The following is a 55,862-nucleotide window of genomic DNA, read 5'->3' as shown; positions in this document are numbered from 1 at the left end:
GGTGTCCGGCGGCTTGACCCTGACCCCTCTTCCCCGTCCAGGCGTCCCGTCAGCGACCTCGGTGATGGCTTGAAGGGGTTTGTCGTTTCCTCCTCGTGGGGACGGCCTCAGACCTGGGCGGTGGCGGGCCACCCGAAGCGGAAGTCGGTCCCGTCGACCCACATGCGGTGGAGCACGACGCCGAGCTTGCGCGCCAGGGCGACCTTGGCGCACTTGGCCCCGCGCCGCTTGGCCACGGCCATGGCCCAGGCCTTCAAGCTCGACCAGGCCGATACCCGCGTCAGGATCACGTGCGCTGCCTCGAACAGCGCCACGCGCACGGATGCATCACCCGCCCGGCTGATCGCCTCGGTCCGGTCGGTCTCGCCGGACTGGTACTTGCGCGGGGTCAGGCCGAAGCAGGCGCCGACCTGCTTCGAGGACTGGAAGCGCTCGGACTGATCGACGGCGGCGCAGAAGGTCAGGGCGACGATCACGCCCACACCCGGAGCGCTCATCAACCGGCGGCAGACGGCGTCGGCCTTGGCTGTCTCACGCACGCGCCTATCGATCCGGTCGAGGTGCTAACGCAGGGCCTCGCGGGCACCGAGCAGAGGCTCGAGGATCTGCAGCAGGCCAGAATGCCCGTCGAGCAGATCTCGCACGGCCGGCTCCCATCGCCCCCGCAGCGCCTTCGGCAGGCGCAGGCCATAGCCGCGCAGCAGGCCGCGCACGCCGTTCTCGATGTCCTTGAGCCGGGCCACCAGCGTGGCGCGCACCGCGAGCATCGTGCGCAGCTCGCGCGCGTCGGTCGTCTTCACATGCACGGGGCGGAACCATCCGGCGCGCAGGAGCTGGGCCATGCCGCGCGCGTCCTTGCGATCGGTCTTGACGATCATCGCCGAAAGGGCGGCGCGGACCTGGCGCGTCTCCATCAACACGACCTCGATGCCCAGGGCGGATAGCCCCCGCACCAACCACTCCGACAGCGGACCCGCTTCCAGGCCGACCCGCGCGATGCGCGGCAGATCCGGCGTCAGGCAAGCGGCGATGGCCTCGGGCTCGGTGGCGACCACCGCCTCGCGCGCGATGGTGCCATCGGACGTGACGAGGCAGAGGGTGGTCTTCTCCAGCGAGACGTCGAGGGCGGCGAACAGGGTCAGGTCGGGCATCACGGTCATCTCCGGTGGGATGGTCGGCCGCGTAGTGTCGGCCGAATCACCCCCGATGACCGCATCTCCAATTACCGTGATGACGGCGTTTTGTGGGAGGGTTCAGCGGAATGCTGAGCGCCTTGGCGATGTGATGCTGTCCTCGCGCTGGTCGCGAGTGGGGCGAATTGCCCTCGATCCCGGCCTTCAGGTGATCCTCGCGCGGGAGCCGGTGAGCCAGACCGCTCGGTTCATGTTGTAGATCAGGTTGGCCAGTCCAATTTTCACCCTGGTCCGGGCCAAGCCGATGGTGCGCACCACGAGCCCCATCGGCCCCTTCTGCCGGGCGAAGACATGCTCGACGGCCGCGCGGACCTTGGACTTCTCGCCGTTGGCCCGGGCGACGTTCCTCGCCATCGGCTTGGCCGGCGGCTTCTTGTGATGGATGCGGGAGCGGAAGCCATTGCCCGCCAAGTGTACCTCGTTGGCCTTCGAACGGTAGGCCGTGTCGGCCCAGACGTCGCCGGCAGTGTTGGCCTTCGAGAGGAGACCGCGCAGTTGCGCCCCGTCGTGGCGGGCCGCGTCGGTGGCGATCCAGGTCCGGATCAACCCGTGGCGGCGATCGATGCCGACGTGGTTCTTGTAGCCGAAGGCCGGGACCGCGAGGTCGATCCGCCTCGACCCATTTTCAGCCGGCTGTGCCTTCGACCACTTGATCGTCCAGCGTGAATCACGGTCCTTCTGAGCGAGCTTGGCCGGCTTGGCCTTCCAGGCGTCGGGCACGCGGCCAGCCCTCAGATCCGCCTTCTCGGCTTCCGTATTGCGCTGCTTGGGCGTGGCTACCACTGTGGCGTCGACGATCTGTCCACCCATCGCCAGGAAGCCGGCCTGCCTCCGTGCCGCCTCGTAGGCCGGGAACAGCACTGCGATCGCCGGCTTCCCCGCGATCTCGGCTCGGGTGAGCGCCTCCCGGAAGGTCCAGATGGTGTTGGCGTCCAGCACCGGATCGGACAGCCCGAGCCCGAGGAAGCGCATGAAGGAGAGCCGATCCTTGATCAGGAACTCGGTGCGCTCATCCGACAGCGAGTAGCTGGCCTGAAGGATCAGCACCTTGAACATGAACACTAGGTCGAACGGTGGGCGACCGCCCTTCGACCCGTCCGAGCGAGGCATGGCCCGGGCGAGGTCGTCCCGAAACAGCTCGAAATCGACGATGCGGCTCAGCCGCTCCAGCGCATCGCCCTTGGCCGAGAGATCCTTCAGACGCTCGTCCACGTCGAAGAAACCAGGCTGACCGCGCATCGCAGCACCTCACCGACCGCCGATGCCATCACACCACAAAACCCCTCAAACCGCGAGGTTTTTGGAGGCCTCCGACTTGTCATCACAAGACTGAAAAAATCTTCAAATCCATTGCAGCCTGCTGCTTAAATATCTCCGTAAAGTAGTTATCGGCCCTCACAATTCTCGTCGTTATTATCATTGGGCGATGATCCAGTCCAGATTCTATTCACGTCTTCATAAAACCGCTGACAGATCGACCTTACCTGCTCACACATCAAATGAACCAATTGATCCGCATGCTCACACTTGGGTGCTGATTCATCCTCGCTTATATGATCTTTTTTATCTATATTTACGCGCAATAACGAAATTTGACTTCCCAAAAAATGTTCGAGTCGGCGAGTAAAATATTGGCATTCTTGTTCAATCTCTGAGATTGTTCGTGATTTTCTCTTAAAGTATGATAATTCTGCTCTCAAAATACTTATTTCGCGCTGCGCCATTTCCAAGTTATTATGAAATTGATTGAGCTTCGGCTCAAACCATTCATTCTTTATTTTATCATATTCGGCGATGAGGTTTTGCAGCCGAACAATCTCCGGCTCATACCAATCACGGCGCAGTCTTGCAAGATTGATAAGCTCTTCACGCATTGCTTCATTTTCATCGAAGCTAATTTGACTCTCTAAATCATATAGGCCGCAATATTTTATACTTGAGATAGACTTTAGTGTGTAATCATACACGGCAGACAATTTAAAATAGTTTCCTGAATACATGTTAACTTTGCAACCAATCATTGCCGACAGGACAGTCATGTGCAATCGATCGGTATTCACGACTTGAAATCGCCCGATTAAATCGCACGCTGCAGTGATTGCCTCAATACAGCTTACTTTTTCTGACCAGATTCCGCCGTTCCATAAGAGAGCAACATCACAGTTGCCTAATGGCGTGCGCTTCAGCGCCGACTCGGCGTCGGTTCTGAATAGATTCAATTCGCCCGATCGGGCCAGAAACTTTTGCTTCGGAAGCGTATCCGGATTAATCGCAAAAGCAAGATCGGGGCAAAGCCCAATTCGATCTCGAAGCACGCGAGATTTAGCGAGCGCTGAAAATGAGACTTCCTCCCGAGCAAACAAAAAAATTTGATCTGCGTATCGTTCAAAATAATCCACAAAGCCATTAAAAGAACTTGGTAATACTAATAGTTTACCACCTGCCTCCAAGTGCGGTCGCAGCAGACGAGCCCAATATTCCCAGACTCCTTCCACCCATGCCCCACTACCACCTAGAATGATTGGAGTTTCTGGCAAAAGAATAGAATGATTGTTTGGATCTACTGCTCTTAAATCTATACCCTTACTTTCAAATAGATCGAAAGTGCCAAGTTGTATAAGGCCGTCACCTAGATTGCCGCCACTCGAAAAGAAACGAGCCTCTTTCGAGAAGTATTCATGCAACTCATTATTTAATTGCTCATTTTTCAATATCTCGGCTCTGATTTGAGCAAACTGAAACGACACTTCCGATGCATCCACGTACAGATCGTTCATGATTTATCTCTTGGAAAAGGGCGTTATTTCTTCTATCTACGGAATTTACTGCCTTTATCTTCTACTACTCGACGCTACGATTGATATTTAGTCTTATTTGAACTGAAAATACCGATATTAACCACGATTGACCTGTATATCATCAAATGCGTCGTTCCGTTGTGAAGGGCGTGTTCATGGGCAAGATCGCTGCCATGATAGATACTTCAGACACGGCCGGTTGCGAGGTTACTGCATGGCGGCGACTATGGATACTGATAAGAGCAGCTCGGGTGAGGCTGCAGTCGCAGACGGACGGAAGCCCGGTAAGGAATGGGGCCGAACGCGGCTGTATGTGATTTCTTTAGAATCATTCCCATTTTTTCTTCGTGATATAATTGAAACAAGCCTAATAGAGCAATATTAATTTGTAACTACGTCTGTGTAATTTTATTTCTTTGTTCTCAAACATCAATCTCGACGCGGTACACTAGGATTATCACGGTTAGCTCAAAATTGTCGGCTTGGCAGGCCCCTCCTCGGGCACGCTTGCCATCCTTGCAGAGACGGTTAGGCCGTGGCCCCGACCTTCACGCGGATGCCCTGTGGGGCCAATTTTGCTGTTCATGTGCGGGCGCAGGAACGTAACGCCGCCTCTGTTAGATAGTAAGTCACGCTGGGCGCGATGCCTGCAGCTTCGGAGATCACGCGCATTAACGTGAAGGACCTACCCTGCCCTATCACCCCCAGATCAATCTATAGCCCGAAGACGGCCCCACGCACGTAAACGGGAAAGTGCCGTGCAAAATGCTCTGGCGTCCCGTCACGTAGGGGCGCCCGTTCCTACATGTTCGCGTTGAGGATCAACGCGTCGATTTTGCTGATGCACCGCTACCATGCTACATTGATGCTACGTGCCGAGGGAAAAACATCCTTAATATCAATGCGCTGATCTCCTGTGGGCCGAATCCCGTAGGGCGCGCCAGCGGTGCACGCACTAACCTAAAAATCCCGGAACGTCTCGCAGAGTCGCTGATCGACCTGGGGCGGACCATTGGCCCGCGCAAGCGCATGATGCCTCCTGCACGAGCGTGGGGCGCTGGAGAGGTGAACCGACAAGCTCATCCGGCCTTGCATAGGTTTCGCGCAGCGCGGCACTCAGTCTGAGAACCCGATGATATAGACCCTTCAACGTCTTGCCCCGGGCAGCTTGGATCTCTTTATCGACGGCGAGGTCGTCGGCAGCATCGTCTGCTAAGTGTCCAAGGATGTCTACGAGGGCGGCTGGATTGTCGAGACGCTGACTGAGAGCCCGCCTTATCCGGCCCCGTCCATCGCCGAGACGCACAAGTTCGAGACACTGAAGGCGGCAGCGAATTGGCTGGAGGCCGAGGTTCCCGATCTCTGATCTGGACGGCATCCTGTCGGCCATGCCGCATGGTCAAAGCTCCCTCGTGTCGCCATTCGCCTTAAAGATATCGTTTAGTTAGCGCTCCGCGCGGTACGCCGCGATCATCTCCGGCGTGACATCCCTCGCGTAGCACAGCGGCGCGTATCCACCTGGCCGGACGTAGGTCGCCTGCTTCCCGCACGATGAGCCGTTGCGGGCGCTCTGGCAGGGACAGGCACACGGGCCGGGATAATCGGCGATCGAGCGCTCGATCAGCAGCTTCGTGATCGCGGCGTCGCGCAGGGCCGGCGAGGCTTTCGCAGGCCTCGCCTCGGCTTCCTCCGTTGGTCGCTCGTGCCGGAGGCGCTTGGCCTGGATCCAGCCTTCGCGCTGCGTGAGGGTGTGGCAGACCTGAATCCACCCGCCGCGCCGTTCCAACACCTCGACGGCCTGCCAGGCCTCGTAGCGGTCGAGCACGCGCCCCTTGCCATTCGGATCTACCCGTAGGGGCACCTTGTGGCCGCTGACGTACTGCCCGCCGGTGGCTGAGCGCTCGATCGGCTTCGGTCGCTCGACAGCGGGAGCCTCGACGGCCTGCGCGATAACGGCGGCGGCGGCCGGTGCTGTCACAGGGCGTGATGCGATCGGGACGTCGCTTGTCGTGGCGCCCGGAGAGAGCACCGGGACCGCATGCACCTGCGCGGCAGCGACAGGGGGCGAAGGTATCGATGGCGAGAGTGCCGACGCTCCAAAGATGGACGCGACGATCAAGACTGGCCCTGCGAACAAGGCCGTCAGGAACGGCACGCCGCTGCCGGGCGTACTGTGGCCCTGGCTCGCCTCCGGCCTATCGTCTCTCTCCGCGCAGTTCACGCTAGAGTTGAGTCAGCTGAGACTTCATCAACCTGACCGAGATGCGGCCGTCGTATCATCCCGCGATAGTTGTGATTACGGTGGGGGGAGCGGTTCAGCTGCTGTGGTCAGCAAACTTGTCATGTCCCCGCATTGGTCGCGGGGCGCCCGTGCAGAGCCGGTCGACTGCAAACTCTGCTGCGATGCCGATGGCAGCGCCTGCCAGGACATCGGCAGGGAAATGGGCGCCGCGCAGGACCTGCGCCGTGATGACGCCCGTCGCGACGGCGTAGGCAGGGGCCTTGATCTCCGGGAAGGCGCGGGCGGCGGCGCACGCGACGGCGGCGCTCAGGGCAGAATGGCCGGACGGAAAGGATTGCCAGGGTCCGACGTTCGTTCCTGGCCAGCCTCGAGTGTAGAAACCCTCATCCATGAGGACGTTGGGACGTGTGCGGTGGACCGTCCTCTTCAAGCTCGTCTTCACCACGCCCGCCAGGATGCCGGCCTGCAGCATGTGGCGGCCCGCTCCCGCGAGCCGACGATCCCGCATCAGGAGACCGAGGGCGTAGGCGCCAGCCGACAGAGCGAGCAGCGATTTCCAACTGCCGATCTCGCTCGCCGTGCCCAGAGCCCGCACCAGCGGCCGATCCTTGGCGCGCGCCAGATGGAGACCGGCGGCGATATCCGCCGCCTCCACTCCCTTGGCCGGGGCCACGGTCTTGGTGTGAGATGGCAGGCGGGGGGTGCGCGCAAGCATGGCCGGAAACGCGCGCGGTGAGATTTCGTTCGAGTGAGCCAGAGGCCCAGGACATGACACGGCCGGAGGGGACTGCCGACTTATCAATCATCTCGATCTCGACCGGCGATCGAACCCATCTTCCACCTTGAGCGTTCATGGGGCGCTACAAGGAGGAATGGGACATGAAGGTGCTTTCGGCGACCGTGTTGGGGTTGGCTCTCCTCAGCGGACTCACACCCGCACTGGCGCAGCCCTATGGAGGGCGCGATTACGGTTATGACCGTCGCGACTACGACGGGCGCGACAGGGATTATGACGACCGTGACCGTGGCGGGTATGGACGGGATTACGATCGCGGCGGACGCGGTGGCTACGCGTTCGATGAGCGCGAATATCTTCGCTGCAATCCCGACGTGCGCCGGGCGGTCATGCGCGGGCAGATGCCATCCGGCCTGACCCACTATCGGACGTATGGACGGCGGGAAGGCCGCCGCCTTAGCTGCTGACGGAGCCGCTGGGCATCCGCGGTGGACGTGGTCGGCCTGCTCTCCGTGAGCAGGCCGTCGCCGTGCCGCGCCGCCGATCGCTCGGATGCCGAAGGTGCCCCGGTTCGGCGCGGCGGTGCAGCTCCGCCCTGGATGCGTTTGCAGCGTCCCGCGCCGACACCGGCCCCCGCACCTTTCCACGACCCGATCGAGCCTGAAGGCAGGCCGTCTAGTGCCGTATAGACCGAGTTGAGCCGCCCCCGTCGATGGATTCCCGGAGGCAGGTGAGCCAACTTGCTCGAAGACGGCTCTAGCGTTTGACGAAGCCGATATCGGCGGCGACGCCCTTTAAAAGGTCCGGTTCGCGCTCCTTGCGCTCGCTGTAGCGGTCCACGAGGTGATCGGCCCGTTCGCGGGTGAGCAGCGTGAACTTCATCAGTTCCTCGCATACGTCCACGACTCGCTCATAGAGCGGACCCGGCTTCATCCGTCCGGCTTCGTCGAACTCCTTGTAGGCCATCGGCACACTGGACTGGTTCGGGATGGTGATCATCCGCATCCAGCGGCCCAGGATGCGCAAGGCGTTCACGGCGTTGAAGCTCTGCGAGCCGCCGGACACCTGCATCACGGCGAGGGTGCGTCCCTGGGTCGGCCGCACGCTGCCTTCGCTCAGCGGCAACCAGTCGATCTGGCTCTTCATCACGCCGGTCAGGGTGCCGTGCCGCTCCGGGGACACCCAGACCTGGCCCTCGGACCAGATCGACAGATTGCGCAGCTCCTGCACCTTCGGGTGGTCGGCGGTGGTGTCGTCGGGCAGGGGCAGCCCATCCGCGTGGAAGATGCGCACCTCGCCACCCATGGCTTCGAGGAGCCGCGCGGCCTCGTAGGCCAGGAAGCGGCTGAAGGAGCGCTCGCGCAAGGAGCCATAGAGAATCAGGAATCGCGGCATGTGCGAGAAGGGCGCCGCCGTCAGCACGCTCTCGCGGGTCGGCACCGCGAAATGCGCTTTGCTGAGATTCGGCAGGCCAACGGTGAAGGGCTGGGCGGGCTTGTCCACGGACCGTTCTCTTCGCCCCCTCACACTCTCACCTGAAGGTTATAGCGAAACCGGACGAACTCGGTAGCACGTCGGTTGGGCGCCTCTTATGTGGATGTCACTGCAAGGCCCCTCGAGAGGCACACATGTTTCGCCAATCCGCGACCGTGAAGCGTCCGCAGCTTGCTGCCCTCCTTCGATCGAGACCTTTAATGGCGCTACAGGGGCATCACCCCCGTGACCTCTAAGGCATCGATCTGCCGCAAATCCCCCGATTCATCCTCGATGATGATCGTTCCACTGAAGACATAGTCAGGATCGGATCTGGTTTCCGATGATGTTCCCCTGACAAAACCTCTGACGACGTCCCCGTTTCTCATCACGAAGACGAGATTTCGTCTTGTGTCTAAAACGCAAGTACAAATCACATTTGCTGCATAAGCTGCACGTGTTGTGTCAGATGTCGCGGTCTGCAACATGGGCGCCCCAGCCTAGTATTAAAGTACTAGGTACCAGACTGCTTGGTGGCTAGGCCCACGTCAAATTCTTTTTTCAGTCCATGCCTCAGCCATGGAGCAGCCATGCCCGGCCTCAGGTCATGCGGGAGAGGGTGTGGTCCTTCCATACCCTCTGATGCACCAGTGCCATGGCCGAATGCCCGAGGACGACGGCCAGGAGGGTGAAGCCCAGCCAGGCATGGAAGAGATCGGCCGGGGCCATCATCCATGCGATCTTGGTGTCCCGCTCCGGCATGAGGGGGATTCCATAGGGGGCGAACGGCTTGCCCGAGCCGTATTGGCGGAGCAGGGCGAGGCTCGGGATGACGACCATCAGGCCGTAGATGACGCCGTGCCCGATCGAGGCCGCCCGGCCGAGGCGGCCGGGATGGGGCGGGCGGCTCTTGAGATTCGCGAGGCCCCAGAGCCCCCGCAGCAGCACCAGCACGAAGAGCGTGAAGCCGAGGGTGAAATGGCTTCCACCGACGAGGCGGGTCACGGCGGTATCGCCGATCCCGACATAGAGCAGCGCTCCGGCGAATTGCCACGCGAAGAGCGCGGCCATCAGCCAGTGGAAGCCGCGGCTGATGCGGCCGTAGCGTTCAGGCGTGTCGAACCAGCGGGCCGTGCTCATGGTTGGCGTCCGGGCGCTGTGAGGGCTCGGTCCGCCAGCACGTCGAGGCGGTACGTCTCCGTCGCGAGATGCCGGAGGGGGGATAGGAAGGGCGCCGAGGCCGCGATGAACGCGTGCGCGGCCTCGTCACCGCTCAGGGGATAGTGGGTCTCGCCCGTCCAGTGGACCAGGACGACGACGCCACCCGGTCTGAGGGAATGCCGGACTTGCCCGGCCAGCCGCGCCACGTCGCCGGAATCGAGGAAATAGATCATCTCGGACAAGAGGATCAGGTCGAACGACCCGGCGGGCCATTCCACGGGAACCTGCGCCCGCTCGAACCGGACATGGCCGAGGTCGCGGCATGTCTCGCGGGCGCGGGCGAGGGCGCGCTCCACCACATCGACCCCCACCACCTCATCGCAGCGCGCGGCCAGAGCGCGGGTCAACACGCCGATGGAGCACCCGACCTCCAGGGCCGAGGCGTAACGCGGCTGCGGAAGCGCGGCGAGGGTCGCCTCGTATTTCGCGTGCTCGTAGGCGCTGGTCTCGAAATGCCAGGGGTCGGGATCGTCGGCGTAGTGCCCGTCGAAATAGCTCGGCGGGATCGAGGATGTGAAACGGCTCATGGACCGCCCCCATGCCAGAGGTCGCCGGCCATCCCGCCCGCCGCCAGGATCTCCTCCGCCGCGCCGACCAGAGCGCCGTCGGGGGCAGGCTGGCGCAGATAGGTCGCGAGATCGCGGGACAACCGCTCCAGCGGATGGCCGCGCAGGAAGCCCTGGAGGCCGACCGAGCGCTGGGCCAGTTGCAGCACGTCGAGCCCGGCCCGCTCGACCGCGAGACGCACGAGGTTGATGCAGGCGATCAGCCGCCCGGGCGGTAGCGTCCCCTGCGCGACCGCGGACGCGCCGCGCGCGATCCAGTTCCGTGCGCCCTCCACCGCCAGAGCCCCCTCCCCCAGCCGGGCGAGCTGGTGCGGGTCGCCTCCCCGCTTGTGGCGCGTCAGGTGCTCGCGCCACGCGTCGAACACGGCCTCGATGCCGCCGAGCTGCACGGCGGCGAAGCGCCAAGCGCCACCAGAGAAGACCGGCTGGCGATGATAATCGCCCGGTTCGCCGAGGATGGCATCGTCCGTGACCGGCAGATCCGAGAAGTCGACGGTGCCGGTGGCCGAGGCGCGCATTCCATGCGCGCGCCAATCCGACAGGTCGGCCCGGGTCCCGGCCTCCAGGGGGACGACCAGCATCAGCGGACCGTCCGCGTTCGCGCGATGGGCGGTGACGAGGGCGCGGGTCACGTGGCCGGCCCCCGAGGCGAAGGTCTTGGCGCCGCGCAGATGAAGGCCACCCGGCCCGCCCTCCAGGACGAGGCCGCCACCGGGTTTCTCGGTGTTCCAGACGCCGAAGAGATGGCCGGAACGTGCATCCTCGAACAGGCGCTCACGCTGTCCGGCATCACCGTAGAGGGCGACGAGGTGGAGCGCGTTGACATGGCCCTCGTACAGGCGCCCCAGCGCGAGGCTCCCATACCCGACTAGACGCAACACCTCGGCGAGTTTCGCCCCGCCCGGCTCCTCGCCGAGCCCCGCGCCGCCCTCGCGGACAGGGATGGGGGCGGCCAGGAGACCGAGACGGGCGAGGTCGGCCACGTCCGAGGCCGGAAAGCCGTCGTCGCGGTCCTGGGCGTCGGCGTTGATCCGCGCCGAGGCGGCCACCTCCCGCGCGGCGGCGAGGGCGTCGTAGGCCAGATTCACCGGTGTTATCTGGTCCATGCGTCCCTCCCCCCTCGCCCGCTTCACCGGCGCAAAACCGGACAGCACCGCTCGCGAGCCCTCCCCATGCCAACCTTGGTGAGACCGCGAAGTTCGGTCGTCTCAACGACCAATCAGGTGGCGGCGCACGGCTTTGGCCGTGACGGCCGAGACGCGGACATTCGATTCCTGCGTCACGCCCGCGATATGCGGCGTGAGGATCAGGTTCGGCACGCCCGCGAAGGCCGCGCCGGCCTGCGCGTCCAGGGGCTCACGGTCGAACACGTCGAGGGCCGCGCCGCCGAGATGTCCCGCCTTCAGGGCCGCAACCACGGCCGCCTCGTCCACCACCCCGCCGCGCGCGGCGTTGATGAGCACGGCGCCCTTCGGCATCCGGGCGATGGCGGCCCCGTCGATGAGCCCCCGCGTCCCCTCGGTGAGGGGCACGTGCAGGGAGAGCACGTCGCTCTCCGCGATCAGGGTCGCAAGGTCGCGGCGGCCTACGGGGCCGGTGGGCGGGGTCCAGGCGGGATCGCCGGGCGCGAGGTAGGGATCGTGAGCCGCAACCTCCATGCCGAGGGCGGAGGCCCGCCGGGCGGTCTCGCGGGCGATGGCGCCGAAGCCGACGAGACCGAGGCGCTTGCCGCCGATCTCGCGGCCCATCAGCGCGTTGCGCGGCCAAGCGCCCTCGGCCACCCGGCCCGTCGCGCCGTAGGCGCCGCGCAGGAGCAGCATCGCGCTGGCGATCACGTATTCGGCCACGGCTCCGTCATTGGCGCCGGTCGCCGGATAGACGGCGATGCCCCGTCGGCCGCAGGCTTCGACGTCGATGTTGTCGAGGCCGACGCCGAGGCGGCCGACCACCTTCAGGTCCGCCGCCCCGTTCAGCAGGGCGCCGCGCACCTGGGTCCTGTTGCGCACGATGAGGGCGTCGGCGCCCCGGAGCGCCTCCGCGAGATCGCCGGGCCGGTCGACGAGGCCCGGATCGTACAGGGTCTCGAATCCCGCGAGCTCTATCGTGATCGCCGCCTCGTCCATGAACTCGCTGATGACGACCTTGGGCATGCGCTGTCCTTCCCGGAGACGGTTCGTCGCTCACCATAGCGCGACGAGCCCCCCAGGGGGCGCCATTCGGGCCATGGCCGTCCCGGATGCGATAACTCCCTCGATCACATCGCTTCGTCGTCTTTGCGAGCGCAGCGAAGCAATCCAGGAAGCCGCCAAATTCTCAGAAGTCCCGCTGCCCTGGATTGCTTCGCTGCGCTCGCAAAGACGGAGGGGCTGTCACGATCCAGAGATTACAGAAAGTCCTTTAGATCATGGCTTTCGTCGCATCGTCCGGCACCGGACCGGTCTCCGCTCCGGCGACTCCGAACTCGGCGGCGAACTTTCCGAAGAACTCGTCCGCGAGCTTGCGCGAGGTCGATTGCATCAAGCGCCCGCCGAGGGTGGCGATCTTGCCGCCGATCTCGGCCTTGGCCGTATAGGTCAGGACCGTCTCGGCCCCCTCCTCCGCAAGGCTCACCGCCGCGCGGCCCTTGGCGAATCCCGCCATGCCGCCATTGCCCTGTCCGGTCAGGGTGTAGCCCTCGGGCGGGCGCACATTCTCCAGGCGAACCGTGCCCGCGAAGGTCGCCGAGACCGGCCCGATCTTGAGGGAGACCTTGGCCTTCATCTCCTCCGGCGAGACCTGTTCGAGCTCCTTGCAGCCGGGGATGCAGCGGGCAAGCACGGCGGGATCGTTCATCGCCGCCCAGACGGCCTCCCGCGCGGCGGGGATGCGGTACTCGCCGGCGATGTCCATTCTGGTCTCCTTCTCACGGGCGCTCAGACCGCGCAGTAGCGGGCCTGGATCTCGGGATCGTCCTGCAGCACGGCTGCGGGGGCGTGGTAGACGACCGCGCCGCCATCCACGATGTAGACGCGGTCGGAGATGGCGAGGGCGAGTTCCACGTTCTGCTCGACCAGCAGGATCGTGGTCCCGGCCCGCTTCATCGCCACGAACTGCTCGAACATCTCCTCGACGAGGATCGGCATGATCCCCTCGGAGGGCTCGTCGAGGAGCACCATCACCGGCTCGGCCATGAGCGCGCGGGCGATGGCGAGCATCTGTTGCTCGCCCCCCGACATGGTGATGGCTTCCTGCTTCAGGCGCTGCTTCAGACGGGGGAAGGTCTCGGCGATGACCTCGATCCGCCGCGCCTCGTCGCGGCGGGACACCCGCTCGCCCTTCGCCGCCAGGATGCCGAGGCGCAGGTTCTCCTCCACCGTCAGCCCCGGCACGATGCGGCGCTCCTCCGGCACGTAGGCGAGACCCCGGTGGAAGCGCTCGTGCGGCGGCCGGTCGAGGATGTCGGCGCCCGCGAAGGTCACGCGGCCCTCGCGCTTTGGCACGAGGCCCATGATCGCCTTGAGCGTCGTCGTCTTGCCCGCGCCGTTGCGGCCGACCAGCGTCACGATCTCGCCGGGGCGGACCTCCAGGGAGATCCCCTGCAGGATGTGCGAATGGCCGTACCAGGCGCTGAGAGTCTCGACCGACAGCAGCGGCGCGGCGGCACTCATGCCCTCTTGGTTCATGCGCTTTTGCCCAGATAGACGCGGCGGACCTCGGCATGGGCGCGGATGTCGTCGGGGGTGCCCTCGGCCAGGAGTTGGCCCTGGTGCAGGACGACGAGGCGGCGGCACAGGCCCATGACCAGCTTCATCTTGTGCTCGACGAGGATGAGAGTCCGCGTTTCGGCGAGGCGCTGGACGAGGTCCATCATCTCGCGGGTCTCCTCCGGGCTCATCCCGGCGGTCGGCTCGTCGAGGAGAAGGAGCGAGGGCTCGGCCGCGAGGGCCACCGCGATCTCCAGGGCGCGCTGCTCGCCATGGGCGAGTTCACGGGCCAGCCGGTCCATCCGGGAGGCGAGGCCGACCTCGCCGAGCAGCGCCTCGGCGCGCTCGATCAGTTCGGGATAGGCCGAGCGGTGGCGGAAGAAGGCGAAGCGGACGCGGCGCGCCTGGGCCGCCACCCGGACGTTCTCGCGCACCGTGAGGTGCGGGAAGACATTGGTGATCTGGAACGACTTGGCGATGCCCATCCGGGCGAAGTGGTGCGGAGCCGAGCCGGTGATGTCTTGGCCCCGGAACAGGACGCGGCCCTCGCTCGGTGGGAAGGCGCCGGAGATCAGGTTGAAGAAGGTCGACTTGCCGGCCCCGTTCGGCCCGATGATCGCGGTGATGCCGCCCTCGGGGAAGGCGACGCTGACATCGGACAGGGCGCGGAAATGACCGAACCGCTTGCCGAGCCCCTCGGTGGCGAGGATCGGCGGCGCTGCGGCGACGGCGGCGGGCGATGCCGCGAGAGGAGCCGCGCTCACCATCCGGCCCTCCTCAAACGTGCCAGCACCTCGCCCCAGATGCCGAGCGGCAGGAACAGGACGAAGGCGATGAAGATCGCGCCGACGAAGAGCTGCCAGTGGCTCGTCAACGTCGCGAGCCCGTCCTGCAGCAGGGAGAAGGTCGCCGCGCCGACGAAGGGCCCGAAGAAGGTCCCCATGCCGCCGAGCAGCGCCATCATCACCGCTTGGCCGGAGGTGGCGTAATGCATGGTCTCGATCGGCACGATCGAGAGATGGATCGCCTGCAGCGCCCCCGCGAGACCGCAGAGCGCCCCGGAGATCACGAAGGCTACGAGCTTCGTGCGCTGCACGTCGTAGCCGCAGGCCTGCGCCCGCCCCTCGTTCTCGCGGATCGCTTCGAGAGCCGCACCGAAGGGCGAGGACAGCAGACGCGAGAACAGCCAGACCGCCACGCCGACGACGGCGAGCACGGCATAGTACTTCACCACGGGATCGATGAGATCGAGCCGCACGCCCGGCAGCAGGGTGAGGCTCGGCACGTTGATGCCGCGCAGGCCGTTCTCGCCCCCGGTGAAGGATTCCGCCCGGTAGAAGGCGTAATAGACGCACATCGACAGGGCGAGCGTGGTCATCGCGAAGTAGATGCCGCGGGTGCGGATCGCCAGCACGCCCATCGCCGCCGCGATGAGGGTGGCGAGTAGCGTGCCCGCCACGAGGGCGAGGCCCGGATGCAGCCCGTAATGGACGATGGCGATGCCGCTGCCATAGGCGCCGCCGCCGCGGAAGGCGGCATGGCCGAAGGACAGGAGCCCGGTATAGCCGAAGAGCAGGTTGAACCCGAGCGCGTAGAGCCCGAGCACGAGGATGTTCACGGCGAGCGCCTGATAGGGCGCGATCCAGGGGAACACGAGGAGGAAGGCTAGCGTCAGGGCGACCCGGTGGCGGCTGGCGAGCGCCAGCCACCGCCCGGTCCGGCCCGAACCCGGCCTCGCAGCGGGAATGGGCGCGCCCTCGACCACGCCACTTTTGGCCACGGCCTGTCCGGAGAGGGGCGCGCTCATCCGAGGGCTCCCGCCCGGCCGAGGAGGCCCCTCGGGCGCACCAGCAGCACCAGGGCCATCAGCGCGAAGATCGCCATCTTGGTCATGTCGGGGGCCACCAGCGAGGTCATGGCGACGACGATGCCGACGAGGAGCCCGGCCAGCACCGCCCCGGCGAGAGAGCCCATGCCGCCGACGACCGTCACCACGAAGGCCTCGGCCAGCACCGGGATGCCCATTTCCGGCGTCACGCCCTGAAGGGGCGCGGCGAGAATACCCGCGAGCCCGGCCAGCGCGCAGCCGAGGCCGAACACCGCGAGCCAGATCTTCGACATCTGGATGCCGAGCACCTGCACGATCTGCGGATCCCGGGCGCCCGCCCGGATCACGAGGCCGAAGGGCGTGCGCTCGATGAACAGCCACAGGGCGCCGACCACCACGAGGGAGAAGGCGATGAGGAACAGGCGGTAGAGCGGGAAGTAGCCGATGCCGATATCGACGGCCCCGCGCAGTTCCGGCGGCGCCCCGAAGGGCAGGCCCGTGAGGCCGAAGGCGATGCGCACGGCCTCGATCATGACGTAGGACAGGCCGAAGGTGAGGAGCAGCGGATCGTCGATCCCGCGCCCGTAGAGCGGCCGGACAAGAACCCGCTCGACGGCGAGCCCGAGAATCCCCATCGCCAGGGGCGCCGCGACGAGGCTCAGCCAGAAGTTCCCCGTATAGCCGTAGAGGAACACGCCGACATAGGCGCCCGCCATGAAGAACGCCCCATGGGCGAAGTTGACGACGTTCATCAGCCCGAAGATCAGCGACAGGCCGATCCCCACGAGCACATAGATCGCTCCCAGCGCGACGCCGGTGACGAGCTGAAGCGCGAGGAGATCGAGGGGAAAGCCTCCGATCGTGAGGTCGCTCACCGGGGTGCTCCTGGGTGGAGGGCGTGAGAGCTCATTCCGCTTGTCGTCTTTGCGAGCGAAGGCGAAGCAATCCAGGGATGCGGGACCTTCCCGCGCATGGCGCTACCCTGGATGGCTTCGCTGCGCTCGCAAGGACGGATCGGGCGCCTCACGCCTTGTGACCGAGTTCGTCGCAGCCGCGCAGGAACCGCTCATCCGGGCCCTCCGTGCCGAGGATGGTGAAGACGTCGTCGGGGGTCTTCATGTCCTTCGACTTCGCCTCGACGATCAGGACCGACTGCACCGACTGGTGGTCGCACTTCCGGAAGCTCTGCGGCCCCTTGTAGAAATCGGCTTTGAGGTTCTCCATCGCGGCCACGACCTTGTCGGTCTCGGTGGAGCCTGCGGCCTTCACGCCCTCCAGCACCGAGCGGACGCCCGCATAGCCGAGCGCGCCGTAATCCGAGGGGACGGCGCCGTTATAGGCAGCGCGGAACCGGTCGTTGAACGCCTTGGCGGTCGGCACGCTGTCTTCCAGGCGCCAGTAATACGAGGTGCCGCCGATCACCCCGTCGAAGGCGTCGCCGCCCGCCTTGCGCGCGGTGAACAGGAGGACGGGGGCCACGAGCTTGGTGTTGCGCTTCAGGCCGAACTCGGTCGCCTGCTGGATCGAGACCACCTGATCGCGGCCGAAATTGCACAGACAGAGCACGTCCGGCTTCAGCGCGGCGATGCGTGGCAAGAAGGCGGAGTAGTCGGAGGCGCCGATCGGGTGGCGGATATCGGCCACGACCTCGATGCCCGAGGCCTCGCCCGCGCGCTTGAAGCCGCGCACCATCTCGTGGCCGTAGGCGTAGTCGGCGCTGAGGAAGGCGACGCGCTTGCCCGATTTCGGGAAGACGTAGCGGCCCACCGCCCCCGCCGTCATGTGCGGGTTCAGGGCCTCGTGGAAGGTGGTGCGCCCGAAATCCTTCGCCTCGTTGATGGCGTCGGACTGGCTGATCGAGTTGTAGATGACGCCGCGCTCGCGGGCGACGTTGTTGATGGAGAGCGTCACCGCCGCCGAGAGGCCGCCGACGAGGAAGTTGACCTTGTCCTTCTCGATCAGTTCCAGCGTCCGGGTCGCGGCCTCGCCGGGGTTGAGCTTGTCGTCGCGCACCAGAAGCTCGGCGTTGCGGCCCTGGAAGCCGCCACCCTCGTTGAACTCCTTGATCGCGAGCTGCGCCGCACGGACCTGATCGTTCGCCTCGGCCCCGAAGGCGCCGGTGAGCGGCACCGGGAAACCGATCCGGATCGGGCCGCCCTGCGCGGCAGCCGAGCGCAGGAAGGCCGGGGCGGCAAGCGCCAGCGCGGATGCGGCGGCGCTGCCCTGAAGCAGCCAACGCCTGTCGAAGCCCGTTCCCATCCCCTCGTCCCTCCGTTGTCGTGGCGTTTCCTCGGGGGCCCGGTCTCTTGGGAGGACCGTTGCCCGTGATGTGTCCCAGTTCCGTCCCACCCTCCACCTCATCCTGAAGTGCTGCGAAGCAGCCTCGAAGGAGGCCTCCAGGGATCGCAGAGCCTTCTGGAGCCCTCCTTCGAGGCCCGCTGGCGCGGGCACCTCAGGATGAGGTCGAGGGGTTGGAGAAGGCCCCCGCGGACGGTGGTGGTCAAATCAGCCCCAGCGCCTCCAGAACGACATCCGGCGTCACCGGCTGGCGGGAGACCCGGGCGTTCAGCGGCGCGAGCGCGTCGTTGATCGCGTTGACCACCGCCGCCGGGGCGCCGGCCGTGCCCGCCTCGCCCGCGCCCTTGGCGCCGATCTCCGAAGAGGCCGTCGCCGAGACGACGTGGGCGACCTCGATGTCGGGCATCTCGCCCGCCATCGGCACGAGGTAGTCGGCCATCGATCCGTTCAGGAGCTGGCCCTCGCTGTCGTAGAGGCAGTGCTCGAACAGCGCCCCGCCGATCCCCTGGACGATGCCGCCCCGGATCTGCTCGTCCACGAGAAGGGGGTTGAGCACGGTGCCGCAATCCTCGACGCACCAGTGCTTGAGGAGCGTCACGAAGCCCGTCTCCGTGTCGACCTCGACATAGGAGGCCTGGACCCCGTTCGTGAAGGCGAAGGGATAGTCCTTGGGCACGTAATGGCGGGTCGCGACGAATTCCGGCTGGATTCCCGGCGGCAGCGTGTCGGGGCGGAAATAGACGATGCGCCCGAGTTCGGAGAGCGCCATGCGCTCGGTCCCCGTGGCGGAATCCACCACCGCGCCGCCGCGGATGTCGAGGCTGTCCGGCTCGGCCTGGAGGATCGCGCCCGCCACCGCGACGACGTTGGCGCGCAGCGCCTTGCCCGCCTGCCACGCGGCCTCGCCGCCGATGCCTGCGCCCCGCGAGGCCCAGGTGCCGCCCCCATAGGGTGTCGCCTGCGTGTCGCCGGAGATGACCCGGACCTTGTCCATCGGCACGCCCGTGGCGGTCGCCACGATCTGCGCGATGATGCCCTCTGTGCCCTGGCCCTGCTCGGTGACGCTCACCGAGGCGACGACGCCGCCCTGCGGATCGAGGCGGATGGTGCAGCCGTCCTGCGAGGAGATGCGCGCGCCGCCGACCCCGTAGAAGGCGGCCGAGGGGTTGGTGATCTCGATGAAGGCCGCGAGCCCGATGCCGCGATGGATGCCTTGCTCGCGCAGGCGCGCCTGCTCGGCCCGCAGGCCGTCATAATCCATCATGGCCTTGAGCTTGGCCAAAGCCGCCTGATGCGACAGCTTCTCCAGCTTGATCCCGGAGACACCCGCGCAGGGGTAGGCATCGTCCGGGATGACGTTGCGCTCGCGGATCGCCAGGGGATCGAGCCCGAGCCTCTGCGCGCCGAGATCGACGAGCCCCTCCGCGACCATGGTTGCGATCGGATGGCCCACCGCCCGGTACTGGCAGGTCGGCGCCTTGTTCTGGAGCACGACGCGGGCACGGGCGCGGTAATGCCGGTGGCGGTAGGGACCACCCGTCAGGTTCACGACCTGGTTGGCCTCCACCGCGCTGGTGCGCGGATAGACCGAGTAGGGGCCGATGCCCGTCAGGTCGTCCATGTCGAGGGCGAGGATGTCGCCCTCGGCCGAGAAGGCCATCCGGGCCGTGACCCGGTGGTCGCGGGCGTGGATGTCGCTCTGGAAGCTCTCCAGCCGGTCGGCCACGAACTTCACCGGGCGCTTCAGCATCAGCGCCAGCGCGCAGGTCGCCATCTCATCCGGGTAGATGTGGACCTTGATCCCGAAGGAGCCGCCGACATCCTTGCAGATCACCCGTACCGCCCCCTCGGGGAGCGAGAGGTGCTTGCACAGGATGTCCTGCATCATGTGCGGCGCCTGGAAGGAATGGTGAACGGTGAGCATCCCGTCCGCCGCCACCCAGTCCGCCATGATCGCGCGGGGCTCCAGGCAGACGCCGGTATGGCGGCCGAACTGATAGGTCTCCTCGACCACGACGGCCGCCTCGCGGAAGGCCGCATCGACCTCGCCCACTTCGAGGTTGCGCTCGAAGGCGAGGTTGTCGCCGAGTTCCGCATGGATGGCCGGCGTTCCGGGATCGAGGGCCGTCTCCATGTCGACCACGGCGGGCAGCGGCTCGAACTCGACCAGGATGGCGGCGAGCGCATCCTCGGCCTCGGCCCGGCTCCGGGCGACGACGGCGCAGAACGGTTCCCCGACCCAGGTCACGCGATCGATCGCGAGCGCATGCTGGGGCGCGGAGCGCAGGCCCTTGAAATGGCCGAGCACGCCGACCCAGGGGGTGCAGACCTCGGCGAGTTCGGGCCCGGTCACCACGGCGATCACGCCCGGCATGGCCTTGGCCTCGCCGGTCTCGACCGAGAGGAGGCGGGCATGGGCGTGGGGGCTGCGCAGGAACGCGACGTGGCCGACGCGGGAGGCCGCCACGTCGTCCACGTAGACGCCCCTGCCCTCCAGCAGGCGCCGCGCATTCGGGCGTGAGACGGAGCGGCCGATATAGCTGTTCGGCCGGTCGAGGAAGGTAAGCTCGCCGCTCATTCCGCGGCCTCCCGGCGGGCGTCGCGCCGCGCCGCGGCGGTCGTGGCGATGGCATCGACGATGGCGTGATAGCCGGTGCAGCGGCAGTAATTGCCCGAGATCGCCGCGCGGATCTCATCCCGGGAGGACGAGGCCTCCTCGTCGGCCAGCAACTCGGCGGCCGTCACCAGCATGCCCGGCGTGCAATATCCGCACTGGAGGGCGTTGCGGGTATGGAACGCGTCCTGCAGATCCTTGATCCGCCCGCTCTCGGTCAGCCCCTCGACGGTCTCGACCGTGGCGCCGTCGGCCTGGACGCCGAGGATCAGGCACGAGCGCACCGCTCTCCCGTCCACGAGGATGGTGCAGGCGCCGCAGACGCCGTGCTCACAGCCGAGATGAACCCCCGTCAGGCCGAAGGAGCTGCGCAGGAGATCGCCGAGATGCATCCTGGCGGTCACGCGGGCGCGCACCGTTTCCCCGTTCAGGGTGAAGGAGACCGAGTGCTCGCGGTCGGGGCTCTCAGATGCCATGGCGGCTCTCCTGCGAGACGGATCCGTCCCGCATCCGGCCCGCGACGCGGCCGAGGAGGACACGGGCGAGATGGAGCCGGGTCGCGGCTTTCGTGGACGGGTCGTCCGGCGGGTCGAGTTCCTCGGCGAGCGCCGCCTGCGCGCCCGGCACGTCGCCCGCCTCCAGGGCGGCGGCGGCCTTGACTGCCAGGACCGGCCGGTCGGAGACGCTGAAGAAGGCGAGGCGGATCTCCGTGAGGGAAGAGCCGGTTCGCTTCGCCGTGGCGGCGAGGCCGACCAGGGCGTAGTCGCCGTGGCGGCGGGACAATTCCTCGAAGCCCCAGACGGAGTCGGGGCCGGGCAGCGGGAACTCGATCGCCGTGACGATCTCGCCGGGCTCCAGCGCGGTCGTGTAGAGGCCGAGGAAGAAGTCCTCCGCCGCGATGCGCCGCTCGGCCGTCAAGCCCTGCACGACGATGGTCGCCCGCGCGGCGAGGCAGCAGGCCGGCCATTCGGAGGCGGGATCGGCCAGGGCTACCGAGCCGCCGATCGTCCCCCGGTTGCGGATCGCGGGATGGGCGATGTGGGGCAAGGCGGCGGCGAGCAGCGGCAGGCGCTCGCGAACGAGGGCGGTCCCGACATCCCGGTGGCGGGTCATCGCGCCGATCCGCACCGCGCCATCGGCTTCCGTGACGCCGGCGAGGCCGGGAATCGCGTTCAGATCAACCAGAAGGCCGGGGGCGGAGAGCCGCATGTTCAACGCCGTGACGAGGCTCTGCCCGCCCGCGAGGGGAACGGCATCCTCGCCGTGCTCGGCGAGCAGGGCCAGCGCCGCATCGAGCGAAGCCGGGCGCGCGTAGGCGAAGTCTGGCGCTTTCACGCGCGGCTCCTCCTCCCTATGGGCTTGCCCATGACCGCCCCGTGGGACAGGTTGGACGCCCTTATTGATCGTTCGCTCAATAGAAGGCCAAAGCGAGATGCCGTCAAGCAGCCCCGCGCGAGAGACGGATGCGATTCCGACCGGCCGGAGGCTTTCGGCCGAGACCCGTGAGCGCCAGATCGTCGAGGGTGCGATCGCCTTCTTCGCCGAGGCGGGGCTCGACGGGCATACCCGCGAGCTGGCGCGGCGCCTCGGCATCACGCAGCCGCTGCTGTTCCGCTACTTCCCGACCAAGTCCGCCCTGATCGAGCGCATCTACGAGGAGGTCTACCTCAAGCGGTGGGATCGCGGCTGGGAGGCGACGGTGCGCGACGCCGCCCTCCCCTGCCTCGAACGGTTCCGCCGCTTCGAGATCGATTACCAGCGCCGGATCGACGACTACGCGTGGCTGCGGATCTTCGTCTCGGCGGGTTTGAAGGGATTCGATCTGCCGAACCGCTATCTGGGCATGGTGCGCGAGCGCATCTTCGCGCCGCTGCTCGAAGGCATGCGCGCCGAATCGCACCTGCCGAGCGCGCAGGAACAGCCCCTCTCGGCGGACGAGTTCGAACTGCTCTTCGGCATCCACGGGGCCCTGGTCTATGTCGGCCTGCGCTCGCGGGTCTACGGCATCGAGGGCGCCACGGATCGCGACGCCGTGCGGGCGGCGATGCTCGACGCGGCCCTGCCCGGCCTCCTCGCCACGCATCGCCGGGTGGTGACGGGCGCCCGCGCCGGGCGGGATTAGGCCACGGCAAGCGGCGCTTGCCCGGCGGCCCGTTCGGGATCACCATCCCGGAAAAGGCCGAGGAGGAACGCCATGACCCGGACGACCGAAACGGCGGGTCTCCCGCCGCACCTAGCGCAAAACTTGGCACAGGACTTCGCGGCGGCGCGCACGAATGGCTGCGTCGGCACGCGGCTCCTGTCGGAGGATGCGCGCTGCCGGGTCTGGACCATCGTGCTCGCACCCGGCGAGCGGATCGGCTTCCACACCCATGTCCTCGATTACTTCTGGACCGCCGTGACCGCAGGGCGCGCCCGCTCGCAGTACGGCGACGGCCGGGTCGCCGAGGTCGATTACCGGGCGGGCGACATCCAGCACCTGTCCTTCGGCGCGGGCGAGTCGATGACGCACGACCTCGCCAATATCGGCGAGACCGAGCTGATCTTCACCACGGTCGAATTCCTCGACAGCGCCAACGCGCCCCTCGACCTTCCGGCAGAGATCCGCCGGGCGACCGCCAAGGCCGCTTGAAGGCGGCTCAAAGGCGATCTCCGGCCTGTGGGGGAACGGCGGTCCAGGTCATGACGGCCTCGGGGCTGCGGAAGCGTTCGGCCGCTTCGCGCTCCGCCGCACCGCGCAACTGCGCCTGCATGTAGGCCCCGAGCTCGCGCCCCCGCGCCACGACCGAGGCGCCGTAGGGACGGCGGCTGGCATCGAAGGCGGCCAGCCCGGCCGCGACATCGCCCTCCGTCGCCGCCAGCGCGTCGGCGAGGGCGGCGGCATCCTCCATCGCCTTGGTCGCGCCCATCCCGACATGCGGCCGCGCCACGAAGGCGGCGTCCCCCAGGAGGGCAATACCCGGGGCCGGGGCCATGCTCGGCGTCTCGATATCGAGGATCGCCTGGAGGAAGGGCTGCTCGGCCAGACGCATGACGTCGGCGAAGGGAGGAGCGAGGATGCGCGCGGCATCGGCCCGCATCGCCGCCAGGATCTCTGGCTTGATCCGCCCCGGCGGGATGGACAGGGCGTGGCGGACCCCGCCGCTGTCGGTGAGGAGCGCGGCGAGGGCCGCCTCCTCCGTCGGCCTGTACCAGACCACGTTGAGGCGGCGTCCCATCCCGGTCCCGTCATCCGTCGCCGGGACGGGATAGGCGAGGATCTGCTCGCCCGGCGGCAGGCAGAATGCGAAATGGGAGCCGATCGCCCGCCGCGTCGCCTCGGGCAGGATCGCCGCATCGACCACCGCGCGCCACGCGACATAGCCGGCATAAGCCGGAGCGACCGGCGGCAGCACCTGCGCCCGCACCGTCGAGAATTGCCCATCGGCGCCGACGAGGAGATCCGCCGTGATCCGCGTTCCATCCTCGAACCGGGCCACGACCTCGTCTCCCTCGTGGGCGATCGCCGCGAGGGTCGCGCCGTACCGGATCGCCTCCGGGGGTCCTTGGTCGAGGAGCAGGCGGTAGAGACGGCCCCAGCCCGCCAGGATCTGCGGCAGGCTCCGCTCGGCGACCACGCGTCCGTCCCGGTCGAGGACCCGGCGCCCCTCGACGGAGACGCCGAGATCACGCGGCTCGACCGGGCTTCCGCACCGCGCCAGCACCGCCCAGAGCCCCGGATGGGTGACGATGCCCGCCCCGCGCCCGGCAAGGGGACCGGCGGATCGCTCGAAGACCGAAACCCGGTGCCCTCCCCGCGCCAGCAGGCCGGCGGCGGTAAGCCCGGCGATCGAGCCGCCGATCACGGCCACTCTCAATGGCTTCATACTTGGCCTGTCCCGGCGGCGGTTCCATCCCGGAGCGGAGCATGAACGCACCAAGCCGTTTGGCCAAGGTCAGGCCGCCTCGGTGGTTCCCGCGCAAACCTCGACCAGGGTCCCGTCGCAGATAGTCATGACCCGGTCGGCACGGGGCGCGGGCGATCTCGGATCGGCCGCGACCAGCGTCAGCACAGGCCCCCCATGGCTGGCCAGGGGGACCCGATCGGGCTGGTGGTAACCGGCCTAGCGTTCTCTTTTCGTACCGGTGTGCTCGCCGGGTGGCAGTCGGTGTCCGGCCCATCGTCTAGGATCGCACGGTCCTTGAGGCGAGTGTCATGCCGATCCCGCGTCCCACGCCCCGTCGCATCGCCCTGCTTGGGCTCCTGCTCGCCAGTCTCGTGATGCTGGCGGATTGGACGGCCCGGATCGAACTCGCCCGCGCCGTCAGCGCGGCCCCGGCCGATGGCGGGCGCGTGGTCGCGCAGGTCGCCGGGGCGGATGACTGAGCGGCGTCCATGCGCAGTTTGGCTCACTTCCTCGTCCTTGTCGCCCTGACAGGCAGCGCCTCGGCCGCACCGGCCGATCCTCAGGCGCTCGAACGGGCGTGGCACCGCTGCCTGCAGGAAGCCATCGCGCATCAGCCGACCGGGCAGAGCCGGGCTGGGAACGAGCGCAACGCATTGGACGAGTGCAAGGAGCGCGAGGACGCCTACGTGGCCGCGCTGATGGGCGGGCGGCCGCAATCGATGTGGGCCTGGGCCTGGACGACCCTCACCGAGCCCCTCTCCTCCTGGGTGAGCCTGCTGCGGCGCTGACGGCGCCTTCGAACCCGAATGCACCGATGCGGGTTGACCGGCCGCATCGCCATCCGAGGATCGCCATGAGCCGCCCCCGCCGCGTCGGCCTGCCCTGGTACGCCGCCGAGCATTACGACACGCTGCGCGCGCGCCTCGCCGATGGCGGCGCGCTGCCGCCTCATTACGAAACGTGGCGGATCGCCACCGAGCAGATGGAACAGGTGGTCCGCCAAAGCGGCGTCGAGGTGCTGCGCGTGCCGATCGAACCGGAGGTGTTCGCCGCGTGGTGTACCCGAACCGGGGCGCCGCCGGATGCCTCCGCGCGGGCGCGATACGCGGCGGAGGCCATCGCGACCGGCGATGGGCCGTAACTGGGCCCGAACGTCTCGCAATTCTTCGCATCGCTTCGCCGACTTCGTGCGTTCCCGGAAGCAGAGCTTCAGCTCTCGGGGGGATATCCGAACGAAGGAGGCGACCATGTTGCGTGGTGGATTGTTGTGGCTGCTCGGAATCCCGCTGCCGATCATCTTGCTGTTGTGGTTCTTCGGCGTGTTCCACTGATCGCGACGCCGGATTCTCGCAGCCGTCATCGCGGCTGAACGGGCGTATCGCCGGGCCGGTGAAACGGCCCGGTGTGTCACGAAATCGGGTTCTGATGTCGTCCAGGGTGCTCTAACTCGGCCGCGAGTCAGGAGGATGCACCATGAAGGCTCTGTACACTGCTACCGCGACGGCCATCGGTGGCCGCCAGGGCCGCATCTCGTCGTCGGATGGGGTGCTCGATCACGTGCTGGCGCATCCCAAGGAGTTGGGCGGCCCCGGCGGACACGCGACCAATCCCGAGCAGCTCTTCGCCGCTGGCTACGCCGCCTGTTTCGAGAACGCCCTCCTCCGGGTCGCCCGCGAGCGCAAGGCGCCGCTGGCCGCCTCGTCCGTGACGGCCCATGTCGGCATCGGCCGCGAGGAGGACGGGTTCTTCCGCCTGTCGGCGGTCCTGGACGTCTCGGTCCCCGACCGGGACCGCGCTGAGATCGAGGAATTCGCCAGGATCGCCCACGAGGAGGTTTGCCCCTATTCCCGCGCGACGCGCGGCAACATGGACGTGACCGTGCGCGTGGTGTGACGGCGGGCGGGGGCCATGCCCCTCCCCTGGCGTCATCCGCCCCTCGGGGGCACAATGAAGGGGCGCGTGGTGGGCTCACCCCGCCAAGCGCCGCGATGAAACGAAACCGGCGAGCAGATGGACGGCACCCTGCGCGAGCGGCTCCGGCCGCGATTTGAGCCGGACGCATCCCCCCTCGCCCGCGAGCGGCTCGCGGAGATCGCGCCCGCCTTTCCGGCGGGGTTTGTGACGCCCGCAATGCAGGCGTTGCTCCTCGGGCTCGCCGAGCACTCCGATTTCCTGTGGCAGATCGTGACGCGCTCGCCCGCGCTGTTCGTCTCCCTGGCGGAGCAAGCCCCCGAGGCGGCCCATGCCGAACTCGTCGCGCGGCAGCGGGCCGAGGGCGCAGCTTGCGCCAGCGAGGCCGACCTCGCCGCCATCGCCAAACGGCTCCGGGCGAACCGCATCGCTCATGCGCTCCTCGTAGCCCTGGCCGATCTCGGCGGGCTCTGGGATCTCGCGGCGGTGACGCAGGCCCTGTCGGATTTCGCCGACGCCTCCGTCTCGGCCGGGCTCGACGCGCTCCTGCGCCGGGCCGCCGCCAGGGGAAAGGTCCGCCTGGCCGATCCCGAGCGGCCCGCTTGGCAGAGCGGGCTTTTCGTCCTCGGGCTCGGCAAGCTCGGCGGGGGCGAGTTGAACTATTCGAGCGACATCGACCTCGTGGTCTTCTACGAGGCCGAGCCCGCCGCGCGGGTCGCCGGGCCGGAGGCCAAGGCGATCTTCGGCAAGATCACGCAGGACCTCGGCAAGCTCCTGTCCCAGCGCAGCGCCGACGGCTACGTCCACCGGGTCGATTACCGGTTGAGGCCCGATCCGGGCTCCACGGCGCTCGCCCTCTCCACCGCCTTCGCCTTCGATTACTACCAATCGATCGGGCAGGATTGGGAACGCGCGGCCTTCATCAAGGCCCGGCCCGTCGCGGGCGACGAGGCGGCGGCGACCGGCTTCCTGACGGAACTCGGGCCGTTCATCTGGCGTCGCCATTTCGACTTCGCGGCCATCGCCGAGATCCACGCGCTCAAGCGCCAGATCCAGGCCGTGCGCGGCCATGACGAGATCGCGGTGGCCGGGCACAACATCAAGATCGGCCGCGGCGGCATCCGCGAGATCGAGTTCTTCGCGCAGACGCAGCAACTCGTCTTCGGCGGGCGCCAGCCCGCCCTGCGCGGGCGCCGCACCATGGAAACCCTGGATGGGCTCTGCGAGGCGGGCTGGATCGATGCGCGGGCGCGGGACGAGCTCACCCAGGCCTACACGTTCCTGCGCACGGTGGAGCACCGCCTCCAGATGCTGCGCGACGAGCAGACCCAGCGAATGCCCTCCGATCCGGAGGCGCTGGAGGGTTTCGCGCGCTTCTGCGGCTTTCCCAGCCTCGGCGCCTTCGAGGAGACGTTGCTCGCCCATGCCGCCCGCGTACAGGGGCATTACGGGCTGCTGTTCGAACGCGGCGGCGACGAGGCGGCGGCTCCCCTGGTCTTCGGGCCGGGCGAGGCCGAGCCCGCGACCCTGGCCGGGCTTGAAGGGCTCGGCTTCCGCGAAGCGGAGCGCGCCTTCGGCATCGTGCGGGACTGGCATCTCGGCCGCCATCCGGCCCTGCGCGGCGGGCGCGCCCGCGAGATCCTGGTGGATTTCCTGCCCGCGCTGCTCAAGGCGCTGGGCGGTACGCCGGATCCCGATGCCGCCCTGCTCACCCTCGACCGGGCCTTCTCCCGGATGCCCGCGGCGGCGGAATTGCTGGCGATCCTGCGCTCGCACGAGCGGCTGCGGCTGCTCTTCGCGGACCTGCTCGGCGCCTCGCCACGCCTCGCGGACACAGTGGGCCGCAGCCCGCACGTCCTCGACGCGGTGCTGGAAGCCGACTTCATCGCGCCGGCCTCCGAGCCGGATACGATGCGCACGCAGTTCCGGTCCCTCGTCGGGGAGCCCGCCAGCCACGAGGATGTCCTCGACCGCTGCCGGGACGCGGCGCGGCGTCTGACCTTCGTGACGGGCGCGCGCCTCGTCTCCGGCTTGATCACCCCGGCCGAGGCGGGCCGGGCCTACTCGGCAATAGCGGACGCCGCGATCGGCCTCGTGCTGGAGGCCGAGACGCGCCGCTTCGCGGAGGAGCATGGGCAGGTGCCGCGCGGGCGCTGTTGCGTCCTCGCCCTCGGGCGGCTCGGCTCGCGCCAACTGACCGCCGCGTCCGACCTCGATCTCGTCATCCTGTACGATTTCGACCCCGATCACCGCCTGAGCGATGGCCCGCGCCCGCTCGATGCCGTGGTGGCCTATAACCGCCTCGCCCAGCGCGTCGTCGCGGCGCTGACGGTGCCGACCCGGCGCGGTCGCCTGTATCAGGTCGATCTGCGGCTACGCCCCTACGGCAGCCACGCCCCGCCCGCCGTGCAGCTGACGAGCTTCATCGCCTATCACGATGGGGAGGCGGAGGCCTGGGAGCACATGGCCCTGACCCGCGCCCAGGTCGTCGCCGGCGACGCCTCCCTCGGAGCCGAGGTGACGGCCGCGATCCAGGATGTCGTCGCCCGGCCGCGCGATCCCGCCACGGTGTGCGCCGAGGCCAGAACCATGCGCGCCCTGGTGACGAAGGAGCGGGGTTATGCCGGGCCGCACGATCTGAAACTCGCGCCCGGCGGCCTGTTCGACCTCGACTTCCTGGCACAGTCGATCGTGCTCGCCGCAGGTCTGACCGGGTGCATCGGTTGTGATGCGAGCACGGTCCTGCGCCGGGCTGGCGAAGGCGGGCTGATTCCGGCGGAAACGGCCGAGACCCTCGCCGAGGCCTACGCCATCCTCGACGCCGCCGTGCAGTGGCAGCGCCTGACCCTGGAAGATCCGGCCAAGCCGCCTTCGGGTCATGCCGCAAACAGGATCGCCCGGGCGATGAACCTCCCGCATGGTCGCGCCATGCAGGCTGAGTTGGCCCAGCGTCGCCGGGGAAACCGGTCTCTGCTATCCACGATCAAGGCAGCAGTGAATGTGCGGAGCGGGCGTTTGCCGTAAAAATCGCGCGAGCAGCACCAGCTGCCCAATAAAGACTATGCCGAACACTTCCAGAGCCATTGATCTGTCTGTATACGCTTGCAACTTCTGTCGAAGTTGCAAGCCCTCCTAGCAAGGTATATACCCCGTCTAAAATTCAATTTCTTCGTGACACCGAGCAATATTCATGAATATTCCGAGCCCGAAAGACGCAAATCCATTAAATTTGGTTGGCCTTTTGGCACTAACCCCCGGCGATTTTATAAATGAATGTTACCATTTGTTGCTTGGCAGACCAGTCGAGCCAGAAGCCCGCCGATATTCAGAGGTCGACATCCATCTTGGACGCGGGCGATTTTCCAGAATCGTCAGTATTTATTTTTCTAAAGAGGCTGAGAATTACCGCAAAAGAATCTTTGTGACGAGTGAAGATCGCGATTTCGTAAACAACTTGTATCTTTTCTATTTAGGACGCACCGCCGACCCAGAAGGTCTAGACCATTACTTGTCGCAACTTGAGCGCCGGAATCGTAAGAAGGTCATGGCCGCTTTTATGCGTTCGGCAGAAGCTCGGGCGGTCGGCACCCTTTGGTATGAAGTCGAATGGCTTATCACCCGGCTTCGTCGCGATCGCTGGCCCTGGAGATGGGCTGCGCGGAGGAAGCGCCTCCACCATGTGGAATACGAGGCCATCCTCAGCAATGCCTATCGCCCGTTCCGTCTCGCAGCGGGACCTGAGACCGTCGCTCAATCACCTGGCTTCGCCTCTTCCCAAGGCGCTTCTTCGGCCCTTGCGGTGACCGGCAGGCCTGCTGGTCTCGAATTGCTTGCGGAGAGCGAACTCGGCGCGAACTCGGCGCGCATCCTGCGCAGGATGCGCGCTCTCGCTGGGCATCAGGCTTAAGGAAACACTGAATGCGCTTAGTTGTCGATCTTCAATGCGCGCATGGCTCCAGCCGGAACCGTGGCATTGGCCGGTATAGTCTTTCGCTTCTCCGAGGCCTGTCGCGTCAGCGCGCTGATCACGAAATTATTATCGTTCTCAACGGCCTCTTTCCAGAGAGTGTGGAGCGCCTCCGCGGCGAACTCGCGGATATTGTCCCGGCCGATGCAATCCGCGTTCTGCACCTTCCGGAGCCTATCTCGAGCGCTGACGCCGACAACGATGCGCGACGCGAAGCCGCCGAACTGATCCGCGAACAATTCCTCAGCAGCCTAAACCCAGACTTCGTACTGATATGCTCCCTGTTCGAGGGACTTGACGACAATATCGCCACCAGCATTGGTGCTTTCAACACTCGTATCCCAACTGCCACGATTCTTTACGACCTCATTCCACTGATCAACCGATCAGTCTATCTAGCCAATCCTATCATTTGTCGATGGTACGAGCGGAAGCTGTCCCATCTCCGTCGATCCGACCTTCTGCTGGCGATCTCCGGCTCGACGCGTCAGGAGGCAATCCATTGGCTTAACTCGGCCCCGGAAAGCGTCGTCAATATCCTCGGGGCTGCCGACGATCAATTTTATCCCGCCCAGGTATCACAAGAGGAGGAAGCTGCCTTTAGGCTCAAATACGGCTTGAGCCGACCATTCGTGATGTACACAGGCGGTATTGATTACCGCAAGAACATTGATGGATTGATCAAAGCCTTCGCTCGCTTGCCCCAGGACGTACGGCAAGCTCATCAATTGGCCATCGTGTGTGCGATGACACCGTCCGAGCGGGCTCATATTCTATCCATTGCGCAAGAGCATGGCTTGCGTGAAGACGAGCTGGTTACGACCGGCTATATCTCTGAAGAAGATCTCGTTACGTGCTACCGAACGTGCAAGCTCTTTGTTTTCCCGTCCTGGCATGAAGGTTTCGGATTACCCGTCCTCGAAGCCATGAAATGCGGGCGCGCCGCCCTGGCGAGTAATTGCTCGAGTCTTCCTGAAGTCGTCGGAATGGCTGAGGCGCTCTTCGATCCCCTCGATACCAACTCCATCCGGGACGCGATGGCCAGGGGCCTTACGGATGAGAGCTTCCGCACCAAACTGGAACGACACGGCCTGGAACAGGCGGAAAAGTTCGAGTGGGACAGAACCGCCCGGCTGGCGTGGGATGCGCTCGTCGCTGCGCACGAAGTCCGTTCCCAGAACGTCTCTCCGATAGCACGTCCCTCGCGTCGGCCGAAATTGGCCTACCTGTCCCCTCTTCCGCCCGCAAAGAGTGGGATCAGCGACTACAGCGCCGAACTTATTCCCGAGTTAGCTCGCCGCTATGATATCGATGTCGTCGTCGCACAGGACAATGTATCCGTCGATGGAATAACGGCCAACTACCCTGTTCGCACCGTTGCATGGTTCCGGAAAAATTCCGATCTCTATGATCGAATCCTTTATCATTTCGGTAACTCTGAATTTCACTCGCACATGTTCGAACTTCTGCAAGACTACCCAGGTGTGGTGGTCCTGCACGACTTTTATCTCTCTGGTATCGTCGCCCATCGCGATCACGGAGGCGAAACTCCCGGACAATGGGCACGCGAACTTCTGGAAACAGAAGGCTGGCCTGCAGTAACCTACCGATTTACAGTCAAAGACTTGAGCGATGCCGTCTATAGATATCCCTGCAATCTGCGCGTTATACAAGACGCTTTGGGTATCATCGTCCACGCAGAGTTCTCTCGTCTGTTGGCACGTCAATTCTATGGACCGGCTGCAGGCGAGGACTGGCACAAGATTCCTCTTCAGCGCCAACTGACTTTGGGCGTCGATCGGGCTGCGGCGCGCAGAGCACTCGGATTCTCAGAGGACGACATCGTAGTCTGCAGCTTCGGCATGCTTGGCCCGACCAAGATGAACGATCGTCTTCTGGCCGCGTGGCTCGGGAGTCCTCTCTCCAGAGATCCGAACTGCCATCTCGTCTTCGTAGGCGAGAACAATCCCGGCGGATATGGATCGACCATGGTCGAAGAGATCGCCGCCGGGACTTTCGAGGGCAGCGTGAAGATCACGGGTCGAGTCGATCTGGACACCTTCCGCCAATGGCTCGCCGCAGCGGATATCGGCGTGCAGCTGCGTATGCATTCCCGCGGCGAGACATCGGCGGCGGTCTTGGACTGCATGAATGCGGGCCTTCCGACCGTCGTCAACGCCCACGGTTCGATGGCCGAGCTTCCGCGCGATTGCGTGTGGATCCTGCCAGACGACTTCACGAATTCGGAGCTGATCGAGACGCTATCGACCTTGCGAACGGATTCTGTGCGCCGAACTGAATTGGGCGCCAAAGCGCGCGCTCTTATCGCGAGCGATCACAATCCGCGCCTGTGTGCAGAGGCCTATGCGGATGCAATCGAAAGCATCTATGCCCGGGCGGATCGTGGTCCGAAGGGCCTTGAGGCTAGGCTGATGGAGCGGGGCCGACCCCTGGCCACGTCCGATTGGCCGCAACTGATCGGGGCGATGGCGAAAAACACCCCGCCGTCCTACCGGAAGAAGCGTCTTCTGATCGACGTGTCCGAACTGGTCCGGCACGATTTCGGTTCGGGTATCCAGCGCGTTGTCCGCTCCATTCTTCTGCAATGGATGAAGGAACCACTGGAGGGCTTCATCGTCGAGCCGGTCTACGCGACTCTCGGGCGAGGCGGCTACAGGTACGCGAGGAATTTTACCTGTCGGCTACTCAATATTGAATCGTCTTGGTGCGAAGACGAAGTCGTGGAGCCGGTGGCAGGGGATATCTTCCTCGGCCTCGACCTTCAACCATCCATCGTCGCGCAACAATTGGATACGTATCACGCGTGGCGGCGCGCGGGAGTGAGCATCCGCTTCGTTATCTACGACCTCCTCCCCGTCGTGGCACCAAAGTATTTCATGGAGGGGGGGCAGCCCGTCTATCGCGCTTGGCTCGAGCACATTTCACAATTCGACGGCCTTGTCTGCATCTCCCGTGCAGTGGCCGATGACTATTGCGAATGGCTCGATTCTTACGGACCGAAACGAATATCGCCCCTCGAAGTGGACTGGTTCCACCTTGGGGGTGACCGAGAGGTTGCGAGAACGACGCAACTCCTTCCCGACTCCGCGGGCGCTCTAATAGAGACACTGCGACAGTCGCCCACGTTCCTGTCCGTCGGTACGATCGAGCCACGTAAGGGCTACCGGCAAACCCTCGCGGCCATGGACATGGTATGGGCCAAGGGAATCGCCGCCAACTTCGTCATCATCGGCAAGCGTGGCTGGCTCATGGACGATTTCATCGAGGCTCTCCGCAGCCATCGAGAGTTCGGCAAGCGCTTGCATTGGCTCGAAGGGGTGAGCGACACCTACCTCTATGCGATTTACGAGGCCTCACGGTGCCTGATCGCAGCCAGCAACGGAGAAGGCTTCGGTCTACCGTTGATCGAAGCCGCCCACCACGATATCCCTATTCTGGCCAGGGATTTGCCTGTGTTCAGGGAAGTGGCGGGCGAGGCCGCGGATTACTTCCCTGATACGGATGCGCCCGAAGCGATTGCATCTGCTGTCGAACTGATGTTGGCCAAAGCAAAGCGTCCGCCGCTTGAGCGTGGCATGCGCGTCCTCACCTGGGCTGAAAGTGCCGCCTCTCTGCTTTCCCTGTTGCTTCGGGAAACGCCGCCGTATCGACGCTGGATGCCCGTCGAGGGGCTTCGCCTCTGGGGCAGTGATCCGCGACTGAAGACCGAGTTCGGCGTTTCTGACGGGCGAAGCATCCATACGAATGAGACGGAAGGCTTCCTTATTTCAGGTCCCGGCCTGCCTCTCGCCGCAGGCAACTGGGTCATCGTGGCAGAAGGCGAGGCCACGAAGCTCGATGGAACTGAAACGTTGACTGTGACGTCCGACCAGGGCTTGCAGGAACACGTCCAGGCGCGATTGAGCGGGCAGGATCGGAAGTGGCGGATCGAAGCCGCCTTCGCGCTCGATCGACCGGTCGGTCACGTCGAGGTAAGAGTGCGCGTCTCGAAGAAGAGTGTTCTGTCTATACGAAACATCGAGCTGCGACCCGACGAGACCAAGAACCCACTGATCGACGTCGCATGAGGACGAATGGGATCCGGCGTTTGGGTGGGAGGCCAGCCCCCTGCCGTTGCGATCCGGCGGCCCGTCTGACCACCCCCAGGGTTGAGTCTTGTGACAAAGCCGGTCTCAGGATGGGCGGCATACAGAATGTCCAGCGCGAACAAAGGAACGAGAATGCTTTCGCGGGCCATGTCGTGGATCGGCGCGCGGGCAACCGACCGTCGGGCTGCCGAAGAGGCCGCTCTCATCACGCAGTCCGGGTTATTCGATGAGCGCTGGTATCAGGCGACCTATCCGGACGTCGTGGGCTATCCCGGGGGATCGCTCTCTCATTATCTCAAGTATGGCGGCAGCGAGGGACGTGCTCCGGGCCCGCGCTTCGATCCCCGGTCTTATCTGATCGCCAACCCCGATGTTGCGGAGCCGGGCACCAACCTGCTGCTGCATTACCTCAGGGAAGGCAAACGCGAGGGCCACGCTCTTCCGCCGATCGCCTACGACGCGGAGGCCATGGGATCGCATGGCGACTTGGACGTCTTCGATCCCCATGCCGTTGCCGAGGGGGTCGGACTGCCGCTCGCGAAGGTCGTCTGGTCGTCCGAAGATCTTCGGCAGCCGGACGATCTCAGTTCGGCGGCTCGCATAGTCCTCGAACTCCTTCGGCGTTACCAACACCTGCAGCCGCGTTCCCCCACGGCCCTGCGAGACGGCCCAGGGGGGGCCTTCGCCCTATGGGCGAAGCAGAAGGGTTTGGCACAGCTCGGTTTCGACGCCAGCGCAGCAGACTGGATCGATGCCGCCTTTGCCGCGAGGATCGATAGGGAGGCAAGGGAAACGCTCTATGCCGACGTCGCCTTCCGGCAGGCTCGACCGCTTTTCCTGCTTCCGAGTTGCGCCCTGCCAACGAGCCGGAGGCTGTTCAAGGATGTGTACGAGAGAAGCTTATCCCTCGAGTCGGTGTGGTGGTTCCTGCTCGCCAATGCTGAGGATACCCAGGCCGCTCTCTGCGAGACGTGGGCCATCACGCCAGAATGGCAGGCAGCCGTTCCTGACGGCGGGACGGTGTTCGGTGTCGTGCGACTGGCGGAATGGGTAGCCGAAACCTACCAATGCCGGGATGCGGGCATCTTCGCCCAGACTTTCCCGCGCCTCCTCGGAGACGCCGAGCAGCTTCGCCTAGCCTACGCCGCGCGGCCTGAATGGCAGGCGCTCTTTCCCAGGGCGACCCAAGATCGAGAGGAAGCAGCAGCCTTTCTTGAGCACCTCGGCGACACCCGGTCGGACCTTCACTTCCTTCCGCGCGCGTGGCTGGCGGGGCGGCAGCCGCGGGATCTTGCAGGCGATCTGACACACCCCGGGCTGAACATCCTCGGACATTTCACCTATCCGTCCGGCCTGCGCACCTCGGCCGAGCACCTTGTTGAGGGCCTAACCCGCCAGGGGATCGCCACCGCCTTGCGCGACGTGCCGGTTATCCGAAACGCCAAGGAGACGTTCGCGCGCGACTTCCACGACATGGAGGTGTTCGACACGACGCTGATTCACGTTCAGCCGGAGCCACTGTTCGACCGGGTCTACGAGATCGCTGGCCTCCTGCCGCGGCAGCCCCGCACATACCGGATCGGCTACTGGTACTGGGAATTCGATGAGATTCCGCCGTCCTGGAACCGGGTTGCCCTGCAATGCGACGAGTTCTGGACCGCGACGGAGTTCATCGCCACCGGCCTGCGCAAACGTTACAGGCAGCCGGTGCACGTTCTGACACCTGGGGCCGAGATCGCGCCCTTCGAGAAGACGCCGCGAACGGCCTTTGGCGTGCGGGACGACGAGTTCGTGTTCCTGTTCGTATTCCACATGACGAGCGTCATGGACCGGAAGAACCCGCTCGGGCTCATCGCCGCCTTCCGACGAGCATTCCCGGAGGGTGGTGGTTCCAGGTTGATCATCAAGACCGCGTTTGGGGACCAGCACCCTGCAGAGCTTGATCGCCTCCGAGCGGCGGCAAATGGAGCCGCTATCACGATCATCGACCGCGTCTCTTCACGTGACGAGACCTTGAGCCTTATGGCCTGTGCCGACGCCTACGTTTCCCTCCACCGTAGCGAAGGTTTGGGCCTCACGATGGCGGAGGCCATGCTTCTCGGATGTCCTGTCGTAGCGACTCGCTTCTCCGGCAATCTCGATTTCATGAACGACGAGAACAGCTTACTGGTGGATTGCGATCTCGTCACGATCGAGAAAGATATAGCCCCCTACCGAGCTGGGCAGGTCTGGGCCGAACCTCATATTCATCACGCAGCACAGCTGATGCGGAAGCTATACGATGCCCCGGAATGGAGCCGAAATCTTGGCGCACGCGCTAAGATCGACCTCGAGCATCGGCTCTCCTATAAGTTAACAGGCCAGAACATCACCCGCCGTCTTGCGAAAATCGCCGTAGATCGACGGAGAAACCCAATCCTAGACCAGTGAACCGGCCTGCTTTAAACGGTTGCCGCCTTGTAGGAAGGAGATGCCCGGGGTTGGACACTCCGGAAAGCAACTGATATGCCCGCTGTGGCTGCTTAGTGCGTCTAACAAAACCACCGTTCGATGAAGCGCCAGATGATGAGGGCTGCTGCCAACGTGGAGAAGGCAAGATGGATGTCGTGTCGCCGCTCGTAGCGGATGGCGAGGCGACGGAACTGAGCGAACCACGCCAGCGTGCGCTCGACGACCCACCTGCGACGTCCCAGCCGCTGGCTGCTCTCGATCCCGCGCCGGGCGATGCGGGGCTGGATGCGGCAGCGGGTCAGCGCCTGACGACAGCGGCGGTGGTCGTAGGCCTTGTCGGCATGCAGCTTCAAGGGACGCTTGCGCGGCGGTCCCCAGCATGAGCGGATCGGCGGGACGGCATCCACGACCGCCTCCAGCATTCGGCTGTCATGGACGTTCGCGCCCGTCAGCATCAGAGCAAGGGGGATGCCCTTCGCATCGGTGACGATGTGGCGCTTCGTGCCCGGCTTGCCCCGATCGGTCGGGTTCGGGCCCGTCGCTGGGCCCCCCTTTTGGCGGCGATCGAGGCGCTGTCGAGGGAAGCTCGACTGAAGTCGATGCCGTTCTGGCGACCGAGCCGATCGAGAAGCGCGTGTTGAAGGCGGTCCCACACTCCGGCCCTCTGCCAATCCCGCAAGCGCCGCCAGCAGGTCATCCCCGAGCCACAGCCCATCTCCCGGGGCAGCAACTCCCAGGGCGTCCCTGAGCGCAGCACGAACAGGATCCCCGTCAGCGCCGCGCGGTCGGACGTTCGAAGCCGACCACCCTTCGGCTTGGCCTGTTCAGGCGGCAGCAGCGGTGCGATCTCGGCCCACAGGCCATCGGGAAGGAGCGGTCTCGCCATCTCCACCCAACGCGCCAAACCCGGTTTTGTTAGAGGCTCTTAATCGAGCGGTCGTGCGAGATCCGAATCTAGATCTCTGCGGCCACTTTCGCTCGGGCATCTTCGAGAGCATCAGTAAGTGTGTCTGACCAAGGTATCTGCGGCATCCAGCCGATGGCGTCCCGGATCCGACTATTGTCGCCGGCGGCGAAGCGAATTTCAGAGGCACGCGCGCGACTCGGATCGATGACGATCTCGAATGGAACCTTTGCGAGCCGCATAAGGTCATCCAGCACGCTCCCAATCCTACGCGACTGACCCGCAGCGATGTTCAGAATGAGCCCTGATTCGAGCCGCTCGCTCGCCTCGACGATCATTGCATAGGCCCGCGCGACGTCTCGCACGTCCAAGAACTCCCGAAATGAATCAAGATTTCCGACCGCGAGACGAGGCGGGATTAGCCCTACTTCGATCCGGGCGATCTGATGTGCGAAGGCGGGTACCACGAAACGTTCGTCTTGCCCGGGCCCGGTATGATTGAAGGGCCGCAGGATAATAAGGCGGATATGGCTTCCAGACAGGACGTCGGCGAGCATCTTTTCGCCGACGCACTTCGTTCGGGCGTAGACGCCAACCGGCTTCGGAACGGTGCCTTCACTAACTGGTTCGCCGGAGAGAAACGCGCGCCCGTATACCTCACTAGAACTAACGAAGATCAATGTGCTTTCAGGCGCCTCAGCGAGCAAATCTTCTGCAAGATTGAGGAGTCCTGCCACGTTGGTGCGCCAGGTTTCTACGCCTGCTCCATGCGCTTGGCCTACGGAAGCCTGCGCGGCCAAGTGCAGGACGTGGCTGGGCCGGAAGCTTCGCAGGCAAGATGCCAAGCCCGCGCGATCCGCAAGATCGACGGCGCGAAACTCGGCGCCATCCGGCACCCTTGTGCCGGCGTTGCGACCGAGTCCGAGAAGAGCAGCCTGACCCGCACGCGCAAGCGCGGTAAGGACATGGCGCCCGACGAAGCCGGACGCGCCAGTGACAAGAACGCGCCGGCTGGCTCCGCTCATCAGCCGACCTTCGTAACTCGAAGCCGAGCGAGATCAGCCTCGACCATTTCTTGGATCATCGCTTCGAGGGTGGTCTCAGCCTCCCAGCCAAAAGCACTCTTAGCCTTGGACGGATCGCCGAGCAGCACGTCCACCTCGGCCGGACGGAAGAGTTTGGGATCGATGACGAGGTGCTCGTCGATGTTCAGGCCGACATGCTGGAACGCAATCTCGCACATCGACCGCACCGTGGTCGTGCGCCCGGTCGCCACGACGTAGTCGTCGGGCGCGTCCTGCTGCAACATCATCCACATTGCCTTGACGTAATCGCGGGCATGGCCCCAATCCCGCTTTGCGTCGATATTGCCGAGCCGCAGTTCCTTGGCCAAGCCCAGTTTGATCCGCGCGACGCCATCGGTCACTTTACGGGTTACGAATTCGACACCGCGAAGCGGGCTCTCATGGTTAAAGAGAATGCCGTTTGAGGCATGCAGGCCGAAGCTCTCGCGGTAGTTGATCGTCATCCAATGAGCGTAGAGCTTCGCCACGCCATACGGAGACCGCGGATAGAAGGGCGTGCTCTCGCTTTGGACCGTCTCCTGGATCAGCCCGAACATCTCCGACGATGAAGCTTGGTAGTAACGCGCCTGCGGCCGCAAGGTGCGCACGCATTCAAGAAGGTTGACCGCGCCGAGGCCCGTGATGTGTCCCGTGAGGACAGGCTGCTGCCAGGAGGCCGTCACGAAGGACTGAGCCGCGAGGTTGTAAACCTCATCCGGCTGCACATCCTGCACGATACGTGCAAGACTCGACAGATCAAGCAGATTGCCGTCGTGGAGGGTGACGTCGTTGGAAACGCCGAGCCATTTCAGGCGGTGATCGAAGACACCGGCATGGCTGGATCGACGCACCACACCATGCACGTCATAGCCCTTATCCAGCAAAAGTTTCGCCAGATAAGCCCCATCCTGACCAGTTATGCCGGTGATCAAAGCGCGTTTCTTCAACAAATTCAATCCCCTAGGATACTGACGTAGTGTTAGGACGTTGTGTTCGCCCTCCTTACAGGGATTCGATGCGTTCTGCCAAATGGGTTTGCGGCCCCATACGTGGGGATGTGGCGTCGAGGATCCTCAGCCATCAGCAGCTACGGCCGTGACCGTCTTAGATATCAATAATGCCGTCTTCGCAAGTGTAAAAGCGAATTCTCCCGTTGATTGAGCCAGAATAAGAACCTCAACTACAGTATGAGCGACGCCATAATCAGGCGGCTTGACCTTGCACCGGTCGCGGAGTTCACGCAGCCTTACGATCGGTCGCCGCGGATTCAGACGCCGACGAAGCATCTGCCACGGCCATAGAGATCTCAAATCTATCAGGACAAATCACACGTTTCGAGATCATGGACATTTTACTGACTCTGCCTTCCGCAATAAATCGAATCATTGCGAGCAGCACCCCTCTTACTCCCGCCGCAGCCGCACGAATAACCGGGCAAACCATGGCCTGAGCGGCAAGAATAGGCGATAGGCCACCTCCGCCACCGGCAGGATCGGCCGGAATCCGAGAATGCGGAACTCCACGATCCGGCCGAGCCACCGCCAGTTCGGCAGCACGCGCCAGAGCCGCGCGAAGGCGACCGCTCCGGAGACGAGCCGCCCTTGTGGGTCGCGCACGTGGAAGCGCGCCAAAGCCGCCCGCCGGTCGAGCCCCTCACCCAAAACCGCGCTCGCGTCCCGCCCCACATCGACGAAGGCGAGGCGTTCGGCTCCCTGGCAGCCGCGATAATGGTCGATCTCGGCGCGGCAGAGCGGACAGCTGCCGTCGTAATAGATCGTCAGGTCCTTGTCCGAACCGCCCAGGGGATGCGTATCGCCGGTCATGGCGGCGAGATAATCCGCCCGCCGCGACCGTCCAGGCGGAGCCTCAGGCGACCTTGCGCCGCCCCTTGGCGGGCTTCGGGGCTTCCTCCGGAGCCGCGACCGGTGCGGATTTGGCGGGGCGACCGAGCCCCAGCGACTTGGCGAGGCTGGAGCGCTTCTCGCTGTAGGCCAGGGCGACCATCGGGTAGTCGGACGGGAGGCCGTACCGCTCGCGATAGCCGTCCGGATCGAGCCCGTGCGAGGTCAGATGCCGCTTCAGGGTCTTGTAGGTCTTGCCGTCGATGAAGCTGACGATCCCCTCGGGCTTCACCGATTTGCGGATCTGCGCCGTCGTCGGCCTGTCCGCCACCTCCTCGGCCGGCAGGCCGGCGCCCGGAGCGGTAAACCCATGCAGAGACGCGTGGACGCTGGCGATGAGAGCCGGCAGGTCGCCCACGGCAACGTGATTATGAGAGACATAAGCGGCAACAATCTCGCCGGTCATCTCAATAAATTGAATTGTTTCTTCTGAAGCTGATCTGGTCATGGGGGAGGCTTTCGGCTCGAACAATAGAGATAACTAAAGCAGCACCGATGACAGTTCAATGCCGGAAAGTTACGTGAAAATACAACTTAAGCGTGCAGAGTGCCGCCCAGCCGATGCTCCGGACCTTCGGAACCGGGTGACGGTCGGCTTCGATGGAAAGTGCTTGAGGCGGCGGCACCAAAGCGGTGGTTAACGTGTTGCTACGAGCCGATCCGTCGGCCAAACCTTGTCGGGGCATGGCATTTTTTCTTTTCGGCCCCTTCCGCGGAGTGATCTGAGAGACCCCGATGACCATTCGCGGCCCCAATCTGCGCCTGGAGGGTTCGACCCTCGGCCCGCGAAAGATCTCGGCTTGGCGCGAGGCCGTGGCGCCCTTCTGGGACGTCCGCATCCGCAAGGAGGATACACAGGATTTTCGCGGCCGGTCCGAGGTCTATCACCTCGGCAATGCCATCGTAGGCTTCACCGCCGCCTCCGAACTGCGCATCGAGCGCTCGCAGGCTCTGGTCGCCCGGATGGGCGTCGATCACATCGCCATCAAGATGCGCATGGACGGGCATGCCATCGTAAGAGCCGGCGATCGCGAGTCTGCGCTGGCTCCCGGCGATGTCGCCCTGCTCGACCTGTCGCGGCCCCTCGCCCTGGAATCGAACACTTACCGGGCGATGACGCTCATCATGCCCCGCGCCCTTTTCCCGCAGAACGGCGAGGGGCTGGACGCGGCGCACGGAACGATCCTGCGCGGGACTACGCCGTTCGGCACATTGGTGAGTGACCATCTCCGGTCCCTCGGAGCGAATGCCCCGCGGTTCAACGCCGAGGAATCGCGCGCCGCCGCCCAGGCCACGGCCATCCTGCTCTCCATGGCGGCCCGGCGGGAGATCGGGCCGGACCGGGGTGCCCGTCCGGCGGAGCGGGCACCGGTCTTCCTGGCGATCCGCCGTTACATCGATGCCGAACTCAGCGCGCCGCATCTCAACGTCAGCCATCTCTGCCAGCGGTTCGGCATCTCGCGCAGCGGTCTCTACCGCCTGTTCGCGCCGCTGGGTGGGGTGCTGGAATTCATCCGCCGCCGCAGGCTCGCGCGGGCCTACCGGGACCTCTCCGCCGCCGGGCCTCAAGGGGTTCGCGTCTCGGAAATCGCCTTCCGCTACGGCTACGGCAGCCCGGTGAGTTTCACCCAGGCCTTCCGCGCGGAATTCGGCGTCAGCCCCGCCGATGTCCGGGCCGGCGCCCGCGCGGGCAAAAGCCACGCCGGCCTCGCGTTCGATACGCTGCCCACCGGCGGATGGGACGACTTCTACGACTGGGTGCTCCGGCTCGACGTTTGAGCCCGCGCATTGGGACGCTCGGTGAATATTTTGGGACGGGCGCCCGTCGCGATCGCATGCACTTCGCGCGACATATCCTCAGGTTGTACTGGGTGGACGTCCATGGTGCGGAAAGCGAAGGAACAGCGGCCTGGAGCCTGGGTCTGGCGGCGGCCGGACGAGGCAGGAGCGCGAGATTCCCTGGGGATGCGTGGTCCCCGCATCCGGCGCTGGATCGGTGCCGCCCGGCGCCGGGCATCCCGGACCAGGCAGGAGGAACCGGGGACGGAAGCGCAGGTCATCACCCTTACCTGGGCGCAGACCTTCGGCCGCCCTCCGGCGCCGCGTCGGCAGGACGACGCAGCCGAGCGGATCGTCGTTCCGCTTCGCCGCCGCTGAGGCGCGCCGCGCGCCGTCGCTCAGGTGAGGCGTCCGGGCCGCACGGTTCGGACGGCGTTACCTGATCGAGACAATGTGTCTGGCGCGCCGCTTCGCGACGGGGAATCTGCTGGGCCTCATGGGTAGGGTCCGGATTGTGGGCGGCGTATCGAGTTTCGTATCGGGATGGGCGGCGACGGGTGCCGCCCTCGTCGCCTTGGCGGCGGCATCACCCGCGGACGCGGCGGATCTCGCGCCCCCCGCACGCGCCCCCACCTTCACCTCCGTGAATCCCGAGACCTGGGAGATCACCCTCAGCGGCACGCTCCAGGCGATCCCGCGCTATCCGGGCGCGTCGGACTACACGCTGGTCGGCTATCCGGGGATCGATGTCCGCCGCTCGGGCGAGCCGCGCCGTTTCTCCGCGCCCGACGACAATCTCAGCCTCACGCTTTTCGACACGGAGGCCTTCCGGACAGGCCCGACCCTCCGTTTCGTGCCCGGCCGCTATTACGGCGACGACCGCGCTCATCTCTTCGGCTTCCGGGACGCGCGGATGGCCTTCGAGCCGGGCCTGTTCGTGGAGGTCTATCCCGTGCCCACCGTCCGCCTGCGCGGCGAGGTCCGGCAGGGGGTCTACGGGCATCACGGCACGGTCGGCACCGTCGCGGCGGATTACCTCCTGCCCTACGGCCGATGGCTCTTCTCTGTGGGGCCGCGCCTCAATGTCGGGGATGCGAGCTTCGCGCGGACCTATTTCGGGGTAAGCCCGATCGAGGCCGCCATCAATGGCCGCGTCGTGCCCTACAGCCCCGGCAGCTTCTACTCCGCAGGCCTCCTCGGGGCGGTCACCTTCCGCCAGGACGACACGTGGTCCTACACGGCCTATGCCGGCTACAACCGCATCCTCGGCTCGTCGGCGGAGAGCCCCCTCGTCGACCGGCCCTTCGGCAATCCCAACCAGTTCACCCTGGGCCTACGCGTCGATTACACGTTCAAGACGGCGCCGCTGCTGTAATGTTCTATCCGTGATCGCAAGACACGAGGGTCGCGGCCCGAACGAGGAATGACTGACAGGCGAGACGGCGCGCGGCGCATGACGCCCGATGGGTCACGTCGCTGTGAATAGCGATGAATACGCGGCAAAGGTCCCGGCTCGCGCGCTTTTCAACTGCGATCACTCGTTGCGCGCTTTCTCACTACCGCAGCTAGAAGTAGTCTCCGCCACGCCACGCATCTGCGTGTTGCAGGAGACTCGTCATGGTCCGCTCATTCGTGTCCGTCGCGCTCCTCGGCGCGGCCCTGGGGGTCGCCTCCTCACCCGCCGCCGCGCTCACGGCCACGGAGTGCTCGGCCAAGTATCAGGCCGCCAAGCAGGCCGGCACGTTGAACGGCCAGAAGTGGAATGACTTCCGCAAGGCCGAGTGCGGCGCCAACGCGGCTCCCGCCGCAGCCCCGGCCGCCTCGACCGTGCCGAACCCGATGGCACCCGGCGGCAACAAGGCCGCCTCCCCTGCGCCCGCCCCGGCCCCGAGCGCGGCGGCCCCGAAGCCCGCCCCGGCGGCGGCGGGCATGGCGGGCTTCCCGGCCAAGGTCGATCCGAAATATGCGAGCGAGCCGGCGGGCAAGCAGCGGATGCACACCTGCCTGGACAGCTACAACGCCGCCAAGGCCGCTGGCACGCTCGGCGATCTCAAGTGGATCCAGAAGGGCGGCGGCTATTACAGCGAGTGCAACAAGCGGCTGAAGAGCTGAACTCCTCCCCCCGCCGAGGCGAGGACGCTCCGGCGGGTATGCCCTTGCAGCGGACGCCTACGGCATCACCCAGACGCAGGCCCCGGCGGCCTGCGTGTAGCATTCGTAGATCGTACCGCCGAAGGTCGCGCGGCGCTCGACGGCCCCGATCCCGGCACGGGGCACGAGGCGGCACCCGGGTCGTTGCCCGATCAGCGTCGCGGCGCGACTGCTGTCTTCCCCCGCTTCCGCTGCGAGCTGACGCAGGGCCACGAGGCTCTCGCAGGCCGGAACCGTCAACCCCGACGGCGCCCGCGTGTCCTCGGCCCTCGCCGCGAGGGACGCCAACACCAGACATCCCGCAAGCGTCACCGCACGCATCGCGACCTCCCCTGCGGTCGACTCACCGCGCGAGGGAAGATGGACCGGGCGCGCGGTTCGGCAACCCGGACACGAGGGCACCCTCCCCTCAATGCCGGTAGCGTTCCGCCAGGGCCATGAGGGCCTGGGCGAGTTCGGTCATGTTGGCGGAGGCGGTCTCGACCTGCCGCGTCCCGGCGGCCGTCTGCTGGCTCGCCTGGCGGATGTTCTGCAGCGCCCCCATCACCTGCTCGATGCCCAGCTGCTGCTGGTTCGTCGAGGCCACGATCTGCTGGAACGTCTGCACGTTCTCCTCGAAGCGCGCCGTGATCTCCTCGATCGTCCGCTGCGTCGTGTCAGACCGCGTCTTGCCCACCGCCGAGCGCTTCACCGCCTCCTCGGTCAGCATCACCGACGTGTTGATGCCCCGCTGGATCTCCCCCAGAATCGCCCGGATCTGGCCCGTGGCCGCCTTCGCCTGATCGGCCAGAAGCTTCATCTCCGAGGCCACCACCGCGAAGCTGCGCCCGCTCTCGCCCGCCGCCGCCGCCTCGATCGCCGCGTTCAGCGCCAGGAGGTGCGTCCGCTCCGAGATGTCGTTGACGCTCTCGATGATCTCGCCGATCGCCTGCGTCTTCTCCGAGACCCCGACGATGTTGCCCGCCACCGCCTCCGCCTGCTCGCGGATCGCGTCCATCGCCTGCGCGGTGTCCGACACCGCCCGCAGCCCCTGCCGCGAGGTCTTGGCCGTGGCCTGGGCCGTGGCGATCACCTCGCTCGCCCGCTTCGAGATCTGCGCGCCCGAATGGGTGATCTCATCGACCGTCGCCGCCGTCTCCTGCACCGCCGCGAACTGCTCCTCCACCGAGGCCGCCTGCTCCTGCGCCGAGGCCCGGATCTCCGCCGCCGCCGCGTTCAGGTCGGACGTCGCCGCACGGTTCGTCCGCGCGAAATCCGAGAGCCCGACCACCATGGCGTTCAGCGTGGCAGCAAGGCGACCGACCTCTCCGTCCGCCGTCTTTTCCAGGCGCCCGGTCAGGTCGCCCGCACCGACCCGCTCGACGAAGGTCATCACCCTGAGGAGCGGCCGGACCACGAGGCGGTTGATGGCGAGACCGAGGCCGAGGCAGATCAACAGGGTGACGAGCGTCCCGCCCCAGACCGCGATGTCCTCGGCGCGTTGGGCCTGCGCCACCCGCTGCGACAGCTCGGCGCGCACGCCCTGCTCCAGAGCCTCGATGGAACCGAGTTCGGCACGGAGCCGGTCGAACAGGCGCTTGCCCTTGCCGTCGGCCTCGTTGCGGACGGCCTCCGTCCGCGTCGCCGGATCGGCTGCGTTGCGGATCGCCGCCTCGCCGATATCGGTCTGCCAGCTGCGCGCCGCGGTGACGGCGTCGGCGAGCATCCGGGTCCGCCCCGCATCCTGTCCGATCAGCATGCGCAGGCGACCGATCGCCTCGTCCAGCGCCCGGCGGCCCGCATTGTAGGGATCCAGGCTGCCCTCGCGCCCGGTGATCAGGTAGCCGCGCAGGCCGGTTTCCTGGTTGAGCATCGCCGCGCGGAACGCATCGAGCTCGCGGATCACCTGGTCCGAGTGCTCGCGGGCATCGGTCGCGTCCTGCAGGCGGCTGCGTGTGAGCAGGACCGCGCTGCTGCTCAGGACTGACACCAGGGCGACGACGCCGATCGCGCCTCCCAGAAGGCCATTGAGACCCAACGACTTGCGCATGACCGGCTGTCCTGCCCCGTGCCGCGGGCGGCACACAGGAGGCAGCCGAACCGGGGCGATGCGGCGTGATAGCCGGTGAGAGAGGCGGTTGCGAGATCCGTTCCGTCGGGATTGGCCGAAGGATCCGTGACGTGTGTCCTCACACAGATGTGTCGTAGGCCGGGGGCCATAGGGCGAACGGATTGCATGCGGACGCTTTGTGACACCAGCGTCATCACGGCCCCGATCCGATGAAGAGATTAGCCCCCGCCCTGTTCGTCGTCGCCGCCTGGGCCACCTTCGGCTCCTGGGCCGAGGCCCATCGCGCCGCGCAACAGACCGATCCTTCCGCCCTCCGGCCAGGTATCGAGGCCGACATGGCCGCCCGGCATTGCGCCGACCTTCGCATCGACACCGAGCGTTTCCGCGCCTTCGCCCATGCGAACCACCTGAACCACGCGGATTTCTTCACGCTGAAGCGTTCGGTGGCCCTGCAGCAGGGAATCGATGCCGAAGCCAAGGCTCTGCGCGAGCGTCCGCAGGAGGCCTGCGCCGCGCTCTGGGAGCGCTACGGCAGCATGGGCAGCGTGGCGCAACTGCTCGTCAAACGATGAGGACATCGCCCGGGCCCGCCGCATTGGCGCCATAACCGAAGCCGACAACCGTGGCCGTAACACCCTCGGGCGGGCTGCACCCCGCCCGGTACGACGGCAGGCGGGACAACGACGGCGATGACGATTGTGAGGCCAATGGCCGGCACCCGGGCGGGACTCGACCGCCGCTCGTTCCTCGTCGGCTCGGCTCTGAGCGTCAGTGCCCTGGGCCTCTCCGCCTGCAAGACGTCCGACACGATGAGCTTGGCCGAGGCCCAGAGCCTCTACGGGCCGATGCCGCAGGAGAAGTTCCCGATCCCCGCGGTCGATGTCAGCAAGGTCGATTCGAAATACTACCGGCGCACCGTCAGCTACGAGACGAAGGAGGCACCGGGCACGATCATCGTCGATCCGAAGAATTATTACGTCTACCGGATCGAGGAGGGCGGGGCCGCCACGCGATACGGCGCCAATGTCGGCCGGGACGGCTTCCTGTGGAGCGGCGATGCCTATGTCGGACGGAAGTCCGAATGGGCGACGTGGACACCGCCCAAGGAAATGATCAAGCGCCAGCCGGAAGCCGCCAAATACGCCCGTGGCATGCCCGGCGGCCTCGACAACCCCCTCGGCGCCCGCACGCTGCATCTCTACCAGAACGGCGCCTATACGCTGTACACGATCTACGCGAGCAGCGACCCGGAAACGATCGGCAGCGGCATCACCAGCGGCTGCGTCGGCCTGCTGAGCCAGGACATGATCCATCTCTACGCGCGCACCCCGGTGAAGACGAAGGTCGTCGTCCTCCCCGCCTGAGGCATCCCGGAGGAATCCGGTCCCTTCGATCGGGAGACAGCGACGCCTCAGACCTCTCCTTCGAAGTGCGGGTGCCCCGCATTGGCGAGGGCGCGGTCCACGGCTTCTATCGCCAGAAGGATGCGGGTCAGATCCTCGGCCATCGAGACGGGCGCGAGCTCGATCCCACCGATGCGCGCGGCAAGAATATCGCGCTGACGGACGAGTGAGCCCCGGGCGCGCGTCAGGCCCTCAACGGAATCGGTGTTCATGGCGCCCCTATTGCGGTGCAAAGATCGTGACGTTGTTATTGATCTGATAGGCCGCGGTCGGCTTCGTGTTGACGAACCGTAAATAGATCGGGCTCTCGCCAAAGATCGCACCGAAGGAGGGCGTGACCGCCATAGGAAAACAGCGCGATAAAACCTCGGATGCAGCCTCTTCATACCGGTGTTTGGCGTCGTCATCACCGACGAGCCGACGTGCAGTGATGAGCGGCTTGCCCCGGATGGCTCCGGTTTTGTCGAGGCCGAACCGGTAGGCAATCAAGGAGCCCTCGGTCCCGGACGGTACCGTCCAGCACGCGGCCACCGCCTTGCGGAACTCAACCCAGTTGTTGATCGGCGTGGGCTGAGATCGCACCGACGAACCGGACAGGACAGCGACCGATCCCGCGAGAAGCAGCATGGCAAATCGGACGGCCAAGGGCACCTCCGCGATGAGCGCTTCGCCGTCGATGTCACGCGAGGCTGGACGGTGGCTGCCACGCGACGCCGGCATGCTCCCGAACGTCTCCCGCCTTCGCACCGGTGTCTGCATCGCTCGCCCAATCGGCGGGCTCATCGACAGACTCGATCACAGCATCGGGATAGGCCGCCTCCAGGAACAGGCGGGCCTCACCTTCCGCCGCCGCCCTCACCGTCACCAAGGGCTTCGGACCATCCGCAGTGCGAACCTGCGCAATGAACAGCTTCGTCATGGAACCTCTCCGTCCTGCTCGCGCGACCCAAGCCTGCTCGCGCGACCGAAGAGCGGGCCGCTGACGGCCCCCTTCCCGGAAGGATCAGGCATCATGGAGCGGCAACAGATCAACGGCGCGAAGGTTCGCGATCCGATGAACAGAAGCGGGGACAGGGGCCCATGACGACGTGGTTCAATCTTTGACGATGGCTGGTCCGTTCGTCACCGTCCGGAAGCGCATCAACTGGCCATAGCCCGCATCTCCGGCGCCTCTTCGCGCAGCACATAGCCGCGGCCCCAGATCGTCTCGATGTAGTTCTTGCCCTGGCTGGCATTGGCCAGCTTCTTGCGCAGCTTGCAGATGAAGACGTCGATGATCTTCAGCTCGGGCTCGTCCATGCCGCCGTAGAGATGGTTCAGGAACATCTCCTTGGTCAGGGTCGTGCCCTTTCGCAGGGAGAGGAGCTCCAGCATCTGGTACTCCTTGCCGGTCAAGTGGACACGGGCACCGCCGACCTCGACCGTCTTCTGATCGAGGTTCACGATCAGGTCGCCGGTGGTGATGACCGACTGGGCATGGCCCTGCGACCGGCGGACGATGGCGTGGATGCGCGCCACCAGCTCATCTTTGTGGAAGGGCTTGGTGAGATAGTCGTCGGCGCCGAAGCCGAGACCCTTCACCTTGTCCTCGATGCTGCTCATTCCGGAAAGGACCAGGATCGGCGTCTTGATCTTTGCAACCCGGAGACTGCGAAGCACCTCGTAGCCCGACATATCGGGCAAGTTCAGATCGAGCAGGATGATGTCGTAGTCGTACAGCTTGCCGAGGTCGATGCCCTCCTCGCCAAGATCTGTCGTGTACGTCTGAAAGTTCTCCGACTTCAGCATCAACTCGACGCTTCGAGCGACAGTCGTGTCGTCTTCGATCAGCAAAACGCGCATGAAGTCACCTCGGGTTGAGGTCGCTCGTAAAGGATCAACAATACCGATTAGTTAACGGGCATCATGCGAGTTCATCCATCAGTGACGGCTCCGGCAGGCCCCGGATCTCCGTTCCGGCCTCGAACGCGATCGCAACCCGCCAGGATTCCAGAGCCGAAAGCTGCGCCTCGGCGTGTCAGGTGGCCGGGAGGAAGCACAACGTGCCGGCGATGCGGGTTGCGTGCCCCGTGTCGCTCGGATGGTTGACCCCGTCCACGACCGGCACCTGTGCGAAATCGAACGGGCTCACCCCGTCGAGGCAGGCGACGTTCACGCCGTAGAGGTGCGGGTTCGAGCGGCGCTGATGGTGGGTGTAGATCCCGCAGCGGGAACAGAAGTAGTGCGCGGCCGTGCCCGTGTTGAACCGGTAGCGCGTCAGTGCCTCTTCTCCCCGCACGATCCGGATGTCGGCCATCTCCGCAGAGGCGACGACTGCGCCTCGCATCCGGCAATAGGAGCACGTGCAGCGGCGGATCGTCGAGAAGCCATCGACGAGCGTCACCTCGAATTGCACCGCGCCACAATGGCATCGTCCGGTCCGGTGGGTCATGGCGTCGACGTCTCCTGGGTCGAGGGCGCTGCGAGGCGGGGCGAGAGGACGAGCATCAGGGGCACGACTGCGGCCGCCGTGGCGGCCGAGGCCATCGTCGCCCAGCCGGGGCCCACGGCGTCGCCCAGAGGGCCGTAGAGCAGCGGCGTCGCGAGCGCGCTGCCGCCCAGGGTCCAGGTGTAGAAGATCGCGAAGGCCCGCTCGACCCGGCCACCCGGCGCCAGTTCCGGCACCGTCCCGTAGAGCACGGACGATGTGCCGTTCAGCATCAGGCCGAGCAGCGGCAGCACGACGAGGACGGGGGCAAGCGGCAAGAGGACGGCGGCGAGGATAGCGACCGCCGTCCCGGATTCCGTGAGGATCACGCTGCGGGTCACGCCGATCTGCTCTCCGATCCGCCCGAAGACGGCCTTGCCCAGCGCCCCGCCGACCGCGACCAGAGCGAAGGCGATGCCGACCAGGGACAGCCCGGCCCCCTTCGCCTGAAGCAGGAACGGGAGGTAGATCAGGAAGGCCGGGCGCGCAGCGTTGTCGAGCATGCCGATCGCCACGAGGAGACGGAAGCCGGTCGGGTCCGACATGCGTTCCCCTCCCCCCGGGGCCGCCCTCTTCGCGGGTGTGTGGCCGCGCGAGGCCGCCTCACACGGCAGGAGGCCCGCGACGACGAGGGCGACGACCAGACCACCGCCGGCCACCAGCCACAGGACGGGGCGCCAATCGGCCTGGGTGAGCAGGAAGCCGACGAGGGGCGGCAGGGCTGCCTTCCCCAGATCGCCGGTGAAATTGTAGGTGCCCAGCGGTCCACGGGCAGCGGATCCGTAGGCGCGGGCGATCACAGCGGAGGCAAGGGGGTGCTGGGTGCTGCTGCCGGCGCCGGACACGATCAGCGCGACGCAAAGGCCGACGAGCCCGCCGGACGCCCCGGCCAGGGCGTAGCCCCCCGCCCCCAGAAGGGTGCCGAGGGTGAGCACGGCGCGCACGCCGAACCGGTCCGCGAGGGCGGCAGCGGGCATCTGCAGTCCGGCCAGCGCTCCGGCATAGAGCGAGCGCAGCACTGCGAGGGCGACGTAACCGAGCCCGAACTCCGCCTGCCAGACCGGCAGGAGCACGTAGATCATGTCGGTGTAGCCGTCGTGGAGGGCGTGGTTGACGCCGACGACGGCGAGGGAGCGCCGCCCATTCCGATGGGCCTGAGCCGGCACCTCCGCAGGGCTGAGTGGCAGGGCGGGCGATGTCCGGCTGTCCGTGATCATGCCCGCCAGGATGATCCCCTCCCCCGGCCACGACAAACGCCTTATGCTGACGCTCACGTGAGGAAAGCTGACGCATGCATCGTCGCCTGCCGCCGCTCAACGCTTTGAAGGCCTTCGAAGCGGCCGGTCGCCACGGGAGCTTCACGCGAGCGGCGGAGGAACTGCGTGTGACCCACGGCGCGGTCAGCCGACACGTGCAGACGCTGGAGGCGTGGCTCGGTCTCCCCCTGTTCGAGCGGCACAACCGGCGCGTGGTGCTCACCGAGGCGGGCCGCACGTATCTCCCCGAAATCGGCGCGGCTCTGGACCGGATCGCCCTCGCCACCGCCCGGCAGAAGGAGCGCGGCCGGGCCGACGTGCTGCACGTGAACGCGCTGGCGACCTTCACCCTGCGCTGGCTGATCCCCCGGCTCTCGGTGTTCCAGCGGGCTCATCCGGCGGTCGAGATCCGCCTGACGACCTCGAACGTACCCCTCGCGCAGATCATCGAGCCCTTCGACGTCGCCATTCGTGGTGGCCCAGACACACGGCCGGGCTTCGTCGGGCGGGCCTTCCTCACGGAGCGGCGCATTCCCGTCTGCAGCCCCCGGCTTCTGCAGCACGGCCCCCTCTCGAAGCCGACCGACCTGACCGGCCACACGCTTCTGCACGCGGCAACCCTGCCGGATGTCTGGCCGCAATGGCTGCAGGCGGCCGGCGTGCCAAACTTGGCCCCCCAGGCCTCGGTGACGCTTGAACACTTCTACCTGACGCTGCAGGCCGCCCTCGACGGATTGGGGATCGCGATGGGGCCCGATCGCCTCATTGCCGATGACGTCTCCGCGGGCCGCCTGATGATACCCTTCGCGGATCCTGCTCTGCCCGCGCGCAGCTACCACACCTACGTGTCCGAGGCGGACGCAGACCGTGCGGCCGTCCGAGCGTTCTGCGACTGGCTGTCGACCACGAGCTGACGTTCAGCGACCGTCAGCGGTGGGGTACAGGTCGAAGAGATCCTCCCTGGGCTTGCGGCCGCAGACAATCCCGTGGGGGGACTGCTCATCATAAGCCCGGTGAACCAGATCCGCCCTGATCAGTTGAGCGCTCATGACTGATCAGCCCTCGCCCACCCCTCTGAATCTGATAGCCGATGGCCGTCGGCGTGAAATGGCCGTCGAGCACATCCTGTTCGGCACAATCCGCTTCCTGTCCCATCGTCACCCGGAATTGCTGGATGAACTTGAGGGGAGCTTGAGCCACCTTTGGGACAAATCCGAGGGTGAGGAGCGAGATGACGAGGCCGTTCGAGACATCGCGCGAAAGTTCATCCGCAGCTTACGTGCCGAAGCCTGAAGTCTTCATGACACTTCTACCGGAACAACCTACGTTCGTGGAAAAAGCTTGGAGGCCAGCATGAATACGGCGCCTGATGGCTCGGTCGTCCAGCGCGATACTCCGCGGCCCGACCTCGTGGCTTTCGAAATCAAGGAGAAGATCACCAAGCCGGATATCGAATGGATGTCGGCCCTGACAGATCAAGCCATGCAGCAGCATCAACAGATCGACATGCTTCTCATCATGTCAAATTACGAAGGATCGGACTTCGGGGCGAAATTCGACGGCTATGCCAATAGCGTAAAAGCTCGCTCCGTTGCGCATATCCGGAAATACGTCGTCGTCGGTGCTCCCGCCTTTGCGGAGGCCATGATCAAGCTCTCAGGCCTCATCATGCCCGTGGAAACGAAGACGTTCGATCTGGCCGATGAGGATGCCGCCTGGGCCTATCTCGCCTAAGCTCGGTCGGCGACTCGGACGAGAAGAGCCCAAGAGCGGTCGCCGACCGGGCTGAGCCACCCCCGTCGATGGATCCCCGGTCGTCTTTGCGAGCGCGGCGCAGCAAGGACGGAAGCACGTGGGCCAACTCGGTCGAAGACGGTCCTAAATCTGGGTTCGCTGTTGAGCGGACCTAATTGGCGCGACCTCGAGCAAGCCCTGCTTATCGACGATGAGGGCGGCTGCAATCTCATTCAATGCCGTATGCTCGATCTCGGCAATGCCATCGTGGTCCGCGACATCAGCCGCGACCAGGAACACGCTTTCACGTTGATCGGCAGGCCTGCCGGCAATGGCCGCGATACGTCGAAGGTTGTCCGCCCGTCCGGCACGCGTGCGCGCGCGGCCGATGGCGTCGTAGAGCGCCTCTTCCAGCATGAGGGCGTCGTAGCCCTTCTCCAGGATAGGGCTTGCCAAGACACCCTTCAGCGCGGTCTCGAACTCCTCACCGGCCACTTCACCGTCCGCCACGATCACGTTGGCAGCGGCTGAAACGGCAGCCTGCATCAGGGTCTCATCGCCGGCATAAGCGGTCACTGCGCGGGCCACGCGGGTGAGAAAATCGGTTACGATGCTCATGCTCGGTGATCGCCCCCGGTAAAAGGCCTACGACAGGATCGGCACGCCCAGGCGCCACAGCGGACCGCCCGCCAGCCTCCCGACCCTCGTCGGAACGCTAAGCCATCATGCGCAAGGTCGTTCCAGAACAGCCGCCAGCCGCTCAGAGCACGGCCTCGATGAGGCCGAGCGTTCGGGCTTCCTCGGCCTCGAGATACCAATTCGACGGTGCCCGCTGCAGGACCTCTTCCATCGTCACGGATGAGCCGAGGATCAGGTTCGCAAAGCCCTCGTTCTGAATGGCGATCGACGTCTCCAACTCGTTCAGCGTGGCCTTCACGGCAGCCAGACAGGTGGTCAGCGGGCCTTGGACGTGCAGATGCTTGTCCATCTTGCGCTCGTGAATCATCAACCGCGTCCCTCGTGTCAGGTAGCGATTGGCTCTCGTGAAGAAACTCATGAAGGTCGTGCCAGCCGAGTAGATGGCGGCCTTACCCAGGAAGACATACCGCTTCTCTTGGTTCATCTCGCTGTAATAGCGGATATCCTCTCCCATCATTCGGGCTACCTCAGGATCGCCACCCAAAGTCGACAACTCAATCACGACGACGTCTTGATCGAGCACCGGCTCGAATTGTTGGCGAAAGTCCTTGTACATCGCATAGTCAACCGATCCCGAGAGCAAGACGGTCGGCCTCTTGAAGGCAGAGGCAGGAAGGAGCGGCAACGTCATCGTACTCACTTTGCAGTCAGCATCCCCGCAAGAGCGGTCGTGCAATATCCAGACCCATCATCGACACATGGGATTTCAGCCTGCGCCGTACCCACCCTTGCGATTATCCGGTGTCGGCATAGTGGGGCGATTATCGTAGCCGCCACTTTCGGGGCCCTGTTCATCCTGTCCTTCCGGAGGAGCAGGGGATGTCGGTCCTGCAACCGTCGCATCGTCGGGACGCTTCTCATGCCCCGGCAGCTTTCCCGGAGGGACCATTCCGAAGGCCTCTCGCGCTGCGTCAGAGTCCGTTCCCATGTTCTCTCTCCACGCCTCTCGGAGGGATCAAGGCAGGGGACGCAGACGAGGTTCCTGGCGAGCGTCCGACAGACTGTCAGGACGGCCAATCGCAGTACCGAGCGGTCCTTTGGGAGACATCATGGCCGACTGCCAGAGAGGCCACATGGACCACGACCGGCCGGAGAATAAGAGCGCCTCACGAATTTCCCGCTCACCGGGAGTTCTCTCTCCGCCCTCGGCGGCGCAGCGGGAGTTTTGTGAGAGGCTCTCAGCCGTCGCGGTGGCGAAGCCCGCCCCAGCGAAAGGGGCCGGAGGGCCCCATGCCTGAGGGGCGCTCACGACAACGGTAAACGCCCCAGGAGTTTTCACACTCCTGAGGCGTCACTCGGCCTACGAAATCAGTTTGATCGGGCTGACTCTGGGGCCAAATCCGAACTGTCGTCTTAGTACGAGCCGAACTTGTAGTTCACGCCGGCGCGGACGACGGCGAACTCGGTGTCGCGGCGGTTGTTGGCCGGGCCGGAGACCAGGGTCACGCCCGGGGAGGTGGTGGTGATGGTCTGGCCG

General features: G+C 65.6%; 55 protein-coding genes and 2 pseudogenes. 21 read left to right on the top strand and 36 right to left on the bottom strand.

Annotation, left to right across the window (positions count from 1 at the left end; all coding sequences use genetic code 11):
• Positions 1–107: 107 nt before the first annotated feature.
• The 3 genes and pseudogenes from J4O73_RS19185 to J4O73_RS19175 form a co-directional block, all read right to left on the bottom strand.
• Positions 108–1,151, bottom strand: a pseudogene (locus tag J4O73_RS19185) (IS110 family transposase).
• Positions 1,152–1,337: 186 nt separating this feature from the next.
• Complete coding sequence (locus J4O73_RS19180) at positions 1,338–2,432, bottom strand: IS5 family transposase (protein ID WP_426219942.1); 1,095 nt, start codon at positions 2,430–2,432, stop codon at positions 1,338–1,340.
• Positions 2,433–2,578: 146 nt separating this feature from the next.
• Positions 2,579–3,970, bottom strand: coding sequence for a polysaccharide pyruvyl transferase family protein (locus J4O73_RS19175; protein ID WP_426219940.1), 1,392 nt, complete (start codon positions 3,968–3,970; stop codon positions 2,579–2,581).
• A gap of 1,237 nt (positions 3,971–5,207) precedes the next feature.
• Between J4O73_RS19175 and J4O73_RS19170 the strand changes: the two genes are divergently transcribed.
• Complete coding sequence (locus J4O73_RS19170; protein WP_426219938.1) at positions 5,208–5,357, top strand: hypothetical protein; 150 nt, start codon at positions 5,208–5,210, stop codon at positions 5,355–5,357.
• Between the two features lie 78 nt (positions 5,358–5,435).
• Here J4O73_RS19170 and J4O73_RS19165 read toward each other — a convergent pair whose 3' ends face one another.
• Complete coding sequence (locus J4O73_RS19165; protein WP_426219936.1) at positions 5,436–5,969, bottom strand: hypothetical protein; 534 nt, start codon at positions 5,967–5,969, stop codon at positions 5,436–5,438.
• 337 nt (positions 5,970–6,306) lie between these two features.
• A complete protein-coding gene (locus J4O73_RS19160) occupies positions 6,307–6,948 on the bottom strand; it encodes a phosphatase PAP2 family protein (RefSeq protein WP_426219934.1) in 642 nt (213 codons plus the stop codon).
• A gap of 137 nt (positions 6,949–7,085) precedes the next feature.
• Between J4O73_RS19160 and J4O73_RS19155 the strand changes: the two genes are divergently transcribed.
• Positions 7,086–7,436, top strand: a complete 351-nt coding sequence (locus J4O73_RS19155) for a hypothetical protein (protein ID WP_426219933.1) — start codon at positions 7,086–7,088, stop codon at positions 7,434–7,436.
• Positions 7,437–7,725: 289 nt separating this feature from the next.
• Here the strand turns inward: J4O73_RS19155 and arsH are convergent, their stop codons facing one another.
• The 14 genes from arsH to J4O73_RS19085 all read right to left on the bottom strand — a co-directional run bounded on the left by arsH (position 7,726) and on the right by J4O73_RS19085 (position 21,987).
• Positions 7,726–8,472: an arsenical resistance protein ArsH gene (gene arsH / locus J4O73_RS19150; protein WP_426219931.1), complete on the bottom strand. Its 747-nt coding sequence runs from the start codon at positions 8,470–8,472 to the stop codon at positions 7,726–7,728.
• A 570-nt stretch (positions 8,473–9,042) separates the two neighbouring features.
• Positions 9,043–9,582 carry a cytochrome b gene (locus J4O73_RS19145; protein WP_426219929.1) on the bottom strand — a complete coding sequence of 180 codons (540 nt, stop codon included), beginning with the start codon at positions 9,580–9,582 and terminating at the stop codon, positions 9,043–9,045.
• Positions 9,579–10,190: a class I SAM-dependent DNA methyltransferase gene (locus J4O73_RS19140; RefSeq protein ID WP_426219927.1), complete on the bottom strand. Its 612-nt coding sequence runs from the start codon at positions 10,188–10,190 to the stop codon at positions 9,579–9,581. The genes J4O73_RS19145 and J4O73_RS19140 overlap by 4 nt, the downstream gene beginning before the upstream one ends.
• On the bottom strand, positions 10,187–11,335 hold the full coding sequence (locus J4O73_RS19135) for an acyl-CoA dehydrogenase family protein (protein WP_426219925.1): 1,149 nt from the start codon (positions 11,333–11,335) through the stop codon (positions 10,187–10,189). Before J4O73_RS19135 ends, J4O73_RS19140 begins: the two co-directional genes overlap by 4 nt.
• 102 nt (positions 11,336–11,437) lie before the next feature.
• Positions 11,438–12,379: a hydroxyacid dehydrogenase gene (locus J4O73_RS19130; RefSeq protein WP_426219923.1), complete on the bottom strand. Its 942-nt coding sequence runs from the start codon at positions 12,377–12,379 to the stop codon at positions 11,438–11,440.
• 247 nt (positions 12,380–12,626) lie between these two features.
• Positions 12,627–13,118, bottom strand: a complete 492-nt coding sequence (locus J4O73_RS19125) for an SRPBCC family protein (RefSeq protein WP_426219921.1) — start codon at positions 13,116–13,118, stop codon at positions 12,627–12,629.
• Positions 13,119–13,141: 23 nt separating this feature from the next.
• Complete coding sequence (locus J4O73_RS19120; RefSeq protein WP_426219919.1) at positions 13,142–13,891, bottom strand: ABC transporter ATP-binding protein; 750 nt, start codon at positions 13,889–13,891, stop codon at positions 13,142–13,144.
• Complete coding sequence (locus J4O73_RS19115) at positions 13,888–14,679, bottom strand: ABC transporter ATP-binding protein (RefSeq protein ID WP_426219917.1); 792 nt, start codon at positions 14,677–14,679, stop codon at positions 13,888–13,890. The genes J4O73_RS19120 and J4O73_RS19115 overlap by 4 nt, the downstream gene beginning before the upstream one ends.
• Positions 14,673–15,719: a branched-chain amino acid ABC transporter permease gene (locus J4O73_RS19110; protein ID WP_426219915.1), complete on the bottom strand. Its 1,047-nt coding sequence runs from the start codon at positions 15,717–15,719 to the stop codon at positions 14,673–14,675. Before J4O73_RS19110 ends, J4O73_RS19115 begins: the two co-directional genes overlap by 7 nt.
• On the bottom strand, positions 15,716–16,615 hold the full coding sequence (locus J4O73_RS19105; RefSeq protein ID WP_426219913.1) for a branched-chain amino acid ABC transporter permease: 900 nt from the start codon (positions 16,613–16,615) through the stop codon (positions 15,716–15,718). Before J4O73_RS19105 ends, J4O73_RS19110 begins: the two co-directional genes overlap by 4 nt.
• 148 nt (positions 16,616–16,763) lie before the next feature.
• Positions 16,764–17,999 carry an ABC transporter substrate-binding protein gene (locus J4O73_RS19100; RefSeq protein ID WP_426219911.1) on the bottom strand — a complete coding sequence of 412 codons (1,236 nt, stop codon included), beginning with the start codon at positions 17,997–17,999 and terminating at the stop codon, positions 16,764–16,766.
• Between the two features lie 241 nt (positions 18,000–18,240).
• Positions 18,241–20,616, bottom strand: a complete 2,376-nt coding sequence (locus J4O73_RS19095) for a xanthine dehydrogenase family protein molybdopterin-binding subunit (protein WP_426219910.1) — start codon at positions 20,614–20,616, stop codon at positions 18,241–18,243.
• The gene (locus J4O73_RS19090) at positions 20,613–21,128 is read right to left on the bottom strand and encodes a (2Fe-2S)-binding protein (RefSeq protein WP_426219908.1); all 516 of its coding nucleotides are present in this window, start codon (positions 21,126–21,128) and stop codon (positions 20,613–20,615) included. Before J4O73_RS19090 ends, J4O73_RS19095 begins: the two co-directional genes overlap by 4 nt.
• Positions 21,118–21,987, bottom strand: coding sequence for an FAD binding domain-containing protein (locus J4O73_RS19085; RefSeq protein ID WP_426219906.1), 870 nt, complete (start codon positions 21,985–21,987; stop codon positions 21,118–21,120). The genes J4O73_RS19090 and J4O73_RS19085 overlap by 11 nt, the downstream gene beginning before the upstream one ends.
• Before the next feature lie 97 nt (positions 21,988–22,084).
• Here J4O73_RS19085 and J4O73_RS19080 point away from each other — a divergent pair, with 97 nt between their 5' ends.
• Both J4O73_RS19080 and J4O73_RS19075 read left to right on the top strand, forming a co-directional pair.
• Positions 22,085–22,774, top strand: a complete 690-nt coding sequence (locus tag J4O73_RS19080) for a TetR/AcrR family transcriptional regulator (RefSeq protein WP_426219905.1) — start codon at positions 22,085–22,087, stop codon at positions 22,772–22,774.
• 72 nt (positions 22,775–22,846) lie between these two features.
• Positions 22,847–23,284, top strand: a complete 438-nt coding sequence (locus tag J4O73_RS19075; protein WP_426219903.1) for a hypothetical protein — start codon at positions 22,847–22,849, stop codon at positions 23,282–23,284.
• A 7-nt stretch (positions 23,285–23,291) separates the two neighbouring features.
• Here the strand turns inward: J4O73_RS19075 and J4O73_RS19070 are convergent, their stop codons facing one another.
• On the bottom strand, positions 23,292–24,518 hold the full coding sequence (locus J4O73_RS19070) for an FAD-dependent monooxygenase (protein ID WP_426219901.1): 1,227 nt from the start codon (positions 24,516–24,518) through the stop codon (positions 23,292–23,294).
• Positions 24,519–24,847: 329 nt separating this feature from the next.
• On the opposite strand from J4O73_RS19070, the gene J4O73_RS19065 reads away from it, so the two are divergent.
• The 8 genes from J4O73_RS19065 (at position 24,848) to J4O73_RS19030 (ending at position 36,956) form a co-directional block, all read left to right on the top strand.
• The gene (locus J4O73_RS19065; protein ID WP_426219899.1) at positions 24,848–25,018 is read left to right on the top strand and encodes a hypothetical protein; all 171 of its coding nucleotides are present in this window, start codon (positions 24,848–24,850) and stop codon (positions 25,016–25,018) included.
• A 9-nt stretch (positions 25,019–25,027) separates the two neighbouring features.
• Positions 25,028–25,327, top strand: coding sequence for a hypothetical protein (locus J4O73_RS19060; protein ID WP_426219897.1), 300 nt, complete (start codon positions 25,028–25,030; stop codon positions 25,325–25,327).
• 65 nt (positions 25,328–25,392) lie between these two features.
• Positions 25,393–25,680, top strand: a complete 288-nt coding sequence (locus J4O73_RS19055; RefSeq protein WP_426219896.1) for a hypothetical protein — start codon at positions 25,393–25,395, stop codon at positions 25,678–25,680.
• Positions 25,681–26,012: 332 nt separating this feature from the next.
• Complete coding sequence (locus J4O73_RS19050; protein ID WP_426219894.1) at positions 26,013–26,432, top strand: organic hydroperoxide resistance protein; 420 nt, start codon at positions 26,013–26,015, stop codon at positions 26,430–26,432.
• 117 nt (positions 26,433–26,549) lie between these two features.
• Positions 26,550–29,474, top strand: coding sequence for a bifunctional [glutamine synthetase] adenylyltransferase/[glutamine synthetase]-adenylyl-L-tyrosine phosphorylase (locus J4O73_RS19045; protein WP_426219892.1), 2,925 nt, complete (start codon positions 26,550–26,552; stop codon positions 29,472–29,474).
• 166 nt (positions 29,475–29,640) lie between these two features.
• On the top strand, positions 29,641–30,357 hold the full coding sequence (locus J4O73_RS19040) for a DUF4214 domain-containing protein (RefSeq protein ID WP_426219890.1): 717 nt from the start codon (positions 29,641–29,643) through the stop codon (positions 30,355–30,357).
• 11 nt (positions 30,358–30,368) lie between these two features.
• Positions 30,369–34,505, top strand: coding sequence for a glycosyltransferase (locus J4O73_RS19035; protein ID WP_426219888.1), 4,137 nt, complete (start codon positions 30,369–30,371; stop codon positions 34,503–34,505).
• Between the two features lie 126 nt (positions 34,506–34,631).
• The gene (locus J4O73_RS19030) at positions 34,632–36,956 is read left to right on the top strand and encodes a glycosyltransferase family 4 protein (protein WP_426219886.1); all 2,325 of its coding nucleotides are present in this window, start codon (positions 34,632–34,634) and stop codon (positions 36,954–36,956) included.
• A gap of 101 nt (positions 36,957–37,057) precedes the next feature.
• Here J4O73_RS19030 and J4O73_RS19025 read toward each other — a convergent pair.
• The 5 genes from J4O73_RS19025 to J4O73_RS19005 form a co-directional block, all read right to left on the bottom strand.
• Positions 37,058–37,863 (bottom strand): IS5 family transposase gene (locus tag J4O73_RS19025; RefSeq protein WP_426219884.1). Its coding sequence is split into 2 segments (ribosomal slippage): positions 37,058–37,533 and positions 37,533–37,863, totalling 807 coding nucleotides; the frame shifts between segments, so codons are not numbered across the junction.
• A gap of 68 nt (positions 37,864–37,931) precedes the next feature.
• Complete coding sequence (locus J4O73_RS19020) at positions 37,932–38,906, bottom strand: NAD-dependent epimerase/dehydratase family protein (protein ID WP_426219882.1); 975 nt, start codon at positions 38,904–38,906, stop codon at positions 37,932–37,934.
• Positions 38,906–39,895, bottom strand: coding sequence for a GDP-mannose 4,6-dehydratase (gmd, locus tag J4O73_RS19015; protein ID WP_426219880.1), 990 nt, complete (start codon positions 39,893–39,895; stop codon positions 38,906–38,908). Before gmd ends, J4O73_RS19020 begins: the two co-directional genes overlap by 1 nt.
• Positions 39,896–40,348: 453 nt before the next feature.
• Positions 40,349–40,768: a thiol-disulfide oxidoreductase DCC family protein gene (locus J4O73_RS19010; protein WP_426219878.1), complete on the bottom strand. Its 420-nt coding sequence runs from the start codon at positions 40,766–40,768 to the stop codon at positions 40,349–40,351.
• A 43-nt stretch (positions 40,769–40,811) separates the two neighbouring features.
• Entirely contained in the window at positions 40,812–41,252 is a 441-nt protein-coding gene (locus J4O73_RS19005) for a MucR family transcriptional regulator (protein ID WP_426219876.1), read from the bottom strand.
• A 329-nt stretch (positions 41,253–41,581) separates the two neighbouring features.
• On the opposite strand from J4O73_RS19005, the gene J4O73_RS19000 reads away from it, so the two are divergent.
• The 4 genes from J4O73_RS19000 (at position 41,582) to J4O73_RS18985 (ending at position 44,737) form a co-directional block, all read left to right on the top strand.
• Positions 41,582–42,625, top strand: a complete 1,044-nt coding sequence (locus tag J4O73_RS19000) for a helix-turn-helix domain-containing protein (RefSeq protein ID WP_426219874.1) — start codon at positions 41,582–41,584, stop codon at positions 42,623–42,625.
• A 186-nt stretch (positions 42,626–42,811) separates the two neighbouring features.
• Positions 42,812–43,003 carry a hypothetical protein gene (locus J4O73_RS18995; protein WP_426219872.1) on the top strand — a complete coding sequence of 64 codons (192 nt, stop codon included), beginning with the start codon at positions 42,812–42,814 and terminating at the stop codon, positions 43,001–43,003.
• A gap of 118 nt (positions 43,004–43,121) precedes the next feature.
• A complete protein-coding gene (locus J4O73_RS18990; protein ID WP_426219870.1) occupies positions 43,122–44,000 on the top strand; it encodes a MipA/OmpV family protein in 879 nt (292 codons plus the stop codon).
• Between the two features lie 242 nt (positions 44,001–44,242).
• Positions 44,243–44,737 carry a hypothetical protein gene (locus J4O73_RS18985; protein ID WP_426219868.1) on the top strand — a complete coding sequence of 165 codons (495 nt, stop codon included), beginning with the start codon at positions 44,243–44,245 and terminating at the stop codon, positions 44,735–44,737.
• A gap of 57 nt (positions 44,738–44,794) precedes the next feature.
• Here the strand turns inward: J4O73_RS18985 and J4O73_RS18980 are convergent, their stop codons facing one another.
• The gene (locus J4O73_RS18980; RefSeq protein WP_426219866.1) at positions 44,795–45,097 is read right to left on the bottom strand and encodes a hypothetical protein; all 303 of its coding nucleotides are present in this window, start codon (positions 45,095–45,097) and stop codon (positions 44,795–44,797) included.
• 88 nt (positions 45,098–45,185) lie between these two features.
• Complete coding sequence (locus tag J4O73_RS18975; protein WP_426219864.1) at positions 45,186–46,805, bottom strand: methyl-accepting chemotaxis protein; 1,620 nt, start codon at positions 46,803–46,805, stop codon at positions 45,186–45,188.
• 230 nt (positions 46,806–47,035) lie between these two features.
• Here J4O73_RS18975 and J4O73_RS18970 point away from each other — a divergent pair, with 230 nt between their 5' ends.
• Together J4O73_RS18970 and J4O73_RS18965 are read left to right on the top strand one after the other, a co-directional pair.
• Positions 47,036–47,398, top strand: a complete 363-nt coding sequence (locus J4O73_RS18970; RefSeq protein WP_426219862.1) for a hypothetical protein — start codon at positions 47,036–47,038, stop codon at positions 47,396–47,398.
• Positions 47,399–47,533: 135 nt separating this feature from the next.
• Positions 47,534–48,190 carry a L,D-transpeptidase gene (locus J4O73_RS18965; protein WP_426219860.1) on the top strand — a complete coding sequence of 219 codons (657 nt, stop codon included), beginning with the start codon at positions 47,534–47,536 and terminating at the stop codon, positions 48,188–48,190.
• A 47-nt stretch (positions 48,191–48,237) separates the two neighbouring features.
• Here the strand turns inward: J4O73_RS18965 and J4O73_RS18960 are convergent, their stop codons facing one another.
• The 6 genes from J4O73_RS18960 to J4O73_RS18935 form a co-directional block, all read right to left on the bottom strand.
• Entirely contained in the window at positions 48,238–48,441 is a 204-nt protein-coding gene (locus J4O73_RS18960; protein WP_426219858.1) for a hypothetical protein, read from the bottom strand.
• Between the two features lie 7 nt (positions 48,442–48,448).
• The gene (locus tag J4O73_RS18955) at positions 48,449–48,949 is read right to left on the bottom strand and encodes a hypothetical protein (RefSeq protein WP_426219856.1); all 501 of its coding nucleotides are present in this window, start codon (positions 48,947–48,949) and stop codon (positions 48,449–48,451) included.
• Positions 48,909–49,148, bottom strand: a complete 240-nt coding sequence (locus J4O73_RS18950; RefSeq protein ID WP_426219854.1) for a hypothetical protein — start codon at positions 49,146–49,148, stop codon at positions 48,909–48,911. Before J4O73_RS18950 ends, J4O73_RS18955 begins: the two co-directional genes overlap by 41 nt.
• Positions 49,149–49,369: 221 nt before the next feature.
• Positions 49,370–50,071 (bottom strand): response regulator transcription factor CtrA, encoded by a 702-nt coding sequence (gene ctrA / locus J4O73_RS18945; RefSeq protein WP_426219852.1) that lies wholly within the window; start codon positions 50,069–50,071, stop codon positions 49,370–49,372.
• Positions 50,072–50,246: 175 nt separating this feature from the next.
• Positions 50,247–50,660, bottom strand: a complete 414-nt coding sequence (locus tag J4O73_RS18940) for a GFA family protein (protein WP_426219850.1) — start codon at positions 50,658–50,660, stop codon at positions 50,247–50,249.
• Positions 50,657–51,913, bottom strand: a complete 1,257-nt coding sequence (locus J4O73_RS18935; protein WP_426219848.1) for an MFS transporter — start codon at positions 51,911–51,913, stop codon at positions 50,657–50,659. Before J4O73_RS18935 ends, J4O73_RS18940 begins: the two co-directional genes overlap by 4 nt.
• Positions 51,914–51,987: 74 nt before the next feature.
• On the opposite strand from J4O73_RS18935, the gene gcvA reads away from it, so the two are divergent.
• The 3 genes from gcvA to J4O73_RS18920 all read left to right on the top strand — a co-directional run bounded on the left by gcvA (position 51,988) and on the right by J4O73_RS18920 (position 53,686).
• Complete coding sequence (gene gcvA / locus J4O73_RS18930; RefSeq protein ID WP_426219846.1) at positions 51,988–52,866, top strand: transcriptional regulator GcvA; 879 nt, start codon at positions 51,988–51,990, stop codon at positions 52,864–52,866.
• Between the two features lie 133 nt (positions 52,867–52,999).
• A complete protein-coding gene (locus J4O73_RS18925; protein WP_426219844.1) occupies positions 53,000–53,245 on the top strand; it encodes a hypothetical protein in 246 nt (81 codons plus the stop codon).
• 60 nt (positions 53,246–53,305) lie between these two features.
• On the top strand, positions 53,306–53,686 hold the full coding sequence (locus J4O73_RS18920) for an STAS/SEC14 domain-containing protein (protein ID WP_426219842.1): 381 nt from the start codon (positions 53,306–53,308) through the stop codon (positions 53,684–53,686).
• Positions 53,687–53,830: 144 nt separating this feature from the next.
• Here the strand turns inward: J4O73_RS18920 and J4O73_RS18915 are convergent, their stop codons facing one another.
• From J4O73_RS18915 to J4O73_RS18905, 3 genes and pseudogenes are all read right to left on the bottom strand, one after another.
• Positions 53,831–54,304 carry a tellurite resistance TerB family protein gene (locus tag J4O73_RS18915; protein WP_426219840.1) on the bottom strand — a complete coding sequence of 158 codons (474 nt, stop codon included), beginning with the start codon at positions 54,302–54,304 and terminating at the stop codon, positions 53,831–53,833.
• 142 nt (positions 54,305–54,446) lie between these two features.
• Positions 54,447–55,016 carry a peptidase S14 gene (locus tag J4O73_RS18910; RefSeq protein ID WP_426219838.1) on the bottom strand — a complete coding sequence of 190 codons (570 nt, stop codon included), beginning with the start codon at positions 55,014–55,016 and terminating at the stop codon, positions 54,447–54,449.
• Between the two features lie 722 nt (positions 55,017–55,738).
• Positions 55,739–55,862 (bottom strand): annotated as a pseudogene (locus J4O73_RS18905) (porin family protein); the annotation flags it as partial.

Origin of the sequence: Methylobacterium sp. NFXW15, from assembly GCF_049887755.1 — a bacterium.
In the GTDB taxonomy this organism is placed as follows: Bacteria; Pseudomonadota; Alphaproteobacteria; order Rhizobiales; family Beijerinckiaceae; genus Methylobacterium.
The sequence above is the reverse complement of the archived record's forward strand: the minus strand, read 5'-3'. Positions and strand labels throughout refer to the sequence as shown.

Excerpts from the sequence above, each read along its gene's own strand:
- ctrA (WP_426219852.1), bottom strand. The coding sequence starts at position 50,071 with ATGCGCGTTTTGCTGATCGAAGACGACACGACTGTCGCTCGAAGCGTC.
- J4O73_RS19050 (WP_426219894.1), top strand. The coding sequence starts at position 26,013 with ATGAAGGCTCTGTACACTGCTACCGCGACGGCCATCGGTGGCCGCCAG.
- J4O73_RS19000 (WP_426219874.1), top strand. The coding sequence starts at position 41,582 with ATGACCATTCGCGGCCCCAATCTGCGCCTGGAGGGTTCGACCCTCGGC.
- J4O73_RS19035 (WP_426219888.1), top strand. The coding sequence starts at position 30,369 with ATGCGCTTAGTTGTCGATCTTCAATGCGCGCATGGCTCCAGCCGGAAC.
- J4O73_RS19080 (WP_426219905.1), top strand. The coding sequence starts at position 22,085 with ATGCCGTCAAGCAGCCCCGCGCGAGAGACGGATGCGATTCCGACCGGC.
- J4O73_RS19095 (WP_426219910.1), bottom strand. The coding sequence starts at position 20,616 with ATGAGCGGCGAGCTTACCTTCCTCGACCGGCCGAACAGCTATATCGGC.
- J4O73_RS19145 (WP_426219929.1), bottom strand. The coding sequence starts at position 9,582 with ATGAGCACGGCCCGCTGGTTCGACACGCCTGAACGCTACGGCCGCATC.
- J4O73_RS19040 (WP_426219890.1), top strand. The coding sequence starts at position 29,641 with ATGAATATTCCGAGCCCGAAAGACGCAAATCCATTAAATTTGGTTGGC.
- J4O73_RS19135 (WP_426219925.1), bottom strand. The coding sequence starts at position 11,335 with ATGGACCAGATAACACCGGTGAATCTGGCCTACGACGCCCTCGCCGCC.
- J4O73_RS18970 (WP_426219862.1), top strand. The coding sequence starts at position 47,036 with ATGAAGAGATTAGCCCCCGCCCTGTTCGTCGTCGCCGCCTGGGCCACC.
- J4O73_RS19120 (WP_426219919.1), bottom strand. The coding sequence starts at position 13,891 with ATGAACCAAGAGGGCATGAGTGCCGCCGCGCCGCTGCTGTCGGTCGAG.
- J4O73_RS18965 (WP_426219860.1), top strand. The coding sequence starts at position 47,534 with ATGGCCGGCACCCGGGCGGGACTCGACCGCCGCTCGTTCCTCGTCGGC.
- J4O73_RS19090 (WP_426219908.1), bottom strand. The coding sequence starts at position 21,128 with ATGGCATCTGAGAGCCCCGACCGCGAGCACTCGGTCTCCTTCACCCTG.
- J4O73_RS19155 (WP_426219933.1), top strand. The coding sequence starts at position 7,086 with ATGGGGCGCTACAAGGAGGAATGGGACATGAAGGTGCTTTCGGCGACC.
- J4O73_RS18935 (WP_426219848.1), bottom strand. The coding sequence starts at position 51,913 with ATGATCACGGACAGCCGGACATCGCCCGCCCTGCCACTCAGCCCTGCG.
- J4O73_RS19045 (WP_426219892.1), top strand. The coding sequence starts at position 26,550 with ATGGACGGCACCCTGCGCGAGCGGCTCCGGCCGCGATTTGAGCCGGAC.
- J4O73_RS18975 (WP_426219864.1), bottom strand. The coding sequence starts at position 46,805 with ATGCGCAAGTCGTTGGGTCTCAATGGCCTTCTGGGAGGCGCGATCGGC.
- J4O73_RS19140 (WP_426219927.1), bottom strand. The coding sequence starts at position 10,190 with ATGAGCCGTTTCACATCCTCGATCCCGCCGAGCTATTTCGACGGGCAC.
- J4O73_RS19060 (WP_426219897.1), top strand. The coding sequence starts at position 25,028 with ATGCGCAGTTTGGCTCACTTCCTCGTCCTTGTCGCCCTGACAGGCAGC.
- J4O73_RS18985 (WP_426219868.1), top strand. The coding sequence starts at position 44,243 with ATGGTCCGCTCATTCGTGTCCGTCGCGCTCCTCGGCGCGGCCCTGGGG.
- J4O73_RS19130 (WP_426219923.1), bottom strand. The coding sequence starts at position 12,379 with ATGCCCAAGGTCGTCATCAGCGAGTTCATGGACGAGGCGGCGATCACG.
- J4O73_RS19055 (WP_426219896.1), top strand. The coding sequence starts at position 25,393 with ATGAGCCGCCCCCGCCGCGTCGGCCTGCCCTGGTACGCCGCCGAGCAT.
- J4O73_RS18990 (WP_426219870.1), top strand. The coding sequence starts at position 43,122 with ATGGGTAGGGTCCGGATTGTGGGCGGCGTATCGAGTTTCGTATCGGGA.
- J4O73_RS18910 (WP_426219838.1), bottom strand. The coding sequence starts at position 55,016 with ATGACGTTGCCGCTCCTTCCTGCCTCTGCCTTCAAGAGGCCGACCGTC.
- J4O73_RS18950 (WP_426219854.1), bottom strand. The coding sequence starts at position 49,148 with ATGACGAAGCTGTTCATTGCGCAGGTTCGCACTGCGGATGGTCCGAAG.
- J4O73_RS19010 (WP_426219878.1), bottom strand. The coding sequence starts at position 40,768 with ATGACCGGCGATACGCATCCCCTGGGCGGTTCGGACAAGGACCTGACG.
- J4O73_RS19065 (WP_426219899.1), top strand. The coding sequence starts at position 24,848 with ATGCCGATCCCGCGTCCCACGCCCCGTCGCATCGCCCTGCTTGGGCTC.
- J4O73_RS19070 (WP_426219901.1), bottom strand. The coding sequence starts at position 24,518 with ATGAAGCCATTGAGAGTGGCCGTGATCGGCGGCTCGATCGCCGGGCTT.
- J4O73_RS19005 (WP_426219876.1), bottom strand. The coding sequence starts at position 41,252 with ATGACCGGCGAGATTGTTGCCGCTTATGTCTCTCATAATCACGTTGCC.
- J4O73_RS18915 (WP_426219840.1), bottom strand. The coding sequence starts at position 54,304 with ATGAGCATCGTAACCGATTTTCTCACCCGCGTGGCCCGCGCAGTGACC.
- J4O73_RS18955 (WP_426219856.1), bottom strand. The coding sequence starts at position 48,949 with ATGCCGGCGTCGCGTGGCAGCCACCGTCCAGCCTCGCGTGACATCGAC.
- J4O73_RS18940 (WP_426219850.1), bottom strand. The coding sequence starts at position 50,660 with ATGACCCACCGGACCGGACGATGCCATTGTGGCGCGGTGCAATTCGAG.
- J4O73_RS19020 (WP_426219882.1), bottom strand. The coding sequence starts at position 38,906 with ATGAGCGGAGCCAGCCGGCGCGTTCTTGTCACTGGCGCGTCCGGCTTC.
- J4O73_RS19115 (WP_426219917.1), bottom strand. The coding sequence starts at position 14,679 with ATGGTGAGCGCGGCTCCTCTCGCGGCATCGCCCGCCGCCGTCGCCGCA.
- J4O73_RS19180 (WP_426219942.1), bottom strand. The coding sequence starts at position 2,432 with ATGCGCGGTCAGCCTGGTTTCTTCGACGTGGACGAGCGTCTGAAGGAT.
- J4O73_RS18925 (WP_426219844.1), top strand. The coding sequence starts at position 53,000 with ATGACTGATCAGCCCTCGCCCACCCCTCTGAATCTGATAGCCGATGGC.
- J4O73_RS19175 (WP_426219940.1), bottom strand. The coding sequence starts at position 3,970 with ATGAACGATCTGTACGTGGATGCATCGGAAGTGTCGTTTCAGTTTGCT.
- J4O73_RS19110 (WP_426219915.1), bottom strand. The coding sequence starts at position 15,719 with ATGAGCGCGCCCCTCTCCGGACAGGCCGTGGCCAAAAGTGGCGTGGTC.
- J4O73_RS19030 (WP_426219886.1), top strand. The coding sequence starts at position 34,632 with ATGTCCAGCGCGAACAAAGGAACGAGAATGCTTTCGCGGGCCATGTCG.
- J4O73_RS18995 (WP_426219872.1), top strand. The coding sequence starts at position 42,812 with ATGCGTGGTCCCCGCATCCGGCGCTGGATCGGTGCCGCCCGGCGCCGG.
- gcvA (WP_426219846.1), top strand. The coding sequence starts at position 51,988 with ATGCATCGTCGCCTGCCGCCGCTCAACGCTTTGAAGGCCTTCGAAGCG.
- J4O73_RS18980 (WP_426219866.1), bottom strand. The coding sequence starts at position 45,097 with ATGCGTGCGGTGACGCTTGCGGGATGTCTGGTGTTGGCGTCCCTCGCG.
- J4O73_RS19100 (WP_426219911.1), bottom strand. The coding sequence starts at position 17,999 with ATGGGAACGGGCTTCGACAGGCGTTGGCTGCTTCAGGGCAGCGCCGCC.
- J4O73_RS19075 (WP_426219903.1), top strand. The coding sequence starts at position 22,847 with ATGACCCGGACGACCGAAACGGCGGGTCTCCCGCCGCACCTAGCGCAA.
- J4O73_RS18920 (WP_426219842.1), top strand. The coding sequence starts at position 53,306 with ATGAATACGGCGCCTGATGGCTCGGTCGTCCAGCGCGATACTCCGCGG.
- J4O73_RS18960 (WP_426219858.1), bottom strand. The coding sequence starts at position 48,441 with ATGAACACCGATTCCGTTGAGGGCCTGACGCGCGCCCGGGGCTCACTC.
- J4O73_RS19160 (WP_426219934.1), bottom strand. The coding sequence starts at position 6,948 with ATGCTTGCGCGCACCCCCCGCCTGCCATCTCACACCAAGACCGTGGCC.
- J4O73_RS19125 (WP_426219921.1), bottom strand. The coding sequence starts at position 13,118 with ATGGACATCGCCGGCGAGTACCGCATCCCCGCCGCGCGGGAGGCCGTC.